This window comes from Nostoc sp. NOS(2021) (assembly GCF_017115025.1).
Classification (GTDB): Bacteria; Cyanobacteriota; Cyanobacteriia; order Cyanobacteriales; family Nostocaceae; genus Nostoc.
The window spans coordinates 1-49,851 of the sequence record NZ_JABXKM010000119.1 but is presented as its reverse complement, the minus strand read 5'-3'; the positions used below and the strand labels follow the sequence as shown (position 1 = coordinate 49,851).

The 49,851-nt window shown below is 40.9% G+C and carries 48 protein-coding genes and 2 pseudogenes; 30 read left to right on the top strand and 20 right to left on the bottom strand.

Annotated features, from left to right (window positions below; translation table 11 throughout):
* Positions 1 to 84 precede the first annotated feature (84 nt).
* The 5 genes and pseudogenes from HWQ41_RS15440 to HWQ41_RS15420 form a co-directional block, all read left to right on the top strand.
* Positions 85 to 594, top strand: a pseudogene (locus HWQ41_RS15440) (SnoaL-like polyketide cyclase); the annotation flags it as partial.
* Positions 595 to 1,253: 659 nt separating this feature from the next.
* Entirely contained in the window at positions 1,254 to 2,834 is a 1,581-nt protein-coding gene (locus HWQ41_RS15435) for a reverse transcriptase domain-containing protein (RefSeq protein WP_292764235.1), read from the top strand.
* Positions 2,835 to 2,921: 87 nt separating this feature from the next.
* Positions 2,922 to 3,131: pseudogene (locus tag HWQ41_RS15430) on the top strand (SnoaL-like polyketide cyclase); the annotation flags it as partial.
* Between the two features lie 65 nt (positions 3,132 to 3,196).
* Entirely contained in the window at positions 3,197 to 3,526 is a 330-nt protein-coding gene (locus HWQ41_RS15425) for an MgPME-cyclase complex family protein (protein ID WP_292764232.1), read from the top strand.
* Between the two features lie 344 nt (positions 3,527 to 3,870).
* Positions 3,871 to 4,515 carry a hypothetical protein gene (locus HWQ41_RS15420; protein ID WP_292764229.1) on the top strand — a complete coding sequence of 215 codons (645 nt, stop codon included), beginning with the start codon at positions 3,871 to 3,873 and terminating at the stop codon, positions 4,513 to 4,515.
* A 57-nt stretch (positions 4,516 to 4,572) separates the two neighbouring features.
* On the opposite strand, the gene HWQ41_RS15415 is transcribed toward HWQ41_RS15420, so the two are convergent.
* From HWQ41_RS15415 to folD, 3 genes are all read right to left on the bottom strand, one after another.
* Positions 4,573 to 5,028, bottom strand: a complete 456-nt coding sequence (locus HWQ41_RS15415) for a divergent PAP2 family protein (protein WP_292764226.1) — start codon at positions 5,026 to 5,028, stop codon at positions 4,573 to 4,575.
* A gap of 334 nt (positions 5,029 to 5,362) precedes the next feature.
* Positions 5,363 to 6,295: a geranylgeranyl diphosphate synthase CrtE gene (gene crtE, locus HWQ41_RS15410; RefSeq protein ID WP_292764223.1), complete on the bottom strand. Its 933-nt coding sequence runs from the start codon at positions 6,293 to 6,295 to the stop codon at positions 5,363 to 5,365.
* 155 nt (positions 6,296 to 6,450) lie between these two features.
* Positions 6,451 to 7,335: a bifunctional methylenetetrahydrofolate dehydrogenase/methenyltetrahydrofolate cyclohydrolase FolD gene (folD, locus tag HWQ41_RS15405; RefSeq protein WP_292764221.1), complete on the bottom strand. Its 885-nt coding sequence runs from the start codon at positions 7,333 to 7,335 to the stop codon at positions 6,451 to 6,453.
* A 285-nt stretch (positions 7,336 to 7,620) separates the two neighbouring features.
* Between folD and HWQ41_RS15400 the strand changes: the two genes are divergently transcribed.
* From HWQ41_RS15400 to HWQ41_RS15390, 3 genes are all read left to right on the top strand, one after another.
* Complete coding sequence (locus HWQ41_RS15400) at positions 7,621 to 8,109, top strand: hypothetical protein (protein WP_292764218.1); 489 nt, start codon at positions 7,621 to 7,623, stop codon at positions 8,107 to 8,109.
* Between the two features lie 21 nt (positions 8,110 to 8,130).
* Complete coding sequence (locus HWQ41_RS15395; protein WP_292764215.1) at positions 8,131 to 8,568, top strand: NUDIX hydrolase; 438 nt, start codon at positions 8,131 to 8,133, stop codon at positions 8,566 to 8,568.
* Between the two features lie 254 nt (positions 8,569 to 8,822).
* Entirely contained in the window at positions 8,823 to 9,926 is a 1,104-nt protein-coding gene (locus HWQ41_RS15390; protein ID WP_292764213.1) for an AI-2E family transporter, read from the top strand.
* Between the two features lie 302 nt (positions 9,927 to 10,228).
* Here HWQ41_RS15390 and HWQ41_RS15385 read toward each other — a convergent pair whose 3' ends face one another.
* Positions 10,229 to 11,743, bottom strand: coding sequence for an ATP-binding protein (locus tag HWQ41_RS15385; RefSeq protein WP_292764209.1), 1,515 nt, complete (start codon positions 11,741 to 11,743; stop codon positions 10,229 to 10,231).
* Positions 11,744 to 12,277: 534 nt separating this feature from the next.
* Between HWQ41_RS15385 and HWQ41_RS15380 the strand changes: the two genes are divergently transcribed.
* The 3 genes from HWQ41_RS15380 to HWQ41_RS15370 all read left to right on the top strand — a co-directional run bounded on the left by HWQ41_RS15380 (position 12,278) and on the right by HWQ41_RS15370 (position 15,774).
* Complete coding sequence (locus tag HWQ41_RS15380) at positions 12,278 to 13,879, top strand: alkaline phosphatase D family protein (RefSeq protein WP_292764207.1); 1,602 nt, start codon at positions 12,278 to 12,280, stop codon at positions 13,877 to 13,879.
* Between the two features lie 177 nt (positions 13,880 to 14,056).
* Positions 14,057 to 15,244: an AAA family ATPase gene (locus HWQ41_RS15375; RefSeq protein ID WP_292764204.1), complete on the top strand. Its 1,188-nt coding sequence runs from the start codon at positions 14,057 to 14,059 to the stop codon at positions 15,242 to 15,244.
* An 8-nt stretch (positions 15,245 to 15,252) separates the two neighbouring features.
* Positions 15,253 to 15,774 carry a hypothetical protein gene (locus HWQ41_RS15370; RefSeq protein ID WP_292764202.1) on the top strand — a complete coding sequence of 174 codons (522 nt, stop codon included), beginning with the start codon at positions 15,253 to 15,255 and terminating at the stop codon, positions 15,772 to 15,774.
* 18 nt (positions 15,775 to 15,792) lie between these two features.
* Here the strand turns inward: HWQ41_RS15370 and HWQ41_RS15365 are convergent, their stop codons facing one another.
* Together HWQ41_RS15365 and HWQ41_RS15360 are read right to left on the bottom strand one after the other, a co-directional pair.
* The gene (locus HWQ41_RS15365) at positions 15,793 to 16,611 is read right to left on the bottom strand and encodes a TlyA family RNA methyltransferase (RefSeq protein ID WP_292764200.1); all 819 of its coding nucleotides are present in this window, start codon (positions 16,609 to 16,611) and stop codon (positions 15,793 to 15,795) included.
* Positions 16,612 to 17,046 carry a DUF29 family protein gene (locus HWQ41_RS15360; RefSeq protein WP_292764238.1) on the bottom strand — a complete coding sequence of 145 codons (435 nt, stop codon included), beginning with the start codon at positions 17,044 to 17,046 and terminating at the stop codon, positions 16,612 to 16,614.
* Between the two features lie 450 nt (positions 17,047 to 17,496).
* Here HWQ41_RS15360 and HWQ41_RS15355 point away from each other — a divergent pair, with 450 nt between their 5' ends.
* Positions 17,497 to 17,919 (top strand): hypothetical protein, encoded by a 423-nt coding sequence (locus HWQ41_RS15355; RefSeq protein WP_292764198.1) that lies wholly within the window; start codon positions 17,497 to 17,499, stop codon positions 17,917 to 17,919.
* A gap of 189 nt (positions 17,920 to 18,108) precedes the next feature.
* On the opposite strand, the gene apcB is transcribed toward HWQ41_RS15355, so the two are convergent.
* Positions 18,109 to 18,618, bottom strand: a complete 510-nt coding sequence (gene apcB / locus HWQ41_RS15350; RefSeq protein ID WP_292764195.1) for an allophycocyanin subunit beta — start codon at positions 18,616 to 18,618, stop codon at positions 18,109 to 18,111.
* Between the two features lie 534 nt (positions 18,619 to 19,152).
* Here apcB and glnA point away from each other — a divergent pair.
* Positions 19,153 to 20,577, top strand: coding sequence for a type I glutamate--ammonia ligase (gene glnA / locus HWQ41_RS15345; protein WP_292764192.1), 1,425 nt, complete (start codon positions 19,153 to 19,155; stop codon positions 20,575 to 20,577).
* Between the two features lie 223 nt (positions 20,578 to 20,800).
* Here glnA and HWQ41_RS15340 read toward each other — a convergent pair whose 3' ends face one another.
* On the bottom strand, positions 20,801 to 21,001 hold the full coding sequence (locus HWQ41_RS15340; protein WP_292764189.1) for a hypothetical protein: 201 nt from the start codon (positions 20,999 to 21,001) through the stop codon (positions 20,801 to 20,803).
* 560 nt (positions 21,002 to 21,561) lie between these two features.
* Here HWQ41_RS15340 and HWQ41_RS15335 point away from each other — a divergent pair.
* Positions 21,562 to 22,461 carry a ferritin-like domain-containing protein gene (locus HWQ41_RS15335; RefSeq protein ID WP_292764186.1) on the top strand — a complete coding sequence of 300 codons (900 nt, stop codon included), beginning with the start codon at positions 21,562 to 21,564 and terminating at the stop codon, positions 22,459 to 22,461.
* Positions 22,462 to 23,167: 706 nt separating this feature from the next.
* On the opposite strand, the gene HWQ41_RS15330 is transcribed toward HWQ41_RS15335, so the two are convergent.
* The 3 genes from HWQ41_RS15330 to HWQ41_RS15320 form a co-directional block, all read right to left on the bottom strand.
* Positions 23,168 to 23,317: a hypothetical protein gene (locus HWQ41_RS15330; protein ID WP_292764183.1), complete on the bottom strand. Its 150-nt coding sequence runs from the start codon at positions 23,315 to 23,317 to the stop codon at positions 23,168 to 23,170.
* Positions 23,304 to 23,531: a hypothetical protein gene (locus HWQ41_RS15325; RefSeq protein WP_292764180.1), complete on the bottom strand. Its 228-nt coding sequence runs from the start codon at positions 23,529 to 23,531 to the stop codon at positions 23,304 to 23,306. Before HWQ41_RS15325 ends, HWQ41_RS15330 begins: the two co-directional genes overlap by 14 nt.
* A 107-nt stretch (positions 23,532 to 23,638) precedes the next feature.
* Positions 23,639 to 25,492 carry an FAD-dependent oxidoreductase gene (locus HWQ41_RS15320; protein WP_292764177.1) on the bottom strand — a complete coding sequence of 618 codons (1,854 nt, stop codon included), beginning with the start codon at positions 25,490 to 25,492 and terminating at the stop codon, positions 23,639 to 23,641.
* 285 nt (positions 25,493 to 25,777) lie between these two features.
* Between HWQ41_RS15320 and HWQ41_RS15315 the strand changes: the two genes are divergently transcribed.
* Complete coding sequence (locus tag HWQ41_RS15315; protein WP_292764175.1) at positions 25,778 to 26,719, top strand: hypothetical protein; 942 nt, start codon at positions 25,778 to 25,780, stop codon at positions 26,717 to 26,719.
* Between the two features lie 382 nt (positions 26,720 to 27,101).
* On the opposite strand, the gene HWQ41_RS15310 is transcribed toward HWQ41_RS15315, so the two are convergent.
* The gene (locus HWQ41_RS15310) at positions 27,102 to 28,772 is read right to left on the bottom strand and encodes an ABC transporter ATP-binding protein (protein WP_292764172.1); all 1,671 of its coding nucleotides are present in this window, start codon (positions 28,770 to 28,772) and stop codon (positions 27,102 to 27,104) included.
* Between the two features lie 126 nt (positions 28,773 to 28,898).
* Between HWQ41_RS15310 and HWQ41_RS15305 the strand changes: the two genes are divergently transcribed.
* Positions 28,899 to 29,060, top strand: coding sequence for a hypothetical protein (locus HWQ41_RS15305; RefSeq protein WP_292764170.1), 162 nt, complete (start codon positions 28,899 to 28,901; stop codon positions 29,058 to 29,060).
* Positions 29,061 to 29,144: 84 nt separating this feature from the next.
* On the opposite strand, the gene HWQ41_RS15300 is transcribed toward HWQ41_RS15305, so the two are convergent.
* A complete protein-coding gene (locus HWQ41_RS15300; protein WP_292764168.1) occupies positions 29,145 to 29,402 on the bottom strand; it encodes a hypothetical protein in 258 nt (85 codons plus the stop codon).
* 324 nt (positions 29,403 to 29,726) lie between these two features.
* Here HWQ41_RS15300 and HWQ41_RS15295 point away from each other — a divergent pair, with 324 nt between their 5' ends.
* Together HWQ41_RS15295 and HWQ41_RS15290 are read left to right on the top strand one after the other, a co-directional pair.
* Entirely contained in the window at positions 29,727 to 30,035 is a 309-nt protein-coding gene (locus HWQ41_RS15295; RefSeq protein WP_292764166.1) for a hypothetical protein, read from the top strand.
* Between the two features lie 126 nt (positions 30,036 to 30,161).
* On the top strand, positions 30,162 to 30,344 hold the full coding sequence (locus HWQ41_RS15290; protein ID WP_292764163.1) for a hypothetical protein: 183 nt from the start codon (positions 30,162 to 30,164) through the stop codon (positions 30,342 to 30,344).
* 137 nt (positions 30,345 to 30,481) lie between these two features.
* On the opposite strand, the gene HWQ41_RS15285 is transcribed toward HWQ41_RS15290, so the two are convergent.
* Positions 30,482 to 30,691 (bottom strand): hypothetical protein, encoded by a 210-nt coding sequence (locus HWQ41_RS15285; RefSeq protein ID WP_292764160.1) that lies wholly within the window; start codon positions 30,689 to 30,691, stop codon positions 30,482 to 30,484.
* A 466-nt stretch (positions 30,692 to 31,157) separates the two neighbouring features.
* Between HWQ41_RS15285 and HWQ41_RS15280 the strand changes: the two genes are divergently transcribed.
* Together HWQ41_RS15280 and trxA are read left to right on the top strand one after the other, a co-directional pair.
* Positions 31,158 to 31,469 (top strand): hypothetical protein, encoded by a 312-nt coding sequence (locus HWQ41_RS15280; RefSeq protein WP_292764158.1) that lies wholly within the window; start codon positions 31,158 to 31,160, stop codon positions 31,467 to 31,469.
* Between the two features lie 240 nt (positions 31,470 to 31,709).
* Positions 31,710 to 32,063 (top strand): thioredoxin, encoded by a 354-nt coding sequence (trxA, locus tag HWQ41_RS15275; protein WP_292764155.1) that lies wholly within the window; start codon positions 31,710 to 31,712, stop codon positions 32,061 to 32,063.
* Between the two features lie 143 nt (positions 32,064 to 32,206).
* Here the strand turns inward: trxA and HWQ41_RS15270 are convergent, their stop codons facing one another.
* The 4 genes from HWQ41_RS15270 to HWQ41_RS15255 all read right to left on the bottom strand — a co-directional run bounded on the left by HWQ41_RS15270 (position 32,207) and on the right by HWQ41_RS15255 (position 36,114).
* Positions 32,207 to 32,740, bottom strand: a complete 534-nt coding sequence (locus tag HWQ41_RS15270; RefSeq protein ID WP_292764151.1) for a dihydrofolate reductase family protein — start codon at positions 32,738 to 32,740, stop codon at positions 32,207 to 32,209.
* 39 nt (positions 32,741 to 32,779) lie between these two features.
* Positions 32,780 to 33,127: a hypothetical protein gene (locus tag HWQ41_RS15265; RefSeq protein ID WP_292764147.1), complete on the bottom strand. Its 348-nt coding sequence runs from the start codon at positions 33,125 to 33,127 to the stop codon at positions 32,780 to 32,782.
* 8 nt (positions 33,128 to 33,135) lie between these two features.
* Entirely contained in the window at positions 33,136 to 34,617 is a 1,482-nt protein-coding gene (locus tag HWQ41_RS15260) for a CIA30 family protein (RefSeq protein WP_292764144.1), read from the bottom strand.
* Between the two features lie 342 nt (positions 34,618 to 34,959).
* Entirely contained in the window at positions 34,960 to 36,114 is a 1,155-nt protein-coding gene (locus tag HWQ41_RS15255) for a hypothetical protein (protein WP_292764141.1), read from the bottom strand.
* 475 nt (positions 36,115 to 36,589) lie between these two features.
* On the opposite strand from HWQ41_RS15255, the gene HWQ41_RS15250 reads away from it, so the two are divergent.
* From HWQ41_RS15250 to HWQ41_RS15205, 10 genes are all read left to right on the top strand, one after another.
* Entirely contained in the window at positions 36,590 to 36,802 is a 213-nt protein-coding gene (locus tag HWQ41_RS15250) for a DUF2997 domain-containing protein (protein ID WP_292764138.1), read from the top strand.
* A 38-nt stretch (positions 36,803 to 36,840) separates the two neighbouring features.
* Positions 36,841 to 37,479, top strand: coding sequence for a hypothetical protein (locus tag HWQ41_RS15245; protein ID WP_292764136.1), 639 nt, complete (start codon positions 36,841 to 36,843; stop codon positions 37,477 to 37,479).
* 74 nt (positions 37,480 to 37,553) lie between these two features.
* On the top strand, positions 37,554 to 39,113 hold the full coding sequence (locus tag HWQ41_RS15240) for an Hsp70 family protein (RefSeq protein ID WP_292764133.1): 1,560 nt from the start codon (positions 37,554 to 37,556) through the stop codon (positions 39,111 to 39,113).
* A gap of 242 nt (positions 39,114 to 39,355) precedes the next feature.
* Entirely contained in the window at positions 39,356 to 40,552 is a 1,197-nt protein-coding gene (locus HWQ41_RS15235; RefSeq protein WP_292764131.1) for a WD40 repeat domain-containing protein, read from the top strand.
* A gap of 259 nt (positions 40,553 to 40,811) precedes the next feature.
* Entirely contained in the window at positions 40,812 to 41,996 is a 1,185-nt protein-coding gene (locus tag HWQ41_RS15230; RefSeq protein ID WP_292764129.1) for a WD40 repeat domain-containing protein, read from the top strand.
* Between the two features lie 191 nt (positions 41,997 to 42,187).
* Positions 42,188 to 44,272, top strand: coding sequence for a WD40 repeat domain-containing protein (locus tag HWQ41_RS15225; RefSeq protein WP_292764126.1), 2,085 nt, complete (start codon positions 42,188 to 42,190; stop codon positions 44,270 to 44,272).
* Between the two features lie 323 nt (positions 44,273 to 44,595).
* Entirely contained in the window at positions 44,596 to 45,492 is an 897-nt protein-coding gene (locus HWQ41_RS15220; RefSeq protein ID WP_292764123.1) for a DUF4351 domain-containing protein, read from the top strand.
* Positions 45,493 to 45,510: 18 nt separating this feature from the next.
* The gene (locus tag HWQ41_RS15215; protein WP_292764120.1) at positions 45,511 to 45,723 is read left to right on the top strand and encodes a DUF4351 domain-containing protein; all 213 of its coding nucleotides are present in this window, start codon (positions 45,511 to 45,513) and stop codon (positions 45,721 to 45,723) included.
* 82 nt (positions 45,724 to 45,805) lie between these two features.
* Positions 45,806 to 46,405, top strand: coding sequence for a hypothetical protein (locus HWQ41_RS15210; protein WP_292764118.1), 600 nt, complete (start codon positions 45,806 to 45,808; stop codon positions 46,403 to 46,405).
* Positions 46,406 to 46,412: 7 nt separating this feature from the next.
* Positions 46,413 to 47,207 (top strand): GUN4 domain-containing protein, encoded by a 795-nt coding sequence (locus HWQ41_RS15205; protein WP_292764115.1) that lies wholly within the window; start codon positions 46,413 to 46,415, stop codon positions 47,205 to 47,207.
* 279 nt (positions 47,208 to 47,486) lie between these two features.
* Here the strand turns inward: HWQ41_RS15205 and HWQ41_RS15200 are convergent, their stop codons facing one another.
* Positions 47,487 to 47,861 carry a DUF1257 domain-containing protein gene (locus HWQ41_RS15200; RefSeq protein ID WP_292764112.1) on the bottom strand — a complete coding sequence of 125 codons (375 nt, stop codon included), beginning with the start codon at positions 47,859 to 47,861 and terminating at the stop codon, positions 47,487 to 47,489.
* Positions 47,862 to 47,936: 75 nt separating this feature from the next.
* Positions 47,937 to 49,574 (bottom strand): AAA family ATPase, encoded by a 1,638-nt coding sequence (locus HWQ41_RS15195; protein ID WP_292764109.1) that lies wholly within the window; start codon positions 49,572 to 49,574, stop codon positions 47,937 to 47,939.
* Between the last annotated feature and the right edge of the window lie 277 nt (positions 49,575 to 49,851).

The following is a 49,851-nucleotide window of genomic DNA, read 5'->3' as shown; positions in this document are numbered from 1 at the left end:
TCCTCAGTCCCCATTCCCCCACATTTAGAGGGGTTGTCACTGCGAAATCTAGAAATTGGGATCAAATCTTCAGCAAAAACTTCTATGAGCGCAACACAATCTAACAACCTGCCGCTTTGGGTACAGGATCGGGATCAGGTGATAGCAGAAAGCACTGATGTCGAGTGGCGCTATCAGACACCGCCTGATTATTCCCGTTCCAAAGAGAATCTCGCCCAAGAAAGTATCTACAATCACCTTGAAGGTACATTGGAAGCGATCGTGCAAAACTTGGTGCGAACCTTAGAGATGGAGGTATCCTTCAAAGCTAACCCGCAAGAGTGGTTGTCTATTGTGAATGACAACTTTCGCGTGAGTAGCAATGGTGGAGTAGAGTACACCGCAGCAGATTTATCAGCCCAAGGTACTTACAATTTATTTATGGCTGATTCAGAACATTACAAGGCTTCAGAAGAAAGCTTTGAATCATCCGCAAAAGTCTTCCACACAACATTTCCCCAAGGATTCCCTTGGGAAGTAGTGGAAGTTTTCTCAGGGCCACCGAATGTAACATTCAAATGGCGGCATTGGGGACATTTTAACGGAGAATACAAGTGCGATTCGTTGCTTAGTGAATCACGGTAATCAGCCCGTACATAACTAAGCCAGCCTGACAGCAGATTACTGTCATCAAAAGGTTGAACTCTCGGTCAGATGCAAGTGCAAGTCTTGCCATTCAGACTCAGAATTGACTCCTCATCTGCCCACACCGAACAAGCTCGGTTCTTGTAGAGTGAAGCTGGGAACAGGGCGCAATCAGACGACCGTTGCGGGTTGACACTGGCGCTAATAGGGAGTTCCTACGATGAAACAGAGCCTAGAAAAGCGACTTACTACGAGGCAAGGGCGCAACACATAACCCCTGACCTCACTGGAGCTTATTCCCGCCGAAAAATTGTATATTATCGGCAAGAGTCCAGGGAATCCAGCAGCCGAATTGGCTACATCTAACGGAACAACGCCACATGCTACAACGGGGGGAACCCCCCTTCGGGTTCGGCAGTTCCTCATGGGGGAAACCCCCAAGACCGGACTGCCTCACCGCAACGCAGTGGCTGATCAATCTCTCCGAGGGAACGAATAAAAACTAACTGTGGGTCTTGAGACAGGCGAATCTCAGGTAGACCAGACGAGCGGAGGAATCCCCACAGTTAGGGTAGGACAGACCGTAATTGGTCTGAGGTGTTCAGAATACATTCACTCTAGAAGAGAAAATGATTAGACACAGTAGACATACTAGTGAATCTTGGAAAGCCCTACCGTGGAAGAAATTCCGCCGAAATCTTTTCCGCCTTCAAAAGCGCGTGTACAAAGCGGTTCTTGTTGGAGACAAGCGGAAAGCTCGGTTACTCCAAAAGCTTATTCTAAAATCAACCTCGGCTCGATTTCTTGCAATTAGACTTGTATCTCAGCTAAATGCTGGCAAAAAGACGGCTGGTATTGATGGTAAGAAATCTCTCTCATTCATGGAACGCTTCAACCTTGAAGAACTACTGAAAATGAATAGTGAAAATTGGAAGCATCAAGGCTTACGGGAAATCCCCATCCCCAAAAAGGATGGGACAACCAGAATGCTTAAGATACCTACCATCGCGGATAGAGCTTGGCAATGCCTCGCAAAATATGCACTTGAACCAGCACACGAAGCCACTTTCCACGCTAGGAGTTACGGGTTCAGAACTGGGCGCTCTGCCCACGATGCACAAAAATACATCTTTTCAAACCTAAACTCCAACTCCAAAGGAATAGAAAAACGAGTTATTGAACTCGATATCGAAAAATGCTTCGATAGGATTAATCACTCAGCAATTATGGATGAACTCATTGCCCCCAAAGGCTTAAAACTCGGCATTTTCCGATGCCTCAAGGCTGGAGTTAACCCAGAATTCCCCGAACAGGGTACACCTCAAGGGGGAGTTGTCAGTCCACTATTAGCGAACATCGCACTCAACGGGATTGAGAGTATCCACAGATACCACTACGAGTATAGGCGAGGGCGCAAGGTACACGACAATACTTTAAACAAGTCAATCATAGAACCATCAATCCGATACGCGGACGACATGGTTATTATACTCCGACCCGAAGATGATGCGACAGAGATACTTGAAAGAATCAGCGAGTTCCTCCGCAAACGCGGAATGAATGTAAGCCAAAAGAAAACCAAAGTTACCGCCGCGACAGATGGGTTTGATTTCCTCGGCTGGCACTTCAAAGTCCAGAAAAACGGAAAGTTCAGATGTAGTCCCTCAGCGGACAACTCCAAAGCTTTTCGTAAGAAAGTAAAACACATCGTCAACAACGCGAATTATGGTGCTAAGGAAAAAGCCACAAGGCTGGCTCCAATAGTTAGAGGTTGGAGAAACTACCATAAGTTCTGCAAGATGGACGGGTCTAGAAACTCGTTATACCACATCCAAAAAAGAGCTTACACGGTATTTAACAAGGAAACCAATCAAAACCGCGACTCTAGCAAGAAATTACTAGACAAAGCATTCCCAAAGGTTCCCTACTCCGAAAACAAACACATTTCTGTCAAGGGAACTAAATCACCTTACGACGGAGATACAGCCTACTGGAGCGAACGCAAAAGCAAGTTCTACGATGGCGAAACCTCTAAAGCTCTTAAGAAGCAAAACCATAGATGTGCTTCCTGCGGTCTAAAATTCATCGATGAGGAACGGGTTCACCTACACCACATCGACGGAAATCATGCCAACTGGAAGAAAAATAATCTAGAAGCAATTCATGAGAGTTGCCACGATTACAAACATATGAGCAAAAGCGCAAGCTGAGAACATCGGAAGCTGGGTGCGGTGAAAGTCGCACGCCCAGATTTAACTGAGAGGTGCGGGGAATAATATCCCCCATCGACTCAACCAGACCATGCACCAACTGGAGAGACAGTAGAAATTATCGGCATGACCATTGCAAAAGTTACCGATGACTTGAAGATTGTTTCCTTAGAACACTACTTTGACAATAGTCTGTTCTTGGAAAAGCTAACATCTGGTGGCAAACAGACAAAATCTGAAAACCCGAAAAGTGCTTGTCCGTTCAGTTCTTGGTTCAAGAAATCCCACAAAAGTTAGTTTGTAAGGGTACAGGGCTGCACTCTGTACCTTTCAATTATTTACATAGCAACCAAAGGATGAAAATGCAAACATACCATTACGTTTTGGCTAGTCAACGTTTTCTTCTCCACGAAGAACCGATACACGAAGTTCTCAAAGAACGCACCCGTCACTACCACGAACAAGAAAAACAAATTGATTTTTGGTTGGTTGAGCAACCAGCTTTCTTGGAAGCACCGCAGTTTACAGAGCTAAAAGCGAAGTGTCCCCAACCAGCAGTAGCGATTATTTCCACTAATCCCCAATTTATTACTTGGTTAAAACTGCGTTTAGAGTACGTCATCACTGGAGAATTTCAGGCTCCTTCTGAAGCAATACCAGATGCCTTGGCATCGCTTGCTACTGTTTCCTAATCTGGGCATGGGGCATGGGGCATTGGGGATTGGGCATTGGGTTATCGTAAATCAAAGGGTTTAAGACCCCAACAATACAGGTAGCGCGGAGTCGGAGCCACTCCGCCTCCGCGAAGTTTCAGTCGGGGTTTAAATCCCCGTCTGAAAATGTCTTTAATGCAAGAATTTTGAATTTTGAATTGTTAATCTCCTTGTCCCCCTTGTCCCCCACTCCCTAATTTTATTTGGGAATAACAAAATATATTTTTTTACACTACTTTAATCCCGATACTGAAGTAGCTAGGTTTTAAGCTTTTTTCTTATAAAATCTTCTAAGACACCTTGATTTACATAATCTAACTTTTGTGCATAGATTTCAAACTTTACCAAGTGTTTTAGGATTAGCGATCGCTCTTTTGATTGGTGGCATGAGTTCTGTCTTTGCCCAACAAGCCATTCCCCTTTGTCAACCACCAAATGCCGGTGAGTATCTTTTATTAGTAGTCAGTCCCACAGCAAATAATCAAAAGCAGTTGCGTAGTGCCTTACCACCTGAACTTAAGACCATCACCTGCAAATATCTCAACGAAACTGTGACGCGAGTCGGGGGGTTTAACAAAATTGATGATGCCAATCGTTGGGCGAGATATGTCAGTAATATTGTTGGCTTGTCTGCCATAATTACCACTCGACCAACAACGGCAGATGTGCAGCCACAGCCACAGGCACCTCAGCAGACTGTTAACTATAATCCTCAAGCATTAGGAGAGGGTTATGCAGTGCTGGTAGATTATTACAACCGTCCAGAACTAGTAAATAGTGTGCAACAAGTAGTGGGAGGTAACGTAGGTTTTGTTTCTTATGGACAACGCCCTTACTTGTTGGCAGTTTATACCACTAACCAAAGTGAAGCGTACAACACATTGCAGAAGCTGAACGATCGCGGTTTTGTTGCCAGCATAGTCAATAGTCGTAAGGTGATTCTGCTGCGCTCAACTGTGCGATTGTAGTCATTAGTCATTAGTCACTAGTCATTAGTTAATAAACTGTAGACTGTAGACTATTGACTAATAAGCATACCTAGCTAACCAATAGATGGTTATACCCAAAGCCGACCCAGCTATTACCTGAACTGGTGTATGTCCGAGTAATTCTTTCAGACGGTCTTGGCTAAAGTCTGGTTTTTCATCAAATAATTCATCAATCATTTGATTCAATATACGAGCTTGCTTACCAGCCGCTTGGCGAACTCCGGCGGCATCATACATGACGATGATGGCAAAAATCATCGCCACGGCAAAATCAGGAGATGCCCAACCCAGTGTTTGCCCTACACCAGCCGCTAGAGCTGTAACTAAAGCTGAATGGGCACTGGGCATACCTCCGGTTGTCACCAAAACACGCACATTCAGTTTGCGATTTTTGATGATCTCGATTACGAGCTTTAGTGCTTGAGCAATTAAACAAGCTAGCAGAGCAACCACCAGCACGCGGTTGTCTAAAATGTTGCCTATGTCCTGCATGGTATTTTGGTTAGGTTAGTAAATATTAGCAGCAGTTGTTGGTTGAGGAAACATTTAGATTCAACCCAAAATCCAAAATTAACCTAGTACATCACGGCGGAAACAGACCAATTATTCAAAATAGCCTAAAAGCTTACCAAATAAGCTTTTTGAATTTTAAATTTTGGATTCCGTTGGGCGGTACTAGTACAGCATGGTGTAAATAAACCACCCATTCCAAATCAATACTTCTCTACGAGACGCTCCGCGTAGCTTGCTTCCACGAAGTGATACGACAAGCTCAGTAACCATGAAACGCTTGCAGTATAAGAATTCTGAATCCCGCAAAGCGGTACTAGTTATTGCGGCTGGTAATAAAATGAGCGATCGCTTGGAGTGACTTGGCTCTCTCCCCAAATGGTTCTAATTCCGCACAAGCCGCTTTAACTAGCTCTTGGGCTTTTGAGCGCGATTCTTCAAGTCCCCAAAGGCTGGGATAGGTCACTTTCTTCGCTTTTTGGTCTTTACCGGCTGTTTTGCCTAATTGCTCTTGGGTAGCAGTGATATCCAGAATATCATCGATGATTTGGAATGCTAGCCCAATATTTTGAGCATAACGGGTCAGTCGCTGCACATCTTCAGGTGATGCTCCAGTTATGATCCCGCCACAAACTACGCAAGCTTCCAAAAGAGCGGCTGTTTTGTGTTTATGAATGAAATTTAGCGTTTCTAGGGAAATATTTGATTTCCCTTCCGACTCTAAATCGATAACTTGACCGCCGACCAAACCAGCTGCCCCCAGCGCCCGACCAAGACGGGCAATTACCTGCAAGACTAGCTCTCTGTTGACGCTTTGGGGGGTTTGAATGGCAACAAACTCAAAAGCGAGAGCCAACAAGCCATCCCCAGCCAAAATCGCCACATCTTCGCCATAGACTTTATGATTTGTCAGTTTGCCACGACGGTAATCGTCATTATCCATCGCTGGCAGGTCGTCATGAATCAACGACATTGTGTGGATCATCTCCACAGCACAAGCCGTTGGCATCGCCATTTCGATGGTTCCACCCATCATTTCACAGGTAGCAAGGCAAAGAATGGGACGTACACGCTTACCTCCAGCTAATAACGAGTAGCGCATCGCCTCATAAATCTTTTCTGGATAAATGATCGGGATAGCCTGATCTAAAGCAGTATCACAAAGCTTTTGTCGCTCTTTCAGATAGACTGCTAAGTTAAACGTGGCTTCCTCTGGTGGTGTCTTTTGAACGTTATCAGTTGCTACCATTCTTAAATTCCTGACATTTTGGGATTTTTGTCTTATACGTCACAATTTTAAGGTGCTGTGGGGCTGAAAAAGTGAAGAGTTAGGAATTAGGAGTTAGGAGTTAGCAATAATAATTCTTAACTTTTAACTCATCACTTCTCACTCCTCACTCATCACTATCTTTCTTCTCTTACCGCCTTGGAATAGCTGGCAAATGTATTTTGCAACAATATGGCGACAGTCATCGGGCCAACACCACCAGGAACGGGGGTGATAAATCCTGCTACACCGGCGGTTGATTCAAAGTGGACATCGCCAATTAAGCGACTCTTGCCACTAGCATCGGTGACGCGATTCATCCCCACATCTACCACAACAGCGCCCGGTTTCACCATATCAGCAGTGATCAGTCCAGGACGACCGACTGCTGCAATTAGAATATCAGCATTTTGGGTGATGGTTTTGAGATCATGCGATCGCGAGTGAGCAATCGTGACTGTGGCATCAGCTTCTAGTAGCATCAACGCCATAGGTTTACCCACCAAAATACTGCGTCCCACTACTACTGCCTGTTTTCCCTGCAAGGGAATTTCATATTCTTGTAACAGTCGCATCACACCCCCTGGAGTGCAGCTGCGTAAACCGGTTTCTCCCCGTACTAGTCGCCCCAAGTTAACTGGGTGCAATCCATCAGCATCTTTATCGGGATCAATTTGATGTAGCAGAGTCACAGCATCTAAGTGGTTAGGTAAGGGCAACTGCACAAGAATGCCATCCACCCGTTCATCATGGTTTAGTGCAGCGATGACCTCTTCTAACTCCTCAAGGGTAGTTTGGGCGGGAAAATGCTTACCAAAAGAGGCGATACCAACTTTAGCGCAGGCTTTTTCTTTATTGCGTACATAAGCGGCTGATGCTGGATTATCGCCAACCATCAACACTGCTAAACCAGGCGATCGTCCAATTTTGGGTTGTAATTGTGTAATGGCAACAGAAAGTTCTTGCTGAATTTTTGCTGCTATTGCTTTACCATCAAGGAGTTTGGCAGTTTTTGTTTCCATGAGAATTCCCAGCTATATTCGCCTTTTGTCAAAACTCAGCCGCTTCTGGTCTAGGCGGAGTCAACAGTCCAAAATCTAGAGTGAAAATATTGATTCTTGACTCTTGACTTTTAACTATTATTGTGTATTTCTTTGATGTCGTCGGGTTTCTCTCACAGTAAATCCATAATGTTTATTTTCTCAGATCAACGGCGTTATCTGAAGAATAAAGAATTAAGGATGAAATTTAGAACATTTTTTTGCTCAGTTGAGAGTGTGTTTCTGAAACCGCAGAGAATAGTATAGATGGGAACTGACCTGATGAAACTGGCGACAAAGCAAACAGTGACGCAAAAATTTGCTCAATCAGTGGCTTTCATGGAACAAGCGAGAAATTTGTCCCTTCCGTTCTTGTACGGACACAGCATTGTTCCCTACCGCCTGGGGTTGATTTTTTTCTTGGTGGTGGGACTTTGTAGTTGTGGTAGTTTGCCTTCGTCTGGCTTAAATGGGGTTAACTTAAAAATTGGTACCAATGTCACCCCAATTCGAGAAATTAAACCAGAACAAGACAATCAGGCTATAGTTTACATCCAAGGTCAGGTAGAAAAGCAAGCTCCTCTGATGAAGCAGTGGGCTTATCAAATTAATGACTCGACGGGCAAAATTTGGGTTGTCACCAATCAAAAGAATCTGGCCAAGGGAGCGCAAGTGGTGATTAAGGGTAAAGTTCGCTACCGAAGTATCCCCTTAGCTGGTAAAGAATTGGGGGAAGTTTATCTAGAAGAAGAGTAATCAGCAATTAAAAATCAACATATGAACAATCAACCGGTGCATGTAGCGATCGCAATTCTCTACCAAAAAGATAAGTTTCTCATGCAACTGCGCGACAACATCCCCGGTATTCTCTACCCTGGTTACTGGGCGCTGTTTGGCGGTCACATCGAACCTGGTGAAACGCCAGAGGTAGCAGTGAAGCGAGAAATTTTAGAAGAAATCGGCTACAATTTACCGCCCTTTGTTGAATTTGGCTGTTATCCCAACGAAAGAGTTGTTCGTCATGTCTTTCATGCACCACTCTTGATGGAATTAAATCAACTGGTTTTGAATGAAGGCTGGGATATGGGGTTATTGACCCCAGAAGATATTCGCCAAGGTAACTGTTATTCGCAAAAGGCTGGCGAAGTGCGACCTTTGGGGGCAATGCATCAGCGAATTATGTTGGATTTTATCGAGACAAATCAACAAGCTTAATCAAAGAGAATCACTGTTTGCTAAACGGGTATTAGTTGCCCAGTTTGAAGTAAGTAATTGGGCAAGAATAAATCAAACTATGTTACGCAATGTAAAATTAATTAAATTGGCTCGTAGTAAACGGCTCCAGCCAGGAAAATCTGGCTGGTAGCCTGTTTACTACAAACCTTTATCATAACATACTTTTCGCTCTCTATGAAACTCTTTTAAATTTTGAATTTTGAATTGTTAAAACTCTTGTGGAGTCACCACTAATGCAATCAGTAAACAAACTGCCGCGATGGTTAACTATAGGATTGGCATTTCCCATTGCCATTCTGAACGGCTGGCTATTGCTCCAAGTTGTACAGTATTTTCAACCGTTGGTGAGTATTATTGCCGCCGCCATCTTACTGGCTTTTGTCTTGAACTATCCAATCCAGTTTCTCCAGGAACAAAGGGTAAAACGTAACCTGGCGATCGCCGGAGTGTTGCTTTTGACTGTGGTGGTTTTAGGAGCTTTAGGCATCACCTTGGTTCCCCTGATTATCCAACAACTCGTAGAGCTAGCTAATATTTTGCCCAGTTGGATTGATTCTGGAACTCAGCAGCTGCAAGCTTTCCAAGATTGGGCGTTAAGTCAACAACAACTTCCGATTAATTTAAGTGGTTTATTTACCCAAGTTCTGGAACGATTATCTAACCAACTTCAGTCGTTTACTGGTAGAATTCTTGGTTTTGCCGTCGATACCATTGGTATTGTCCTCAATGTGCTGCTGGCGGTAGTGCTGACTATCTATTTAATATTAAACGGCGAACGTCTTTGGGACGGAATTTTTCAATGGTTTCCCCCTAACATTGGGTTAAAAGTGCGGGAATTACTGCGAGAGGATTTCCACAATTACTTCATCGGGCAAGCAACATTGGGAGCTGTGTTAGGGGTGACAATTACACTGGCGTTTTTGGCGCTGCAAGTTCCCTTGGCTCTACTTTTTGGCATCGGTATTGGTTTGTTTTCTCTCTTCCCCTTTGGTACAGGGGTAGGTATCGCCATAGTAAGTTTGTTGGTGGCGTTGCAAAACTTTTGGTTAGGAGTTGAAGTCTTAGGTGTAGCTGTTGCGATCGACCAAGTTAATTCTAATTTTGTTGCACCTCGAATTCTCGGTAATTTGACTGGACTAAATCCCGTGTGGGTGGTGATTTCTTTGCTGTTGGGGGCAAAGTTGGGAGGAGTGCTGGGTTTGTTAATTGCGATCCCTATTGCCAGTTTTATCAAGGATATAACAGATAGCTGGCGGGCTGGAGAGTTTAAGAAGATAGATGATATCGAGTCAGAACCTGTTACGGTCATTAGTGAGAGGGCAGGAACTTATAGTTAAAATTCAATATGTAAGTGAAGGAAAACTGACAATTTTGACTATTACTTATCGTAAATCAAAGGATTTAAGACCCCAACAATACAGGTAGCGCGGAGTCGGAGCCACTCCGCCTCCGCGAAGTTTCAGTCGGGGTTTAAATCCCCGTCTGAAAATGTCTTTAATGCAAGAATTTTGAATTTTGTTAGCGCAGCGTAAAGCCTTCGCCATAGCTTCGCTTAGAGCGAGTCTGCGTTCGCTTTTAGCGTCTCGTAGAGAGCGTCATTTTGAATTTTGAATTGTTAATGCTTGTTTTTCTTAAGAAGTTAAGAATTAAGTTGAACTGGAATTTTAATAATAAACTCAGTCCCTTCGCCAACAGCCGATATACATTGCAGTTTACCACCGTGTTTTTGCACAACAATTTGATAGCTAATAGATAGACCTAATCCAGTTCCTTTGCCAACGGGTTTAGTGGTGAAAAATGGATCAAACAACTGATTTTGGAAACTCTCTGGAATTCCCGGGCCATTATCGGAAATGCGAATAATTACTTGCTTGTCATCAGTGAGTTTAGTATGAATACAAATTTGTGCTTTATCCCTTACCCATGACGGATGACTAATGACCCTTACGGGTAGACGCTCGTACCTCGCTACCGCTACGCTAGCGCCAGTCACATCATGGGGGTTTCCCCCATCGCTTTCGCTTTTAGCGTCTCCCCTTCTCTGCGAGACGCTGCGCGAAGGGAGAAGACCGTGCTGGCTCACTAATGACTCTTGTATGGCATCAATCGCATTCGCCAAAATATTCATAAATACCTGATTGAGTAACCCAGCGTAGCACTCAACTTTAGGAAGATCACCGTATTCCTTAATTATGTTTATGCTTTCACCGATTTGGTGATTTTTGAGACGGCTTTCTAAAATTACCAGGGTGCTATCAATACCTTCATGGATATCAACTAATTTTTTATCAGATTCATCAAGACGGGAAAAATTTCGTAAGGAAAGAATGATTTGCTTGATTCGCTCAGTACCAACCTCCATAGAGGTGAGAAGACGGGGGAGGTCGGTGGTTAAAAAATCCAGTTCAATTTCTGCGATCACAGTTTGAATTTCCGCTTCTGGTTCAGGATAATATTGTTGGTACAATCTAATGAGAGCGAGTAAATTTTGACTGTATTCGATGGCGTGAACAAGGTTGCCAGCAATAAAGTTGACGGGGTTATTGATTTCGTGGGCAATACCAGCAACGAGTTGTCCTAAGGCAGCCATTTTTTCATTCTGAATTAATCGCGTATAGTTCTGTTTAAGATCATTAAATCCTGCTTTAGCGACTCTAGATTGTTCCTCTACCTGCTGTAGTTCAATAAGTGTTAAAACATGAATTTGGGAGTGGGCTAAGAGTAATTGATGAAAATCGACGAGCTTATATTTTCCAGAGGTAGTTTTAACTAAAATCGGCTCATAAGCAATTTCAGGTGGTCGTTGCAAACTTGCCTGAGTCGCATTGATAATGAGCATATCCTCAGAAAGTGGTAACATCTCTAGATGGAAAAACTTGTAGAGAATTCTAATCGGTCTACTAGAAAATAGTGCCAGACTATAAGGGTGGCTCATATACTCAAAGAATTTCCGCCGCGAAACCATCCCCGCATAGTGTTGATTATTATTCAGTATAATTCCTGGCAGTAAAGGCTCTTGGTTAAAAAGCATCACTAAATCATTGCCTGGACGCTCTATTTCAATCTCAACCTCCCAAAAGGGTAATTCTTGCAAAGTTGACTCTAATCGCAAGTTCGACTCATTAGCATCTGTCATGCCATCAATAGTCAGCATACTCTCAAACCTTGACTCCTGAGGTAATATTTCTGGTAACATCCTGAATATCCGTCTCTATGATTTCAAAGTTCATCAATCGTTACAAACTTATCTTTCCCAAATTGCTATCCAAAATTCAGGGGAGCATCCCAAATGTGTAAAAACATAATTTGTCATTGCGAGCGGAATGCAGTGAAGCAAAGCAATCGCAAAGTACAGATGTTGCGATTGCTACCCTTCGGGAAGCCGCTTCGCGTCTACATTCCGCAACTCTACAAGACGCTACCGCGTAGCTTGCTTCTGGGTTCGCGTAGCGTCCCGTAGGGAAGAAGTACGCTTCATTCGCAATTGAATTGTAACGATTTTGGTAAATTTGCTTGCATTGGGATGCTCCCAAATTCACAGCGTAGATGTGGGAATATAGAGTACTTCAGCGAATCCAATATATTAATATTTTATTAACTATTAGATAACTTAATCTTTACTTATCGTTCTAACAGAATGTGTTAAACACTTATCCTGTAAGACTTCTTTAGCTTGCCATTATTTAGTATGGAATCTAATCACTCATTGAAGCTAAACCGCCGCCAGTTTTTGCTCCGTTCAACGATCGCAGCAGGTGGAATTATTGCCACAAATATTGTATCCAAATCACAAGTTTTTGCCCAAGCACCTGGAATTATCACCTCTGATAAAATGCGTCCTGGTATACCTTATGGTGTAGCTAGCGGAGATATCTGCAATGATAGCATTGTCATTTGGAGTCGGAGCGATCGCCCTGCCAAAATGATCGTAGAATATTCTACCAGCGAATCTTTTAAAAATGTCCAGCGAGTTGTGGGGCCCAATGCTTTAAAAAATAGCGACTTTACAGCCCGACTTTATCTGAGAAATTTACCACCAGACCAACAATTATTTTATCGGGTAATCTTCCAAGATTTAGATTATCAAGGCACCTACAGCGCTCCTGTCAAAGGCACTTTCCGAACTCCCTCCAAATCTGGGCGAGATGTATTCTTTGTTTGGGGTGGAGACACTGCCGGTCAGGGATGGGGGATTAATTCTGAGTTCGGTGGGATGAAAATTTACGAAAGTATGCGTCAACTTAATCCCGACTTTTTCATCCATTCTGGCGATAATATTTATGCCGATGGTCCCATTCAAGCAGAAGTAACTTTAGACGACGGCACTATTTGGAAAAACATCACCACACCCGAAAAATCCAAAGTAGCAGAGACTCTAACAGAATTTCGTGGCAATTATATTTACAATTTGCTGGATGAAAACATCAAGCGTTTCAATGCTGAAGTTCCCATATTGGCACAGTGGGACGACCACGAAACAAGGAACAATTGGTATCCTGGGCAAATTATCGTCAACGATGATCGTTATACAGTTAAGGATGTTAACTTGTTAGCTGAAAGGTCAAGACAAGCGTTTTTAGAATATCTGCCGATTGGATATACAACCGATAATCCAGACAAAACGAAAATTTATCGCTCCTTTAAGCATGGGCCATTACTAGACATTTTCATGCTGGATGAGCGCACCTATCGGGGACCAAATAGCCCCAATAATCAGCCAGTACCAAGTCAAAAAACAGATTTTTTGAGCAAAATACAAGTGCAATGGTTGAAAAAGCAATTGCTATCATCAAAAGCAACATGGAAAGTGATTGCTAGTGATATGCCTTTGGGACTGATAGTTACAGACGGTACCACGGACTTTGAAGCTTGGGCTAACGGAAATGGCCCAACTTTAGGAAGAGAACTAGAACTTGCCGATTTACTACGATTTATCAAAAACAAGAATATCCAGAATGTTGTTTGGTTAACTGCTGATGTACATTACGCAGCAGCCCATTATTACGACCCCGCAAAAGCGCAGTTTACCGACTTTAAGCCTTTTTGGGAATTCGTCGCCGGGCCTCTTAACTCTGGCACATTTGGGCCAAACGAATTGGATAATACCTTTGGGCCACAATTAATATTTCAAAGTCTTCCTCCAGGTACAAAAGCAAATCGACCCCCAAGTGAAGGTTTGCAATTCTTTGGAGGAATCAAGATTGATGCTAATACAAAGGTGATGACGGTAACACTGCGTAACTTGGTAGGTAAAACTCTTTACAGTGTAGATTTGCCGCCAGAAGCATAAATCTCTAAAAGCGCAGCGAAATTTAGCCAGTTGGATGGAGTAATTAGGCAATTTTTTACTTTATCTGCTGGCTTTGTTGTTTTTGCTGTTTTTGCTGAGATATTGAAGAATTAAAAACCTTGTGCGATCGCTACTGTTAGGAGCTAAATTTAAGTAGGTAGAGTTTTGGAGTTGATCATGCTTAAGCAACTCATCTTAGAAAACTGGAAAAGTTTCCGTTATGCCGAGCTTCCACTTGACCCGTTGACTGTTCTTATTGGAACAAATGCCAGTGGTAAATCTAATGTAGTTGAGGCTTTGGAATTTTTAAAGAGAATAGTACAAGGTGAAAAGGTTGAAGTAGCTTTAGCAGGAGACAAAAGACTACCATCCATTCGAGGTGGTATCGAGTGGGCAGCATATCAAACTGAAACAAAATTTACACTAAAGGTAGTGGTTCAGTTTGAGAACGATACTAGTGATTATATTCATAGTATTACAGTAGGGATAAAACCTTTTCCTCATATTTTAGAAAATTCTACACTTGCTAGAGAAGACACAGAATATGAGCAAAAAACTGTTACCAATTATTTTTTACATAAGCATATTTATGAATATAATTTATTACAGAAAAAATTAGATGTTATTAATTTTTCTTTTTTAGATGATGGAGAAGATAAAGTAGAAATAATACTTGACCAAATTTTGAAATCTATTGAAAATATTTTTATTTTAAATCCTATTCCATCTAAAATGCGTGATTATGTGAAAGTTTCTGAGATATATGAAAGTGATGCATCCAATATGGCAGGAGTGTTAGCAACATTACCTGAAAAAAATAAAGCCGAGATAGAAGCAACTCTGTCTAGATATATCAAAGATTTGCCGGAAGGAGATATTCAGAAAGTATGGGCAGAAAAGGTTGGCAGATTTGGTACTGATGCAATGCTTTACTGTCAGGAAGAATGGAAACCTGGTCATGTTACAGAAATTGATGCTAGAACTATGTCCGATGGAACTTTGCGCTTTCTAGCAATCCTCACAGCATTACTTACTCGACCAGAAGGTAGTCAACTAGTAATTGAAGAAATAGATAATGGTCTTCATCCTTCCCGTGCAGAATTGCTAGTCAGAATACTACGGGAAATTGGCAGCAAAAGAAAAATTGATATTTTACTTACTACCCATAATCCAGCTTTACTTGATGCTTTAGGCCCAGAGATAGTTCCTTTTGTGGTTGTTGCACACCGCGATTCTGAAACTGGAGAAAGCAAACTTACCCTTTTAGAAGATATTGAAAATCTTCCTCTTTTGCTAGCATCAGGAACTTTGGGCAGATTAGCAACTAAAGGCGCAATTGAAAAGAGCCTTTCTGATAAGAAGTAAAGTTAAATATGAGAAAGGTTCTGATTATTGACACATCAATACTCTGCGTCTACTTCGGTGTTCCTGGTAAAGAGACTTGTGGCTCTGATAATGATAAATGGGATCAAAAAAGAGTTAAAGCCCGTTTTCAAGCAGAAGAAAGACAAAAAGCAAAGTTTATACTACCATTAGCAACAATTATAGAAACTGGTAATCACATTGCACAAGCTAAGTCTAGGCGATATGAAATTGCTCAAGCTTTCGCTGATATTTTAGTGAAAGTAGCAGATGGATTAATACCTTGGGGGGTTTTTGAAACTCAAGTAGGTGAACTTTGGAATTCAGAACAATTGAAACAGTTGGCTACGGAATGGCCTACTCTAGCATCTAGAAAGATTTCTATCGGAGATGCGACAATTAAGACTGTAGCTGAATATTACGCTAAAACCAGCAGCACATTCCAAGTAGAAATTTTTACGGGCGATGGGGGACTGAAGGCTTATGAACCAGCTACCCCAGCACCTAAACGCCGAAGCGATCGCACCAAGTAAAATATCCTTAACCAACGTTTAACTCTTGCGTAAATCAGTTGTTGCTTCTAAAGTTATCTGCTTAATTGCCTCTAAATCAAGTGGTGGTGTTTCACTTTCCATTCCCAACCACAAAAGATATTCAATATTCCCAGCAGGGCCAGTAATCGGCGACCAAGTTAAGCCTTTGTATTTCCATCCTAATTCCTGGGCTGCTTGCAACACCTGGAAAATAGCATCAGCTTGGTCATTTGGATCACGCACAACGCCTTTTTTACCCACACGCGATCTACCAACTTCAAACTGTGGCTTGACTAACAACACAGCTTCCCGATTAGCTTGAGTTAGCTGCCACAAAGCAGGCAGAATCTTGGTTAAAGATATAAACGATACATCGACCACCGCCAAATCAGGAATCGCGTCATCCTCGCCATATAACTCATCTGGTCGTAGTTGGCGTAAATTGGTGCGTTCCCGCAAAACCCCCCGCGAATCATTTCGCAACCGCCAGTCAACTTGCCCGTAACCGACATCAATACCGTAAACTTGTTTTGCTCCAGCTTGCAACAGACAATCAGTAAAACCACCAGTAGAAATCCCACCATCTAAACAAATGCGCTCTCCTACGGGAATGGCAAATACTGACAAAGCTTTGGAGAGTTTTTCACCGCCTCTAGAAACAAAAGGCGATCGCACCTTAATATTTATTTGAGCCGAAATATCAACTTCTGTACCAGGTTTATCAACTAACTGTTGATTAACAGTGACTTCCCCCGCCTGAATTAACCGTTGTGCTAAGGCGCGAGAAGAACATAAATTTAACTCTACTAATAGTGTGTCGAGTCGCTGTTTAGCCAATTAACTAGACTCTCCTGGTAAAATTAAAGTCAAAGCACGATTGATGATTTCTTCTCGGTTAACCAGCTTTTCTAATTCTTCTAGCTCATAACGACCTTCTTCTACTTCTAAGGAAGCTTCATCAATGGCATTTAAATGGGCTTCTGCTAAGATTTCTAACAATTCTTCTGGCGTGAGATAATAGCCCCCCGCTTGACGCCGCTTATTTTCACGTTGAATTTCCCGAACTGAATTCCGAATTGAGACTTCCCAAGAGCGAGTCGTGCGATTTTCAGCTTGTTGTTTAATCAGATGCAACAGCAAAATCACTGCATAGCTACGAATCGTCTTGATGATGTCATTTCGGCTCATTTCTGTTAATTCTTCAACTATAATCAATGCCCCTTGAACATCGCCTTTAACAAGCAAGTCTTTCAAACTTAATAATTCTTCCATAATCAGCGCTTCAAACATCGGCAACTTCTATTGTGGCTGATCACGGTTCTATTTCAGATAAGATCAGCCTATTATTCCGTAGCGGTAATTCATGAATTACCGCTACTGACGACGTATTTTGCGTAGCGCGTAGCAGTAGGGGTAAGCTAACTCGTTGGCCTAGCTAAGAAGAGGAGAGGCTAGCGCCTGCCGTAGGATGCCAGAACCGCATAGCTACCATATCTCGCGGCACTTTCCACAAGCTGAAATCGCGCTCAACAATAACTGCCTTCTCTTATCAGCCGAGATTTTCATTTTGGACATTTAAGCATAATTACAGTTGAATATTTTGAAGTTTCGACCTACAAAATTGTATAGACACTCACGAGTCAGGGAAAATAACTCAACTTTTCCGTAAACAAACCTCTGAGACGAGTAGTTATTACAGATACTAAAAACTTGAACTTTATTATGAAACATCTCTTAATTGGTAGTTTATCAACCCTACTTTTTACAGCAGGAGCTTATGTTTTACCACTTCCCTCAATGGCACAGTTTGCAAATGTCAAACAGCATTTGAATTCTCTGACTACAAGCCGTGTAGTTTTTGCAGCAGGAAAAAGTAGTACCACAATTCAAAATGCCGAAAATAACATCTATATATTAAGAGCTAAAGCTGGACAAACATTGAGTTTAAAAGTTAATAGTTTAGGCGCTCGTGCCAGTGTTACTCTCTATGGTGTTAATGGTAAACCTTTAAGTCCAGTTTTCGCTGGTGCTAACGGTGAAGGTAAGAGTTTTCGCCTGCGTCTTCCTAAGACAGGTGATTACTATATAGTAGGCGGTTCTGGGCCGACAAATCATTTATACGATTTCACAATTTCTATTAAATAACACCATGAGTCACTGGGGGATAAATCCCCCATAAGGCTTTCATCCCCGACTTAAAAGACATTAAAACCTAAAAACCCAAAAAGGTTTTAGGTTTTAATTTCGGGGTTTTCGGCCAACATTTTTATAAAAAAGCGATCGCCCCATCAAACCAAAGTGCGATCGCTATATTTTATACTTGTTGTTGAATGACTAAATATCCTGTTCGCTCAACTCGCGTGTGATGTGATCAAACGGTTCATCCACAAAAGCAGTATTAACCACACCGGCTGCTGCCACTTGTTCCTTAATCAGATCCTTGAGAATCTGGATACCGCGAACCGTAGGCCCAATCGGCACTCCTAGAGAATTGTAAGTTTCCCGCAGCCCTTGTAGCACACGCTCATCCAACACATTTGTATTTCCAGCAACCAGCGCATAGGTGGCGTAGCGCAGGTAGTAGTCCATATCCCGCAGACAAGCCGCATAACGACGAGTCGTATAGGAATTTCCACCAGGACGAATCAATTCTGGCAGTTCTTCATATAACTTCAAACCAGCTTGCTTGACAAGTGCAGCCGCATTAGAATTTATCGCCGCCGCCGCTTGTACTCTTGCTGTACCACTGTCAAAGTAAGATTTCAGGCTATCGATCGCATTCCGGTCAAAATACCGACCAGCTAGATCATAATTCTTAATTAAACTTGTTACCGCATCGCGCATTCCTTCTTCTCCCAATCCTTGCTATTTATGGTTTGATATTTATTTGGCTGCACTTATGCACCAGTAAATTTTTGTGCTATTTAAAATAGATTTGGCACAAAAACAATTTATCCGCTATTTAAGGATTTTATGCCAAAGTTGACCCCTGATGTGATCTGACTTTTCACAGTATCTGGAAAACCTCACTTCTATTTCTCTCCTAAAAGAAGAGAGATTTTGAATTTTCCCCCTTCCCGCACTTCGTGCCGCTACGCGAACGTAGGGAAAGGGGTTAGGGGGTTAGGTCAATCGTTAGCTTTTTCACATAACGTGAAAAGTCAGCTGATATGATGAACTTTCCAGTTTTGTACAGATGATCGCTGAAAGGTTAATATAACCTGTAATCCAGATATCTGTAACATAGGCTACAAAATCCGCCAATGTCTAGTATTTAAGATATTTCAGGTGTGTCACGGCTTGATTGAGATCAGCAGGGTTAAGATGCTTTGGAAGGTTCTGGTATTACTTTAGGAAATTGGTAGAGAAGGAGTAACAATGACAACACCACAAGAAGTCTTGAAGAGAATTCAAGATGAAAAAATTCAGCTGATTGATCTCAAATTCATCGATACAGTAGGGACTTGGCAGCACCTCACACTGTACCAAAACCAAATCGATGAGACTGCATTCACTGATGGCGTACCTTTTGACGGTTCCAGCATCCGAGGTTGGAAAGCGATCAACGAATCGGATATGACGATGGTACTCGACCCCAACACTGCTTGGATCGACCCATTTATGGAAGTCCCAACACTAAGTATAATTTGTAGCATCAAGGAACCCCGCACAGGCGAATGGTACAATCGTTGCCCACGGGTTATTGCCCAAAAAGCAGTAGACTACTTAGTTTCCACTGGTCTTGGTGATACAGCCTTCTTTGGCCCGGAAGCTGAGTTCTTTATCTTTGACAGTGCTAGATTTGCACAAACCGCCAACGAAGGCTACTACTTCTTAGACTCCGCAGAAGGTGCTTGGAATTCCGGTAAAGCTGGTACAGATAACAAACCCAACTTGGGTTACAAACCACGCTTCAAAGAAGGTTACTTCCCAGTTTCACCGACGGATTCTTTTCAAGATATCCGTACAGAAATGCTGTTGACGATGGCACAATTAGGCGTACCCATTGAAAAGCATCACCACGAAGTTGCTACTGGTGGTCAGTGCGAACTGGGTTTCCAGTTTGGGAAGTTGATCGAAGCGGCTGACTGGTTGATGATTTACAAATATGTCATCAAGAACGTTGCCAAGAAACACGGCAAAACCGTCACCTTCATGCCAAAACCGATTTTTGGCGATAACGGTTCTGGAATGCACTGTCACCAGTCCATCTGGAAAGATGGCAAACCTCTGTTCGCAGGTGATAAGTATGCTGGTTTGAGTGAAATGGCGTTGTACTACATTGGTGGTCTTCTCAAACACGCACCAGCGCTATTGGCAATTACTAACCCCAGTACCAACTCATACAAGCGCCTAGTACCTGGTTATGAAGCTCCTGTGAACTTGGCTTACTCCCAAGGGAACCGTTCTGCTTCTATCCGTATTCCTCTATCTGGCACTAACCCCAAAGCCAAGCGTTTAGAATTCCGTTGTCCAGATGCTACTTCTAACCCTTACTTGGCATTTGCTGCAATGCTTTGTGCTGGTATCGATGGCATTAAGAACAAAATCCATCCTGGTGAACCCTTAGATAAGAACATCTATGAACTCTCTCCAGAAGAACTGGCGAAGGTTCCTTCAACTCCAGGTTCTTTAGAATTGGCGTTGCAAGCACTGGAAAAAGATCACGCCTTCTTGACCGAATCAGGCGTCTTCACGGAAGACTTTATCGGAAATTGGATTGATTACAAGCTAAGTAACGAAGTTAAGCAGTTACAGCTACGTCCTCATCCCTACGAGTTTTACCTCTACTACGATGCTTAATTAAGTACCGTATCTCACTAAAATAGGACTTACGCAAAACTACACATTGTAGTAGGGGCAATTCATGAATTGCCCCTACCTGAAAATCTTTATTTTCGGCTATTGTTTGCGTAAGTCGTGTAAAAGTAATAAGTTTTGCCACCCTAGAGTAGAGGGTGGCTTTTTTTTCCAGAGTTATCAGTTGAGACATTCACTCAAAAATCAACCTTAAAACTATTGAAACTTAGCTCATGGAAGCATGGCTGGGCCCATAAATCATCCGAGCGCTAGCATCTACCTTCCCTTGAATCGGGTTCCAGTAGTAGGATGCTTCTTCAGGAAGACCAAGTTCTTGTGCAGCCCGCATCAGCATTGATTGTTGGCGATTCTTGACTTGCTGATGTTCACGCACCATTAATGCACGAGATTTATCTGCAATAGACATAACCATAGTCCTCTCTATTTTGTGAATATATAATTTTTGGTTCTCTTGAAGACTAATATAGCAAAAATTCTGTAGCATAAGCTACTTTTTACAAATATTTATATTTGCTTTTGCCCACAATATCAGGTATTTTGCTGCCAAAGCTGGAAAAATCTCTCCTAATTTACCTTTGATCAGGACTTACTTACTCAAAACCTGAAACCTCAATCCCCCCTAACCCACGCCAGTCGCTCCACTTGGGGAGATCCCAAGTGGAGCGCTGGCTCCCCTTAAAAAGGGGGAATCTCAAGAGCCAACTTTTTAAGGGGGTTGGGGGATCTCTTATGCGTAAGTCTTATTGATAACTAAAATCATCTAGCTTCAGATTGGTCTGACCTTAAAAAACACATCTTTCCCAAGACTGAACATTTATTTGTTACTTTTATTTACACTTAAGTTCAACACAAGTGATTAGTTTTTGTAACTGTTACTCTTTTTTTTCGGTGATGTGGCACCAATACAGCAGCTGCAAAAAACTAAGTTACCATCACAATACAGATTTACAAAAATTTACATAATTTATGACAGTTACCTACCCACGTAAATTTCAGAATGTTTTGGGTGCCAGAGATATATTAAAACGGGTGGTATGCGATCGCGAAATCCATCTAATTACCCTCAACCGCTACCGTTACAGCGAACAACACAGCTGCAAAGACCTCACAGAGCTAATTGAACAACTGAATGGACAGCCACGCCAACTAGTGCGGGATTTGTCTCATCACATCTCAGATGAAGCTCGTCATGCTATGTGGCTAACTGACTTGTTGGCAGAACTGGGAGCAGATATTGGTAAGCCGCCCGGTTCCTCCTATATCAATGAATTTGAACGCCTACTCGATCGCGAACAACAAGATCCAGTCCAAGACCTCGAAGACTTTGTGATTTCTTCCCTTGCCGCAATTAACGTCACCGAAAAACGGGGCTGTGAGTATTTCTCTGCTCACATTTATGCACTCAAGCAAGGGTTACAAACGGCAGAAAACATCAAAATCCGCGAAACGATTGAAAAAATTCTCCCAGAGGAAGCAGGACACGTTCGGTGGGGGAATCGTTGGCTAGGAGAACTTGCACGTAAGAGTCCAGAACATCAGCAAAAAGTAGAGCAAGCCAAGCGAAAATATACCGCAATTGAACAAGCCGCATTTGAATCAGGAATGGATATCACCTTGGGTGCAGAACTGCGGCGAGTTGCCAACCTGGTGGAAGTGGCAAATACTATGCCGCTTTGGCAACGTCCTCAGTACCTGATGGAACGCTTACCCCAGACTTTGCTAGCGCCTGAGTTGCAATTTACTAGGATTCAGGCTGCACAAAAGGCTTGGCAGCGCGATCCACAGATGTTTATCGAGAAGTTTGTGCCAATGTTCCTCAACGGCATTCAGGGAAGAGAAAATAACCGCAAGAAAACAACGGTGTAAAAGGGATTGGGCATTGGGTATTATTATTCTTCCCCTGCTCCCTCATCTCCCTGATCTCCCCTGCTCCCCCACAGCCGATTCTCTTTTCTTTAAGTAAAATTCATCTAAAAAGACCAGATGCAAAATTTTGCATCTGGTCTTGGGTGTACAATTATTAAAATGACTAAGATGATCTAGCAGATCCTTCTTAATATTTATTTCGTGAGGAGCCATCTGCGAGGAGAACGAACTAGGGTGCAAGAGTAGGTCAGCAATAGTAAGATTTATTACTAGGTGCAATAAACCTATACTATTTGTGCGAATCCATGCCCTAGACTAGCTCAGATGAAACGAAAGGGATTTTATGTTCGGCAAAGGACGCTAAACAGGCGTCGGAGCGAAGATCAATTAGTTGCTGATCTAGATAACCAGCTACTCAATGTATGAGAAGAAAACCTATTGGGGAATAAAGTGAAGTTGCCTTAAGACTGTTTCCTCAACAAGCAAAATATCTAAATTAGATGTGCTTTAGATTAACTGATAGCCTAATTAACATCTATTTATAGAGCAGTTGAGGATTGAGACGCAGAGCTTCCTAGCAATATGAGAAACAGTTGTGTAGCTTTTGAGGAGTTGGTGATGCTGTTGATCAAGGCACTTAATTTGATTTGCGTTTTGATCAGCAGGATTGACGCCAACTATATATACAAAGCTTGCAGTTGAAATACTAAGCGATCGCTGAAGATTTTCGTGTGTCAACTGTATATATCTTTACCAGAAAAGCTGTGTTCAAGATGTTAGCACAACAGCCGGTTTTCTGATACTTTGGTTCCTTTGGGAAAAGAGGCATTACCCGACGGTAGTTAAACCACAGCATAGATATTTCCGAATTTTTGCGTCACTTCTCTACGCCCACTACCGCGATGACGTGGCGCATCATCTGGATTTTGTTCAGATGCCGCCGAGAGCCACTGTTCCGAAGCAGGCGTGGAAGACAGCCCATAGGATAAGTGATTGACCATTGCTTGGCAGTTATAAGCTAAGGGGCCGAACACCAGACTCGATACTAAAAGTGAAATGGCAGCACGCATAGAAGATGTCTATTTTGGAACTCTCCACTTCACTGATACTTAGCTTTTTAATGAATATCCGGACAATTAATCAAAAAGTATTCTGTTTTACTGAAAATAAACTCTTCTTATCCTTCGTTTAAATGTTCGACTAATAACCAATTACCAAAGTGATTCTGACGACCCCACAATGTGACTAATTGTTCGTGGGGATAAGCGCGTAATTGCTCGTCGATATGCGATCGCAAAGTCACAAGCTGCCAATTTTGCCCTTGATATGCGGGTGGTGCTGTGACAGTGAATCTGTATTCCTGCTGTGACAAGCGGTAGAAAATGCCTTTGAAACAGTTACTTTCCCGAATTAATGCCTTGGAGTCAGGGTACTCATTCCCTGATGGGAAAGGGCAATCGCCACTAACTGGATAGGCTTGGGGGTTATCTAAGTAATACAGTTGCCAGTGCCGCCAATCCGAACGATTGGGTGGAAGATTAAACAAAGGAATAATTAGGGCTTTTGAGCGATTATCTGCCAATAAAGCCGTTTGCAGCGCCCTAACAGGTAAATCCCTCGGCTGGCAGTTTAACTCAACACACATCGCCGCCGCCATCCCTGCTGCTTGACCAATGCCCATAACCACAGGTTGTAATCTGGTGGTCCCATTGGCAATGTGGGAGACAGAAATATTCTTTTCACAGACCAAGAAACCATCTGTTGTGGCTGGAATCAGACAACTGTAGGGAATTGTAAAGGGAGTCCCAGTCCAACGTCCCCCCCAGCGAATAGATTTAGGTTGCAGTGGGAATTGAACACCAGGATAATGATGGTCATTGGCGTAGTTACCAACTGCGATCGCTTCTCCTGTCGGAGACGCTTTGCGTAGCTTGCTTCCACGAAGTGGTACGCAAACGCCTGCCGTAGGATGCCCGAAGGGCTGTAGGGCGATCGCATCATTAAATATAGATGCAACTCTACCTCCAGCGATCGGCAAAATATCCTGTTCTCGGACAGTAGTTAGCCCCACCAAGCGGCGGCTTTCCCGGTAATAGGGATGCAGTGCAAAAGCTGTAGGGGTGTGAGGAAATACTTTTTTTGCTAAACCATAGCGACGACCAAGCTGTTTTTGGATAAAATGGGCAAAATTTTGGCTGTACCAGCGAGATTCCTGGATGAATTCACCTCTGGATACATCTGACTCTATCAGTCGCCCTACTCCTTCGGCGTAGTCATTGCCACAGATTGGCCAATTAATCATAAATAGACCCCCAGGCAAGCGTCCGTAATTCAAAAATGTCTCTGCTCCATAGCCATCCCAAGCACCTGTAAACTGGGATGGATTATAATTAGGGGCGGCCGGAATTTCTGGGGCAACGGCTTCACCAAAGTCTTGCATAATCACTACCGAAGTGGGCGCTTGCACAGGATATCTCTGGGTTAAAGAGTTAAAAGTCACTGGGGCGCTGGGTTCTCCCCACTCAGATTGCAATTCCCAACCCCAGCGGTAAGGTATCTCAGCTAAAGCCAATAAATCTCCTAATTCTGTGCCATCGAGAATAATTTTGGCTGTAACAGCAAAATCAGCAAAGCGGACACCAGTAATCGAATCATCTTGTCGGAACACTTCTAAAGGCACTTCCCCTGTAATCCAGTGCAGATTGGGCAATTCCTGCACCCAATCTGCAAAAATCTCTGCCCCAATCCGGGGATGATAACTAAAAAAGCTTACCCAGCTGTTATCTAACCCTCCGGGCTGTCGCTGTCGCAATTCCTGCAAAAAGGCACCCCATAACCCCGTTTGAAAGGCTTCTAATTCGTTGCCATCAGGTGCAGATACTCCAGCCGAAGTTAGCATTCCTCCCAACCAAGGAAATTCACTCACCAGAATCGTTTTGGCTCCCCGTCGCGCCGCTTGGATAGCAGCCGCAGTGCCTCCGGTTCCCCCACCGACAACTAAGACATCAGCTGTGTATGTCTGATTAACCATTGCTTAACCTCACTGGAGTTTCGACATATTCTCCCCAGATAGCTTGGCATCAGACAAGATAATTTATTTTATTTTTCGGAGACTTGATAGATATAGGGTTATATGTAATTTCAGAATGACTTGTATTATTTAGTCTGGCTCATGAGAACTTTTTCTAAGTGGATATGAATTAGTACAACTTGTATATACACCTAAAGATAGAGGTTGTAACTAAATATTTGTATTTAAACTTAACATAAATCTAAACTCTATGGATTACTACTATTTAAGTAATATCAAAGTCTTATGTTGATTAATTGTTTGAAAAAGAATGATGAATTAAGTGTAAATAAGGCTAGCCATGTCTCAAATGTTGAGATAGCACTCTTTATAGATAAAATCAAAAGTAATATCTGGCAATTTGGTATTCTATCTTGGCTTTTTGGAATAACCGATAGAAGCATAGCTGCATTTGCTGATGGTTATCTATCTGCTATAGAAATATCTCAGTTATTTACAGCCTCTTTCCTTTTTGTGAGTTGGCTATATCTCAAGCCGGAGGAAAGCTTCAATAGCAATGATTTAGTCCCCAGCCAATATCAAGAATATCTTGATCGTACTCAAGCTAACAAGCTTCAAATAAAAAAGCTCCACATGATTAGCCAGGAGTATATTTTACCGTTTCCTTATATTTGCCAAATCTATCATCTATTGAACTTAAAACATTTGGAAACAGTTCATAGGTTTAGCCTTAATAACCTGAAAATTCTTAATATTAGCCACTTTCAAACTACAAACATCGGTGGAATAATTAGATTTGAAACAATATTAGATTCGCCAGCTAATCCTCTGAGGATTTGGCGACAACCAACTGTGGAGGTGGATTTAATATTACATACTCCCTACACTATTGAACTGAGTATTCCAGTCTACAATCAGAAAAGAATAATTGTTATATTTTATGCGTTCCCCTTAAATGACTCAGAACATCACCTATTTATAGATATTTATAGTGACCTAGAGTGGCCAAAGCCATTATTACAAATAATATTGCATTTTGCTTCTTGTTTGACACTCTTTGAAGATTTGCCGTATCTCAGAGCTTTAGATGAGAAAAATATAGGGCGTTTATTCAACTTAAGTAGGACTTCAAATCACGAGAGTGGGTTGCTGTTTAAAAGATTCGTTGAGCTATATGGTTCCAGTGGAGAAGCAACTAAATTACTTGAGGGAAGGGAAGAGAGTTAGGAGTTAGGAGTTAGGAGTTAGGAGTTAGGAGTTAGGAGTTAGGAGTTAGGAGTTTAGAGTTTAGAGTTTGGAGTTATAGCAATTCTGTATGAAGATGCGCTAAACCATATTTAAGTACAAGAAAGAAAAACGAACCGCAAAGGACGCAAAGGACGCAAAGAAAGAAAGAGGTTAAAAGGGTTTGGCGCAGCCTCACAAAGAAATGGTATTAGGAGTTAGAAATTTTAAACTCATAGGGAGCATCTCAGTTTTGCAAATATACCAGACAAGAAGCAAGATTCTTGCTCCCTCTCCTTACCAAGGAGAGGGTGGGGGTGAGGTTCTACAAGGCTTTTTACAAAAGTGAGATGCTCCCAAACTCATAACTCCTGATTTTATTTAGTTAAGCGCGTGCTAGTAATGGAGCAGCAGCTAGTAAGGTTTTAGTATAAGGGTGCTGAGGATTATCAAAAATAGTTTTTGTCAGACCGAGTTCGACAATTTTACCGCCATTCATCACGGCAATACGATCGCACAAAAATCTCGCTAACCAAAGGTCATGAGTGATGAATAGATAAGTTAACTCAAACTCTTCCTTTAATTGCAACATCAAATCTAGCACTTGCGACTGCACGCTAGCGTCTAACATACTCACGGGTTCATCGCAAATGAGAAGTTTAGGATGAGTAATCAAAGCACGAGCGATCGCAACTCGTTGCTGTTGTCCACCAGATAAATCTGATGGATAACGCTCATAATACACTTCTGGCGGTGTTAACCCAACTTTTTCTAGCATCCACAAAACCTGTTCTTTTGCCTTAGCAGGATTGGCAAGATTGTGGATAAATAAAGGGTCAGCGATACTTTCTCCCACTGTCATTGCTGGATTGAGACAAGCATGAGGGTCTTGAAAAACCATTTGTATTTGTCGCCGTGAGGAGCGAATTTCTTGACGTGACAGTTTAGTTAAATCCTGTCCTAAAAACTCAACTTTGCCACTAGTGGGAGGAATTAGTTGCAAAATTGTTCGTGATAGCGTACTTTTACCACAACCTGATTCCCCAACTAAGCCGAGAATTTCTCCTGGATAAAGATCCAGGTTGATACCATCTACTGCTTTAATTGTCTGCGCTTGTATGTTAAACAGTCGTTCGATCAAGTTAGGTTCTATGGTGTAGTATTGTTTGAGTTCTGTAACACTCAAAATTGGAGATTTATCATTAATAATCGGTAATTGCTTTTCTGCGTCATTGGCAATTATCAATTCTCCATTATCTTTTACTGCTTGAATGTGTAAAGCTGCTTTTAAGAGCGATCGCGTGTATTCATGTTGAGGGTGTCTAAATACGGTTTCTGTAGAACCCATTTCAACCATCTTGCCGTTGTACATAACGCCAATGCGATCGCAATATTCAGCCACCATTGCTAAATCGTGAGAAATCAGCAGCAATCCCATGTTTTCTTCACCGCACAGGCGAGTTAATTCTTGCAATATCTGCGCGGAGACGGTGACATCTAAACTGGTGGTGGGTTCATCAGCAACAATCAACTTCGGGTTGAGGAGTAAAGCTAAGGCGATCGCTACCCGTTGGCGCATTCCACCGCTAAACTCATGAGGATACTGATTCCAGCGACTAGCTGGAATATTCACCTTTGCCAAAGTAGCAAGTGCTTTTTCTTTGGCTTGACGCGTTGATAATTCTGGTGAGTGCGCCTGAAGGGTTTCGATACAATGCTTACCAATCGTCATCAGTGGATCGAGGCGTGTCATCGGATCTTGAAAAACTAATGCGATCGCCTCTCCGCGAAATTTCCGCAACTGGTTAGGCATCAAGTCAAACACCGATTGTCCTTGAAATGTCACCCGTCCCTCAACACGACTAGACGCTGGTAGTAAACGCATTACTGCCCGTCCGATAGTTGACTTACCACAACCCGACTCTCCCACCAATCCCATTCTTTCACCTGGTTGCAAGGTGAAAGATACATCATCAACCGCCCAGCTTGCTTCTTCTCCACTCCGCCCAGGATAGGCAACTCGCAGATTTTCGATACAGAATAAGGCTTCACTCATAGTTAGTTATCAGCCCTGAGCTACCAGCTTTTATAATTTCAAATTTAAGATAGTCTATCAGATTAGTATTAGACCTCCGTTGGGCGAACATCTTTATTGTCTTAGCGATCGCAACGAGTTCCGCCAATGTTCTATCATACTAATTTATACCGCTTGTCTCAAGTTTTATCAGTTCATGTAGGAGATGCGGAAGTTTGCCTACCTTTACAGCAGATTGCAGGTGTTGTCGTAGATGGCGAGATTTTAGCATCTCTAGGAAATGTATCGATACCAGATGTTTTTGTTTGATAGTTTTTGATTTCGTGGGTATTGCCCTGCTAACTCAATAATGGCGCGTTACGCTATGGCTAACGCACCCTACTTGCTAGATTGTCAAAGTATTGGTTGGATTTTTACTTTTTCATCAGGATCAGACACGCTCACAAATACCAAATCTGGATCCCAATGTCCAACTAAGTCAAGTTTAGCACATACACTCCATCCTCTATTTTGATCCCCAAGTCCTAGCTTACGCTCTCTATAAGTAGCATTAAGTGAGTCTTCAATAATTAGAACTTTATCTTGAATTAATGCCAATCTAGCAAGCACTAAAGCACGCTCTTTTGTAACGGCAATTATTTTGTCTTCCATCAATCAATCCTCCCTGAACGTTATTGGTCTCTAAGGGATCTAATATATCTAGTTAATTGAGATGGTAGCTGGATTTAGGCCGTGCTGTACTAGTACAGCACGGCCTAAATAAACCACCCATTCAAAATCAATGAAACGCTTACGCTGTATTCATTTTTAATTTTTAATTTTTAATTTTTAATTCCGCCCTGCGGTACTAGTTGTTTAGCTGATTAATTCACCCATTTGTAGGAGGTAATTAGTAAGTGAATAAGTGTACTTTGCTTATAATCCGACGAACACAAAATGATTTTAAGCAGCATTCACGTAACAAATGTATCAATCATGTTGAACCTGATATTCACCGGATGTATAAAAATAAAACCCTTGGTGGTTTCAACAGCTTTTTTCCTGGCTGTACAGACTGCCGCCAATGCTGAACAATCCTTACCTAGTTTGACTCCAGCACAAGCTCAACATTTATCCCGTGACTTGGTTCCATATAATTCACAAGACTTTTTTAGGCAAGGAAAAGATTCGATTGAGAGAGAAATTGAAATTCTTAGGCAAAGCCAACTGCCCTCAATTAAACCTGTTCTTAAGATTGATTCAGTACCGCAGATAAAAAGACCACCAACCCAGCAAAAACCCTAATATAGGACTCATATTTGATTGCGTGAAAAAATCTAAGTATATGTAGGGGAGCCAGCCGCGTGGGCGGGTTTCCCGACTTGAGCGGGCTGGCGTTGTGTTATCGCCGAGATTACGGCACCAAAACCTTTGGATGGTGCGTTAGCCAGAGGCATAACGCAACGCCAACGCCAACGCCAACGCCATAGCAACTCTACCAGACGCACTCGCGTTCGCTTAGAGCGAGTAATCGAGCGTCGGGAACCTCTGCAAAGCACTGGCTCCCCTACGTGTATTTCAAAAATCAAATCAGATCGCTATATGACCCCTTAGATGGCTACTTCTTGTACTGTTAATTCTTGAGCTATAGTACTTAAACCACAACCACAGGCATCACAATCACTATACTCTGCTTTTTATTAACAGAGTTTTTGTGTTTTTAATAAGTTTTGCAACACAAATTTACAATCTTAATCGTCTAGCAAACTCATCAACGCCTGAATTTCAACGTCTTGCGGCTCTGACAATTGACCCTGTAACTTTAGTAATTGATTCTGTAATCCTTCTGCTACATAGAGCATATTAGATTCTTGTGCAATTTTTAGCTGATTTTCTTTAATTTTGATTTGTTTAAGCAAGTTGTTTTCAACATGAATTGAATTGTAATGTTGAGCAATCATAGCTTTACATTTCTTCTCAATCTCTAGAATGCAATTAAATTTACCACCTATGTATTATTCCACACTTATCTCATTTTTTAAATATCTGGTGATTTAATCTTCATTACTCGTAGTGTTTACGAGTATGGCGTTTCTGCTTGCCTGAGTAGTTTAGTTTCGGTTTTTTGGAGTCTTTGAGGTATTGAATCGGATGCTCAATGCTATTTTGCTCAATCCTCGTAAGGAGCGGATTTTTAACGAAAAACCCTCAAACAGCAAAACTGTATAGTTTTTTCCACAGTTCCATTCTCAATAGTTTGGGAATATTGGCTTAATACACCATGTCCATCTTTTTATAGGCTTTTACAAAAATGGAAATCATGAGATAAGATTGATTGACTTAGGGGAAATTTTAGATAACACAAATTAACTTATTTGTTACTTTACCGAGTCTTGTAGATATGTTAAATATTTTTTTGTGATCAGTATGAACTTAAAGTTTATCAAGAAAGAGATTTTTAGCTTTGTAAAAATTATATCTACAATGCTTATAACAAGCGCAATTGGATTGGAATCGTGGAATATTTATGCAGTAATAACTAATAGTAATCTACCAAGCAGCCTTAATCTAATTTTTTGGATTGAGCGTTTTGCCATGACGAGTCATTTTATCGAAAGCATTATAGCAGCTTTTTATGCACCTTCAAGAAAAAAGATGCCAATAAAATATGCTACTTATACTTTTTTTGTAGGCACAATTGGGTTGTTAGAACTGTTTGATCAAGAGAATGACTATTGACGCTTCTACGCTTTGAAGGTGTAAGATTTTTGGATTAGGTAGGTTGGTAGGGTGCGATCGCAATATCATAACGCACCCTACGTACAAAAGTTGTAGGTTATTAAATCCACGCTACTCAGCAAAAGTCAGTTGCAGGGGTTTCACAATGTAAGCGACTGGTAAATCTGACAGGCAGAAGGGAGTATAGTTTGTATAGTTAGCTTTTTGCTGAAATTTTAGTTTGATACTAAGGAATTAAAAATGTCTACTGATACTCACACAGTTGCTTACGTTCAAGAAAGCGAATTTGATACTGTTTTAACTGAAAGTGAAGAGAAAGTCGTTGTTGTTGATTTTACTGCTACTTGGTGTGGCCCCTGTCGCCTGATCAGTCCGTTAATGGATCAACTTGCCCAGGAATACAAAGGTCGCGCCAAAGTCGTTAAGGTAGACGTTGACAGCAACAAGCCGATTTTCAAAAAATTCGGTCTTCGCAGTATTCCAGCGGTTTTAATTTTCAAAGATGGTAATTTAGCAGAAACCATCGTGGGAGTTTCTCCTTACGAGGACTTCAGCAACGCTGTTCAGAAGCTTCTTGAGGTTGTTTCAACCTAATTCGTAATTCATCATTAAAAAGGGTTTATACCCGATGCCTAATAACGACAGTAACGTTTCAGGTGGAGTTTAAATTCCCCGAAGTTCCGAGGGTCGGCTTCCGAGGCTCGGACTTCTCACTACTTGAAGCACAATTATAAATTTTAACCCTTTACTTTTCGCCTATAATGTGCTTGAAGTAAACCAGTAGGATATTGTTTTGAGTTAATCAGCTCCAATTTTTCTTCAGGGCTAGGTGGTGGAAAAAGGTCTATACCGCCACCTAAAATAATTGGAATAGTTGAAATAATATATTCGTCAATCAAGCTGTGCTGAAGAAACGAATTGATTAATGCTCCGCCACCAACTAGCCAGATGTTTTCAAAACCTTGAGCCTCTATATTTGCTAACGCCTGTTTTACTGTGTCCGAAACAAACACAACGTCCTCGCGGTCAGATTTGAGTTGGCGCTGGGTGAAAACGAAGGATTTTTTTTCTGGATAAGGCCACTCATCGAAACTAAGCCCAATTTCATATGTCTTGCTGCCCAAGACAATAGCATCAATCGATTCGTAGAAAGCAGCGTAACCGTAGTCTTCCCCTTCTGTGTCAAGGATTGATAGCCAATCAATTCCGCCATCACTGCGAGCAATGTAGCCATCCAAACTAGCTGCTATGTAGAGTGTAACTTTCGTCATTGTGCTTCTGATGAAAAGTAGACAGGGTAATTGAAATATTCAGCGAGTTTCTAATTTAGAAACTCGCTCCTCTAATTTATTGACTTGTTGCTTCAATTCAACCACCAAAGTTGCCAGTCGATCAAACATCCGATCTGGCTGTGATAAGTTCCCTCTGGAACCAGTTGACTGTCGTGGAGTAAGTCTTGTTCTTGGGGATGGAGACTGGCGACTTTGACCTAGTTGAGACTCTATTTGGTTTAATCGTGACTCCACACGATTAAAGTCCGCTTCCAGATTGTTGATGCGGGACTCCACTTGCTGCGATGAAGCAGTTTTGGCAAATAACCCGCCCCAGATAATTGTTACTAAAATCCCAGCAAGTATTAGCACTTGGATTTTTTTCATGTCAATAGCTAAACTCTTTCTAAGTTAGAAAATAGCTTCTGCCAATCGATAGAGTTAACAGTATTATCTCCCTGTTTTACCTCAAATGTGACATTACAAGCGATCGCTAATTTTAGAGCTTGTACGCAAAGTTCTGCCACATCCTCACGGCTGATTTTGCCCTTAATATTATCGCCTTGCTCAAATATTAATTCCTTACCTCCTGCTTCCTCAGTTAAAGCACAAGGTCTAATAATCGTATAAGGAATTCCGCTTTCTCTTAAACTATCTTCTCCCTTCAACTTCCAAGTTAAAATTCCTCCCAATTGGTCATTTAATTTCACTGCTGGCGGTTCTTCATCTAAATTAATGCCGGGGCGTCCGGGACGAGTCACACCTGCTGAACTGACGAGAATAAATTGTGGTAAAGTTGTCCCGCCGTAAGCTTTAATTGATTCCAACTGCAAAGCAAAAGCACCTGGAGAAAAATTGGGATTTAAAGCGCCATCATATTCAAATTTGCTCAACATTAATTGGAATGAACAAATTCTATTCTGCTCAATTGGCGGCGCATCTTTGACAATTTTTGCCCGAAAGACGGGAATCAAATCTGCAAAGGGAATGTGAACATCTATCCAGGTATTAGCTATAGTATCGAAAGAATAGCTGTAGCCAATGCCATCCCATTTTGTATCTGTCCGTAGGAATATTTTATAACGCTGACCGTCACCTTTGACGCGCAATTTTACACCTTCGTAACCAAATAAGTTGAAGGGTGGATCAAAATTCTTAGTTCTGACAGAAGCAAATCCGCCAGAGTTATCCGTGGAGACATTACCAGCAAATAAAGCTGTATTTTCTACTAATTGGATATTACTGGCACTGACGCCACCCATGACGACATCATCCAACGCCCCCCAGTTATCCTGTAATTCTGCTGATGGCTTTGTGAAATCAAATATTAGTTTTTCGTTTGCTTGGGGTAAATATTTTGCGGCCGCTTGGACTAAGTTTTTGACACCTTGATATTCTACATTTTCTGGAGTATCGCCAACAATTTCTGGTTGGTAAAATTTAACACCTTGATAATATTTAGCTCTATCTGCTGTGTCTCCCTCAACTGGTTGTACGCGCACTGCTGTGCAACAAACTACAGCTTGGATATCAGCCATAACTAAAGGAGTTAAAGTTTCTGGTTGAGTGATATCCGCAACTACCAAGTCTATATCATTACCAAGAATTGACCGCGCTTTGTCAATGTCTCGAACTAGGGCGCGAACTTTATAACCTGCTTCGAGCGATCGCTTTACCACTCGTTTACCTACACCACCTGTTGCACCCGCTACTAATATTACACCCATGTTTCTTCCTCCATTGGGTCTATTTTGATTATCCTTAGGACGACCTTGGATTAACTGCTGTACCCAGTTAAGGAAAGGAATTACCTCAAAGTAAGTCAGGGTTTCGATAAACCTGCCTAAGTCCCATTGAGAACGATTTTTGTCAGTCATATTTGCGTCCTCATAACTTTCTCCAGTCTAGCCCAATGAGTTTGATTCCTGTAGATTGAGAAAGAGCGATCGCTCCCTTGGGGATGTAAGTAGCTGTCCAACCAAGAATGTACGCCCTTAGTTCGGTTTATTTCCTGCTTGTGCGTAGATTCTGTTAAATCTTATTGACTCATACTAGTAAATTTATTTTAATGTATTGGCAAAAGCTCTCACGTATTTGTTTGTACTAAAACTACACCGCTAACAGGGGGAGGTATTTCTTCACAAAGCACTGCATCATATTCTCTGGTTTGATTTGGATGATTGTTCATTACTTTAAGTTAGTATATTCATGAAATATGTTTATTCACACGAAGGGTTATAGCGATAAGACTTTTGTGGTTCAGCAATTACTCTACACTTCAGTTGAGATAACTTCTTCACCATAGCTGGAGATAAACGATTCTTACTAACGTTGAGAGTATGTAACCGATTTATTAGGGGACTATTAAATAAAGTTTCAGCACCTTTATCTCCCAAGTCTGCATCCGAAAGGTCAAGTCCAATTAGGCGATTTAGTATACCTGAACTCACGATGAAAGAAGCAATTGCGTTATAACTTTTACCACTTCTCAAGCCTAAATATCTCACCTGATGGAAAAAGCTACCAGAGAAAATACGTTTTAAATAATCTATATCTGGTCGGATGTTAATGTAACCAGAATTGCCAAACCCTAAATCAAGAAACTCTAACCCAGGTAATTCAAGCTTGTTTAAATTCTTAATTAAACCACTACTATCAATAATTAATGTCTTCAAATTATTGTGTTGTATGTTGTCAAAGATTATACCATTACATTCTCTAACCTCTAGTAAATTAAGGTTAGGATAAACTTTTAAAATTCTGCTAGCTTCGTTTATAATTGTTGAGTTTTTACCAGGAGAAATAGACAAGGCTTTGAGTCCAATGAAATGCTTGTAATTCTCTAATAAAATATCAATAATATTACTATTTTCTTCACTATAAATCTTTATAATTAGTGCTTGCAGCTCACCAACTTGGGAGTATTGTAGTAGTAATTTTAAGTCTTCGATAGTCTTCAATCTATATCCAATGCTTGCGGCATCAATAAGAGGATATCTGGGATTAAAGTCCTGAATTACCCAATCTTTTAAAGTGGTAAATAACTGCAATTTATCAAAATTAGATAATTCTTGCTTCACCTTTAGTTTTGATCCTTCCAAGAATAGCTCTTTTAGCTTTTTCTGCAATAAATTATAGGCAAGACTCCGCACCTGTCCAGAAGAATCATTTAAGGCTTCAATTATTAAATCTAAGCCTTCTTTCCCATAATTTGCTGCCTGAGTAATGCCTATAAATCGTATTTCTGCAACCGAACTTCTCAACCGACTTCTTACCCCCTCAAGTCCTCCTAAAACTACAGCGTAGTTTTGATGTTCCTGTTCTCCACCAAGTACTGCATCAAATTCTCCGGGTTGATTTTGATTGTCTGTCATGGTGCTTTACCTTGTGATTCTTTATTAGAATTCCCAAAAATGCGGCATACACATACATCAATGCATAATCAGCCCGGACGACTAGAAGTCGCGGCTATACAAACGAAGTCCGCCTGCGCGGACTAAAGAAAAGCTTATTAACTCACAATGTTTTGAGAAATTCTAGCTGCCGACTTGCAATTGTCGTTGCTAATACACTATCCTCCACCCATGCTCAAGAAAAAAAGAGCGATCGCTCTTTTCGGCGTGTAAGTACCAAGAATGTACGCCCTTGGCTTGGTTTGTTTCCTGCTTTTGCGTAAATTCTGTTAAATCTTATTGAATTATACTAGTACATTTGTTTTAATATATTAGCAAAAGCTCTCACATATTTGTTTGTACTAGTGCCAATGTTAATTGCCGTTGGCTAGAATTTGGTACAACATGATGATTATTGTGTCACTTTTAAAACCCTAAAAAATCAAAAACTCTAATTATGGCTGACTATCAAAAAATTGAGTATCGCATTGGTAAAGATGGGAAAATTACTGAAACAGTGATCAATGCTTCTGGTTCGAGTTGCACAAGTACAACATCGGGAATTGAAAAGGCTTTAGGAGAAGTTGAAAATCAAGAATTATTGCCTGAGTATTACGAAGGCGGTGAGGGCGAGATAGTGGCAGAAAATCAGTCTCTCAAACAAATCTAACAAAGATGCAAATAGGAATGTTTTCTCTTTTAAGCCTTTTGACAATAGCAATAGGAATTTGCACTCTGTTGTTAATTATTCCAGCAATTAGCGCTGCGATCGCCCGCAAAGCAAACTTGGAAACTGACAAGTTAGAGTTGGCGCGATGTCTAACGACAAGCCGCTACGCGTCTACGCAAATTGAATTACTAGAAAATGAACTAAAAGCAACACGTCAAAATTCCTTAGAGCTAGAGCAAAACTTACACCAGCTTGTTTTGGAAAAAGCAGCACTACATCAGGAAGGCTTGCGACTGCATGAGGAATTGCAGCAGCAGCGTCTTGAAGTGACAGACGAAATACGTTTTTCGACATTTGAGCAATTGCAGACATTATTAACAAACTATCCCAGCATTCATCAGATGGTGCGGATTAAACCAGAATTGCCAGCGAAAAATCTGCTATCAATGTTTACGTCTTTAGATAACCTACTCAGCAAATGGGGTTATGAACAGATAGGCAAACCTTGGGAACAAGTACCTTACAATCCGCAGATTCATCAACCAGATACAGCTGATATTGCTGAAGATGAGTTAGTTTACATTCGATTTGTCGGTTATCAGCATCAAGGACGAATTCTTGCCCCTGCGAAAGTTAGTCGTACCTTACCGGGAGGAGGACAAACAATTAAAAATTAAAAATTAAAAATTTAAGAAATGTTGTTGCATATTGCCTTCTTGCCCAATGCCCCATCCTCAATGACAAATGACCAATGACAACAGTAATAATTGATTTTGGTACGAGCAACACTGTTGTTTGTACTACCGATTTGATTACGCAAAAACCACGGACATTGAGATTTGATTCGATGTCGCGCCGCTTTGAAGTAGGGACAGAACAGGTAAGCGTTGTACCCAGTTTAGTATTTGTGGAAGGACGCGATCGCATCTGGTTTGGTGAATCTGTACGCGCCAAACGCTTGGGGTTTGCCCAGCCTGAACGCTGTTTTAGAGCTTTCAAACGCGATTTGGCAGCAGATTTTGTCCCACCTCCCCGACAGTTGGATGGTAATAGTTACAGCGCTGAGGTGGTTTCGGAACTGTTTCTCAAGGAAATTTGGCAACAGGTTGAACAGCAATTACAACCTAGTAGCGTTATTTTCACAGTTCCCGTCGGTGCATTTGAGCGATATCTTGACTGGTTCCGCAACTTGGGCGACAAGTTAAATATTCCCGCAGTGCAAATTGTCGATGAATCTACCGCAGCAGCCCTTGGTTATGCTGTCAAGCATCCTGGGGCTGTGGTTTTGGTGGTTGATTTTGGCGGCGGTACCCTAGATTTAAGTTTAGTACGGACTGTCAGCGCTGAATCTGAACAGCAAATAGTGCGTGCCGAAGTTATCGCAAAATCTGATGCTTTTATTGGCGGCGTAGATATTGATACATGGATTGTTGAACATTATCTGCAAAAAATCGCTTCCTCCCGTGCTGAAGTTGGGGAAATCGGCTTTATGAATCTGTTGGAAGTAGCAGAAAGGGTAAAAATTCAACTTTCAACAACAGATGAGGCTAAAGAAGCTTGGTTTGATGATGAAAATTTTATGTCCCATGAATTGCAATTGCATCGGGATGAATTAGGCGAAATTTTAGAAAATCAACAATTATTAGAACAGTTAAGACAGGCGATAGATGAAGTATTAGCGATCGCACTTTCTAAAGGGATCAGCAAATCTACAATTGAACAAGTCTTATTAGTGGGTGGTACTTGTCAAATTCCTGCCGTGCAACAACTGGTAATTTCCTATTTTGGACGACAAAAGGTAAAGTTAGACAAACCCTTTGAAGCTGTGGCACATGGCGCATTAGCTTTAAGTGAAATGGCAGCAGTTGATGATTACCTGCGCCACAGTTATGCTATTCGTCTTTGGGAACCCCACAGCAAAAGTTATTCCTACTTAACTTTGATTGAAAAAGGGGCAAAGTATCCAGGGGCGCGTTCTGAAGCTTTAACTCTGCAAGTCGCCACAGAGGGACAGCGAGAAATCCGTCTTGATATTGGGGAAGTAGCAGAAGTTTCCCAAGCGGAAGTTTATTACGATACTCAAGGAAGGATGACGAGCAGCCAGTTAGTAAAACAAGATAGTTATCGCTCTTTGGAAACTCATCATCAACAAGTATGTGTCGCCCATATCGAACCGGCTGGACAAACGGGAATAGACCGAATACAAGCACAATTTGAAGTCAATGAACAACGGGTATTAGTCGTAACAGTGAAGGATTTATTGACAGGGAAGATGTTAGTAGATAGGGGTGCGATCGCTAAACTAAAATAATCTTCTCTTGGTGTCTTGGCGCCTTTGCGGTTCGTTTAAAAAAGAATTGTAATCAAAAATGGGAATATTACTAATATAGCGTTGCAGTTCAATCCAATACAGACCTAACCCCCAACCCCTTCCCTACAAGGGAAGGGGAGTAAGATTCAAAGCCTCTCTCCTTGTAGGAGAGAGGTTTGGAGAGAGGTCAAAACTGTACTGCACCCAAGCGAGAACCCTTATAGTAAAGTTGGAAAAATGCAATGGCAGAGAATCAGAATCAACCTAAAGAATATGATGCCGTTTTAGGTACTCAAAATTCTGCCCCAATTGGCAGTGTTATCTTAGGTGGATTGGAAGGTGTTAAAAACCGATTGAGAAGTGTAGATATAGAAGCGCAAATTGCCGCATTAAAAGAGGCACTAAATTACGGAGAAGCAGGTTTAGACTTAGTAATTCAGGCTTGGCAATATGAATCAGGAAAGTTCAAGTGGGCTGCCTATTCGTTACTTCGCCACAGGGAAGAAGCAAGAGTTAAACAAGCGTTACAAGAATATAATCCCTGGCTAAATATCACTTGCCTCCACACTTTACAGCAGAATACACTCATCACAGTTGTTGCCATTAGCCCAGATGGGAGAACTCTTGTCAGTGCCGGAAGAGACATTAATCTTTGGGATTTGCATACCGGACAACTTCAACCTATTTCTATGGCCGATTTCAACGTTAATTCCTTGGTTATTAGCCAAGATGGAAAAACTTTAGTTAGTAGAGGAGGAACTTATGATGGTGATCACAAAATCAAAGTGTGGGATTTACAGAGTGGACAGCGTAAACAAACTTTAGAAGAATTTGCGTACAGAGTTTTTTCCCTAATTATTAGTCCAGATGGAAAGACGCTTGCCTGTGGCAGTGAGAATAATGGAATTAATGTCTGGGATTTGCAGACAGAACAAATTATACGTACTATGAGTGGTCATTCACACTACTTAGTTCAAGCGTTAGCTATCAGTTCCGATGGAAAAACTCTGGTTAGTGGTAGTAATGACGCAACCATCAAAGTACGAAATTTTGAAACTGGAAAGCTGATACACACTTTTAAAAAACATTCAAATGGTGTTGAGTCTGTAGCTATTAGCCCAGATGGACAGACAATTGTCAGTGGTAGTAAAGACAAAACAATTAAAGTATGGAATTTACAGACAAAACAGCTTCAGTTCACACTTGAAGGGCATTCAGGGTGGGTTTCTTGTGTAGCTATCAGCCCAGACGGAAACACTATTGTTAGTTGTAGTAGAGACAAAACTATCAGAATTTGGGACTTGCAAACTGGGGAATGTCAACGCATTCTCAAAGATCATACTGATTGGGTTTATTGTGTAGCTATCAGTCCAGATGGGAACACTCTTGTTAGTGGTAGTAGAGATAAAACTATCAAAATATGGGGTATTAAGCCATAGAAAAAACAAATCCTAGCGATTAGAAATCGCGGCTATACAAACGAAGTCCGCCTGCGCGGACTCAAGGAATTTGAAACCCACGGAGGTGGGTTTTGTCTGTATAGCCGCGAATTCCATAGGGATATTTTTACAAAAGTGAGATGTACCCCTTCCATAACAACTGCGATCGCACTATATTTACAGCAATCATTTCTCAAATTAAAGTAATTTTATAGCCGTGTATTGGGAACAATGATTAGAGTGAGGTGGTAAAAGTACAATGGCTGAGAATCAACCGAGAGAATATGATGCTGTACTTGGTGGACAAGTGCCTCCACCTGTTGATGCTTTAGTTTTAGGTGGACTAGAAGGAGCCAAACTTCGTTTAAATAGTAATGATATAAAAGTCAAAATTGCAGCTTTCACAGAATTAATCAACTATGGAGAGATAGGCTTAGATTTATTGCTAGATTTGTTTCAAAACGAGAAATCAGAAGAAGTACAAAAATCAGCTTATTTGTTATTGCGTTATCGAACAGAAGCGAAAGTAAAAAAGATTTTGCAAACCTACGACCATTGGCAACTGTTTGATGATATCGGTATATTAGAAGGAGAATCACACTTAGCTCAGTGTATGGTTATTAGCCCTGATAGTCAAACTCTTTTTACTGGAGGTCGTAACGATACAATAAAAGCTTGGGACTTAAATCTAGGTAAACTAAAGTATACTCAATTAGTCAAGTCTGGTTCTATTATTTCCCTAGATATTAGCCTTGATGGAAAAACTTTAGTTGATGGAAGTAAATTTGTCAAAATAAAAGTTTGGGAAGTCAAGTCAGATAAGATTAAACGCAGACAGTTTCTTAAAAATCAAGGTGGAGTCAGCATAATTTTTGTTGCTTTGAGTGCTGATGGAGAAACTCTATTTAGTGGAACACCATTTCATAACACTAAGATATGGAATTTAAAGACGGGAAGCTACGGAAGATTTGAAGGAGATACATGGGCAGCAATATCTTATGCTATTAGTCAAAATAAACAAACTATTGTGACGGGTATGCATATCATTAATCTTTGGGATGTAGAGACAAGAAGACTAAAAAAGACTTTCAAATCCCTTTCGGAAGTTAAAATAATTGCTATTAGTCCTAATGAAAAAAATATTATCGGTGCTTTTGGAGATAAAACGATCAAAATATGGGATGTTGATACAGGAAATATTGTACATACGCTCACAGGACATTCAGATTACATTACATCTTTAGTTATCAGTTCCGATGGAAAAAACTTAGTTAGCGCCAGTCGTGACCAAACTATCAAAATATGGGATTTAAATACTGCAACCCTAAAAAAAACGCTTCACGGAGATTCAGGATGTGTTAACTGTATAGCCATTAGTCCTGATGGACAATTTATTACAAGTGGTAGCAATGATGGAACTATCAATATTTGGGGAGTACCATAAAGTAAAAAATAGATGCGATCGCACTTCTGTAATTGAAAAAAATTATCCCACATAAAACGTATTTATGAAATTAGGTGATTGTAGCGATCGCCCTATAATATGACTATATATGCAGCAATCATTTTTCAAATTAAAGTAATTTTATAGCCGTGTATTGGGAACACTAATAACAGTGAAGTGGTAAAAGTAAAATGGCAGAAAATCAACCAAGAGAATTTGATGTTGTAGTTGGTGGTGATAATCCTTCACCATTAGGTGGTTTGGTGTTAGGAGGCTTGGAAGGAGTCAAACACCGTTTGTCAAGTAATATTTTAGAAGAACGCATCGCTGCACTTTCCGAAGTGTTGAATTATGGAGAACCTGGTTTAAATTTGTTGATTCAGGCTTTAAAAGATGAATCAGAACAGGTTCAAAATAAAGCATACTCTCTTTTATTTTTAAGAGAGGAAGAAAATGTCAAAGAGGCACTACGTCAATACAAGCCTTGGCAATTTTTTGGATACTTACGCACCACAAGTGGACATTCATGTGCAGTATGTTGCAGTGCAGTTAGCCCAGATAGCCAAATTTTAGTGACTGGCGCAAGTGATGGGATTAAAGTTTGGAATTTAAAAACAGCAAAACAACTTTATTCCCTATCACATTCTGATCCTAGATATGTGAGTATTAGCCCAGATGGAGAAACTCTTTTGAGTGCCTTTTATGATTATGGCAAAATGCAAGTTTGGGATTTAAAAACAGGTCAACTTCTTCAAACTCTTAAGCAAGATTTACATTATCCTACTTCGATAATTGTTAGTTCAGACTGGCAGACTGCTGTAGGTGTCAAAAACAAAAGTATTGATATATGGGATTTAAAGACAAAACAGCTAATCCGAACTCTAAAAGTTTATTGTGGAAAGCTGAGTTCTATAGCTCTGAGTTCAAATGGAAAAATTTTAGCAGGAGGTAGTTTTGATAACCGCATCCGAGTATGGGATTTGAACACAGGAAAAGAAATTAATACACTTGAAGGTCATGTACAAAGTGTTTGTTTTCTTGCTATTAGTCCCGATAATAAAACCATTGTTAGCTGTGGAGATAAAACTATAAAAATATGGGATTTAGAAACAGGAAAATTAATTAATACTTTTATAGGTCATAAACGCCGCATAGTCTCTGCTGCTATTAGTTATGATTGGCAAACAATTATTAGTTACAGTACAGACAAATTTATTGTTAAATGGAACTTAAATACAGGTGGAAAATTAGGTACATATCAAGAGACTTGTGAGACTGATTTCTCTTTATTAATAACTGATCATGGGGAAAATTTTCTTACTATCAGCGATCATATAGTGAATGTATGGAATTTACATACAGGACAAGTCATCGATACATTTTCAGTAGCAGGACATTTAGGTTCAATTAGTTCTCTAGCTCTCAGTTCTGATGGATTAACTATTTACAGTTGCGGAGGCGGTGATGCAACTATCAAGTTATGGGATGCTAGAACAGGGGATAACATTTCTACTCTCTATGGACATTCATCCCCAGTTCATTGTGTAGTTGCTAGCCAGGATGGCAGTATTTTGTTGAGTGCTAGTAGCGATAAAACTATCAAAATTTGGGATGTAAAAGATAGGCAAGAAATAAGTACTCTCGTTGGTCATTCCAACAAAATTTTTTCTCTTGATATTAACTGTGATGGCAAAATATTAGCTAGTGGAGATTTAGATGGCAATATTAAAGTATGGAATTTAGAAACAGAAGAAGAAATTTATACTTTACAACAGAAGGCATACTTAAATCCTGTTAAATGTGGAGTTTACCGCCTAGCTATCAGTCCAGATGGCAAAAAATTGGTTAGTTGTACTGAGCCACTTTATCCAGTATTGCAAGTGTGGAATTTAGAAACTGGGGAAGAACTTTATACATTAACAGAAATACCTGTTGAATTTATCAAGATTAGTCCTAATGGAAAATATTTAATTAGTGGAGATCATAATCGAAAAAATATTGAATTACGTGATTTAGAAACAGGAACACAAATTCGTAATTTTCCCGGACAAATAGATTGTCTTACTATTAGTCCAGATGGACAAGCACTATTTGTTGGTAGTAACGACCAAAGCATTCAAATCTGGGATTTGAATACAGAAAAATTAGTTCGTTCGTTAAGAAGACACCCATTTTATTATTATCATAAAAATGTACTATCTATCAGTCAAAATGGGCAAATTCTTGTTAGTGGAAAGGGTGGTAATATTAATATATGGGCAACACGACAAATTTAGTAAAAGTGAGTGTAATAGTAGGAATTACCGCAAATTGTCAGAATATTATGAGTCAAAATTGAGATCGCACTATCAAAAGAACGTGATTTTTTAAAATTAGATTAGATGCTTGTAGCGATCGCACTCAACAATCCCGTCGGAAGTAGGTAAACATAATTAAATATAAAATAAACTCTTAGTTTGTAGTGAGCGATTTATCGCTCAGACCAAGGATTATCAGGACTAAAGTCCTTACTACAAACTTTAATTTATTTATGCTTAGATATTTAGTAATAAGTATCAAATTATCACAAAAACTGTCATTTTACTGAAGAAATCATCAAATGATTGACCACGATCGCCTATTTAAAGAACTTCTTTCCAACTTCTTGCCAGAGTTTATCGAGCTATTTTTTCCAGATATCAGCGCTTACTTGGAGAGAGATTCAATAGAGTTTTTGCCACAAGAGATATTCACAGATGTGACTGAGGGAGAACGTAAAATACTCGATATAGTTCTGCAAGTCTCAGTGAGAAACCAAGATACTTTATTTATCATTCATACTGAACATCAATCTTATTCCCAAACTAATTTCAACCAGCGAATGTTTACATATTTCGCTAGACTGCACGAAAAATATGCCCTCCCAGTGTACCCGATAGTCATTTATTCTCATGACTCTCCGCAAACACCAGAACCGAACTCTTATCGCATCGATTTTCCCAATAAGCGGGTGCTGGAATTTAATTATGAAGTTGTCCAGCTAAATCAATTAAAATGGCAGGATTTCGTAAATCAGAGAAATCCTGTAGCTAGCGCTTTGATGGCGAAAATGCGGATTGATGTTCAAGAACGCCCAACAGTAAAGCTAATGTCGCTACAATTGCTAGCGAATTTGGGACTCAACCCCGCACAAATCCAGTTAATTTCTGGGTTTATTGATACATATCTTGATTTGAATGCTCAAGAAGAAATAATGTTTCAAGAACAACTTGCTAGTATTGAACCAAAGCAGGAGGAAAAAGTTATGCAAATCGTCACCAGTTGGATGAGACAAGGTATACAGCAAGGCGAATTGAAGATGATTTTACGCTTGCTTAACCGCCGTATAGGTGAAGTGAACCCGCAATTACAAGAACGCATTCAAACTTTGTCAACGGCTGAGTTAGAAAATTTGGGAGAAGCTTTACTAGATTTTACAACTGCTGCTGATTTAGAAGCTTGGTTTGAGGCTAGATAAGTACCCAAGGTAAGAGTTATGCAAATCGTCACCAGTTGGATGAGACAAGGTATACAGCAAGGAGAATTGACGCTGATTTTACGCCTACTTAACCGCCGTATAGGTGAAGTGAACCCGCAATTACAAGAACGCATTCAAACTTTGTCAACGGCTGAGTTAGAAAATTTGGGAGAAGCTTTACTAGATTTTACAACTGCTGCTGATTTAGAAGCTTGGTTTGAGGGTCGATAGTTAGAGTTTTTTCCTCGTTTCCAGGTGAAGGGGTTAAGAGCGATCGCAAATTAAATAAGCTAGTTTCAAAAGTAAAAGCACGATGTCAAAAAATTCCAATCGCCCAAGAGTTTATGATGCTGTCCTTGGTGGTCAAAAAAAAGCCCCGCCTGGTGCTGTAGTCTTGGGAGGACTAGAAGGTGTTAAAAGACGCTTGGCAAATCCAGTTGTTGAGCAAAAAATTGCGGCGCTAGAAGAAGCGCTAAAGTATGGCGAAGTAGGCTTGGAATTAGTAATATTGGCGTTGGAAGATAAATTATGGAAAATACGGCAAGCAGCTTATTTACTACTTGTAAATAAACAAGATTCCGTAGTGCAACAAGCACTTCAGGAATATCAAAAAAGCAGTAGATATGATGTTTTTGTTGCTATGGGGCGCACTGGTGGAGTATCCGATGTTGATACGCTCATGGAAAGTTTGGAAAATGAACAGAATACCGCGACTACTAAGTTAGTTGACTATACACTAGGTTTAGTTAATACCAATGAGGGTAAAGACCGAATTCGACATTACCTTTTCAATGGCACACAGATACAACGTAATTATGCAGCACTTTACTTTAAACGAAAAGGTGTAAAAGATATTTTAATTGAAGCAGTGCAGCAGGGCTGTATTGACAGAGTGCAAGCATTTTCTAAATAAAACAGCAATGTCAGATAATACCAATCAACCAAGAGAATATGATGCTGTACTTGGCGGAAAAAATATTCCCTCACTAGAAAGTGCAGCAGTTTTAGGTGGTATTGAAGGGGTAAAATTACGGTTGAAGAATGCAGACCCAAAGGTGAGAATTGCAGGACTTTGGCAAGCTTTGAATTATGGAGAGCAGGGCTTAGATTTAGTAATTCAGACTTTAAATAATGAGTCTGTAGAAGTACAAAAACAAGCTTATTCGCTGTTAAATACTCGCACAGAAACAAGGGTTCAACAGGTTTTAATAGAGTCCGATGCACATTTAAGACTAGGAGGAATAACAGACTACACCCGCTTGCGTGACTTTCTTGCTGTTGGGAAGTGGAGAGAAGCGGATGAGGAAACATGGCGAGTGATGTTCGCGGTTGCGAAACGGCAAAAAGAACGTTGGTTGCGTGAAGAAGATATTGATAACTTCCCTTGTGAAGACCTCCGCACTATTGACGATTTGTGGGTAAAATATAGTAATGGACATTTTGGCTTTTCTGTTCAACAGCGTATTTTTCACAGCTTGGGGGTAACACGAGAGTCTAACTATAAAATTTGGGGAGAGTTTGGTTTACAGATAGGATGGATGCAACGACACTTATGGTTGTATTACAGAGAGATTAGTTTTGATATAAAAGCACCAAAAGGACACCTCCCTGCTTCTATTAGTATTTGCTATAAACCTTACTCTGGTGGATCTGATTATAAGACAGCAGAATTTGTCGCTTTTATTTCATCGAGACTTGTAAATTGTGACATTTAAAGCTTAAAGACAATTATTAATATTTATCAATAAATAATTTCTTACCCCAAATTACAAACAAAATATCTTTGTGTTATGCTTGCGATTTTGCGCGAAAAAAATCATCCAAATTAAAATTTAACACAGCGCCTATAGGTTCTCTACCCTAGATTACTGGCAAAGAAATAAGAGGTGCATTTCAAATTCTACTAATTTACCGTTCATTCTTGTGAGAATTGCCAGCAGGTTCAGATCCCCGACTTCTTCAAGAAGTCGGGGATCTTGATTCTCACGATATAATTACACCCAACGCCCTACAACTACTCGCACAGTTCCATCTTCTAAAACTTCTTCTGCCTCCACATTAAAGCCTTGTTCTTGCACTGTTGCCATCAAGGTTTTATGAGCATATTTTTGGCTGATAGAGTTAACAAACTGTTGTTGATTAATTTTTGCTCCCCAAAAGTCTGCAACTATTTCGTAATTTTCACCACTGCGGCGAAAACCTAAATCATAACCATTGTTCTGGCGAATCACATACTCGGCTTGAGTCGTATTGCCTTGATATCCGCGTACATTCGTGTTGCATTCAACTTGATAGTTTAATTCTTGCAACACTTGATGCAGAATTTCACCGCGTTTGATTTGGACTTTTATAGTTGTGAAATGAGACATAATGCCAATTTGGGATTTTAGATTTGGGATTTTGGATTAAATAACAAGGCGCAGATAACGCAGAGTTTTTCTATTTTAATCGACTTCTAAAGGGCCTATTCCTTGTTCAGTTGAGTATTGTTTTAATTCCTCTACCAACAGCACATCATTGGAGGCGGTTCTTGCACCGGCTTGTGCTGCCCATTGCTTTAATGCTTCAATTTGTTCATGTGCGATCGCAGCTAAAGGTACTGTTTGAGCTACAGCCAGTAAAATATCCTCTGTATTAAAGTCTCGGCGCTGTCCCTCAATTCTTGTGGAAAATGCTTTGTGCATAGCGTCAACGATTACTTGCTCTATCTCTGCACCGCTAAAATTGGGACTTTGTTTGGCTAACAAAGCTAAGTTAAATTCTCGCAGCCGATTCGGGCGTAACCGTTGCAAATGCACTTTAAAAATCTCTTGGCGTTCGGCTTCTGTAGGTAGATTCAAAAAGAAAATTTCATCAAATCTTCCTTTCCGCAACAACTCGGCTGGTAATATTTTGACATTATTTGCCGTGGCGACAATAAATACACTCGCGGTTTTCTCCTGCATCCAGGTAATCAAACTGCCAAACACGCGGCGCGATGTCCCCGAATCCCCATCAATGCTACTGGTAATATTGCCAAAGGCTTTGTCAATTTCATCAATCCACAAAACGCACGGTGCCATTGCTTCGGTTAACTGAATCATTTGACGTACGCGGCTTTCGCTTTCGCCGACAATCCCACCAAATAAACGCCCAGAATCTAATCTTAATAGCGGTAAACGCCATTCATGAGCAATTGTCTTGGCAGAGAGAGATTTACCAGTTCCCTGAATGCCCACAAGTAACATCCCTTTAGGGTTAGGAATACCGTAGCGTCTGGCTTCTTCGGTAAAAGCATCTTGACGCATCAGTACCCACTGTTTGAGTTGATCTAATCCACCAACTCGTTTGAGTGATTCTTGTGGTGTGAAAAACTCTAAAATACCAGTTTGCCGGATTGCTTGCTTTTTCTCTTCTAATACGCCGTCAATGTCAGACTCATTTACCTGCTGTTTAGCAGCTAAAGCTTTTGCCAACACTCTCGAAATCCGGGTGCGACTTAAACCTTGACAGGCTTTAACTAACTGTTCCCGCCCTAAACCGGAGACATTTAACTTATCTGGTACTACCAATTGTTGGATTAAATTATCTATTTCCCTAACACTAGGTAAGGGAAAATCAACTACTGTCACTTCTTGCAATAACTCATCAGGAAGTTCTAAAGTATGGCTGGTGGTGATGATAATTTTACGCGATCGCTTTAACTCCCGTGTCAAGTTTCGTAACTCCCGCACAATCGGGGCATTCTTCTCGGTAGTCGGGTTTTTCACAAATGGGTGCAAATCCCGCAGTATAAACATTGCAGGTGTTTGGGCATCAGCTTTACCAATTCGCCCTAACGCCGCCATCACCGAACCTTTATCTGCACCATTATCACTCCAACCCCGGACAATATCCCAAAATAAAAGCTGTCGTTTGGGCACAGAACGCAATGCAACTTGCTGCAACACTTCTTCCACAGGTTCTTCTTCAACGGAAATCACATACAGTAAGGGATACCGTGCCCGAATCATCAAATCAAGTTGCTCTACCAAGGAGGCATATTGCTGATTCTGGCTACTATCAGTTGCGTCTGGTTTTCCATTTTGATCAAAATTACTCATTTGGTTAATTACTAATGGCGTGGCGGCGTCAGAACTGACAAACAACAAAGACAGCCCTTAGTTGATATTTTCTTGTAGAGAACGTATGTACTAATACTTATCTTCTAGTGTATTTGCTTTTTTGCGTATTGCCAAGAGGTTTTGCGATCGCTGGTTGCAATACGCTTGGGTTAAGGATAATCGTAGGTTGGGTGGAACTTAAGTGTTACCCAACAAATCCACCCACGAAAATGTTGGGTTTCGTTCCTCCACCCAACCTACGCAGATGAAGGGTTTT

Bases quoted from the DNA above. Each gene is read 5' to 3' on its own strand.
- HWQ41_RS15395 (WP_292764215.1), top strand. From the start codon at position 8,131: ATGAACAATCAACCGGTGCATGTAGCGATCGCAATTCTCTACCAAAAA.
- HWQ41_RS15225 (WP_292764126.1), top strand. From the start codon at position 42,188: ATGGCAGAAAATCAACCAAGAGAATTTGATGTTGTAGTTGGTGGTGAT.
- HWQ41_RS15240 (WP_292764133.1), top strand. From the start codon at position 37,554: ATGACAACAGTAATAATTGATTTTGGTACGAGCAACACTGTTGTTTGT.
- HWQ41_RS15250 (WP_292764138.1), top strand. From the start codon at position 36,590: ATGGCTGACTATCAAAAAATTGAGTATCGCATTGGTAAAGATGGGAAA.
- HWQ41_RS15335 (WP_292764186.1), top strand. From the start codon at position 21,562: ATGACAGTTACCTACCCACGTAAATTTCAGAATGTTTTGGGTGCCAGA.
- HWQ41_RS15200 (WP_292764112.1), bottom strand. From the start codon at position 47,861: ATGTCTCATTTCACAACTATAAAAGTCCAAATCAAACGCGGTGAAATT.
- HWQ41_RS15265 (WP_292764147.1), bottom strand. From the start codon at position 33,127: ATGAAAAAAATCCAAGTGCTAATACTTGCTGGGATTTTAGTAACAATT.
- HWQ41_RS15255 (WP_292764141.1), bottom strand. From the start codon at position 36,114: ATGACAGACAATCAAAATCAACCCGGAGAATTTGATGCAGTACTTGGT.
- HWQ41_RS15260 (WP_292764144.1), bottom strand. From the start codon at position 34,617: ATGACTGACAAAAATCGTTCTCAATGGGACTTAGGCAGGTTTATCGAA.
- HWQ41_RS15210 (WP_292764118.1), top strand. From the start codon at position 45,806: ATGTCAAAAAATTCCAATCGCCCAAGAGTTTATGATGCTGTCCTTGGT.
- HWQ41_RS15285 (WP_292764160.1), bottom strand. From the start codon at position 30,691: ATGATTGCTCAACATTACAATTCAATTCATGTTGAAAACAACTTGCTT.
- HWQ41_RS15305 (WP_292764170.1), top strand. From the start codon at position 28,899: ATGTTCTATCATACTAATTTATACCGCTTGTCTCAAGTTTTATCAGTT.
- HWQ41_RS15330 (WP_292764183.1), bottom strand. From the start codon at position 23,317: ATGCTGTGGTTTAACTACCGTCGGGTAATGCCTCTTTTCCCAAAGGAA.
- HWQ41_RS15315 (WP_292764175.1), top strand. From the start codon at position 25,778: ATGTTGATTAATTGTTTGAAAAAGAATGATGAATTAAGTGTAAATAAG.
- HWQ41_RS15360 (WP_292764238.1), bottom strand. From the start codon at position 17,046: ATGGAAGAATTATTAAGTTTGAAAGACTTGCTTGTTAAAGGCGATGTT.
- HWQ41_RS15310 (WP_292764172.1), bottom strand. From the start codon at position 28,772: ATGAGTGAAGCCTTATTCTGTATCGAAAATCTGCGAGTTGCCTATCCT.
- HWQ41_RS15425 (WP_292764232.1), top strand. From the start codon at position 3,197: ATGCAAACATACCATTACGTTTTGGCTAGTCAACGTTTTCTTCTCCAC.
- HWQ41_RS15375 (WP_292764204.1), top strand. From the start codon at position 14,057: ATGCTTAAGCAACTCATCTTAGAAAACTGGAAAAGTTTCCGTTATGCC.
- HWQ41_RS15340 (WP_292764189.1), bottom strand. From the start codon at position 21,001: ATGTCTATTGCAGATAAATCTCGTGCATTAATGGTGCGTGAACATCAG.
- HWQ41_RS15370 (WP_292764202.1), top strand. From the start codon at position 15,253: ATGAGAAAGGTTCTGATTATTGACACATCAATACTCTGCGTCTACTTC.
- HWQ41_RS15385 (WP_292764209.1), bottom strand. From the start codon at position 11,743: ATGCTGACTATTGATGGCATGACAGATGCTAATGAGTCGAACTTGCGA.
- HWQ41_RS15235 (WP_292764131.1), top strand. From the start codon at position 39,356: ATGGCAGAGAATCAGAATCAACCTAAAGAATATGATGCCGTTTTAGGT.
- HWQ41_RS15295 (WP_292764166.1), top strand. From the start codon at position 29,727: ATGTTGAACCTGATATTCACCGGATGTATAAAAATAAAACCCTTGGTG.
- trxA (WP_292764155.1), top strand. From the start codon at position 31,710: ATGTCTACTGATACTCACACAGTTGCTTACGTTCAAGAAAGCGAATTT.
- HWQ41_RS15230 (WP_292764129.1), top strand. From the start codon at position 40,812: ATGGCTGAGAATCAACCGAGAGAATATGATGCTGTACTTGGTGGACAA.
- HWQ41_RS15280 (WP_292764158.1), top strand. From the start codon at position 31,158: ATGAACTTAAAGTTTATCAAGAAAGAGATTTTTAGCTTTGTAAAAATT.
- apcB (WP_292764195.1), bottom strand. From the start codon at position 18,618: ATGCGCGATGCGGTAACAAGTTTAATTAAGAATTATGATCTAGCTGGT.
- HWQ41_RS15355 (WP_292764198.1), top strand. From the start codon at position 17,497: ATGAAACATCTCTTAATTGGTAGTTTATCAACCCTACTTTTTACAGCA.
- HWQ41_RS15320 (WP_292764177.1), bottom strand. From the start codon at position 25,492: ATGGTTAATCAGACATACACAGCTGATGTCTTAGTTGTCGGTGGGGGA.
- crtE (WP_292764223.1), bottom strand. From the start codon at position 6,295: ATGGTAGCAACTGATAACGTTCAAAAGACACCACCAGAGGAAGCCACG.
- HWQ41_RS15435 (WP_292764235.1), top strand. From the start codon at position 1,254: ATGATTAGACACAGTAGACATACTAGTGAATCTTGGAAAGCCCTACCG.
- folD (WP_292764221.1), bottom strand. From the start codon at position 7,335: ATGGAAACAAAAACTGCCAAACTCCTTGATGGTAAAGCAATAGCAGCA.
- HWQ41_RS15380 (WP_292764207.1), top strand. From the start codon at position 12,278: ATGGAATCTAATCACTCATTGAAGCTAAACCGCCGCCAGTTTTTGCTC.
- HWQ41_RS15415 (WP_292764226.1), bottom strand. From the start codon at position 5,028: ATGCAGGACATAGGCAACATTTTAGACAACCGCGTGCTGGTGGTTGCT.
- HWQ41_RS15205 (WP_292764115.1), top strand. From the start codon at position 46,413: ATGTCAGATAATACCAATCAACCAAGAGAATATGATGCTGTACTTGGC.
- HWQ41_RS15215 (WP_292764120.1), top strand. From the start codon at position 45,511: ATGCAAATCGTCACCAGTTGGATGAGACAAGGTATACAGCAAGGAGAA.
- glnA (WP_292764192.1), top strand. From the start codon at position 19,153: ATGACAACACCACAAGAAGTCTTGAAGAGAATTCAAGATGAAAAAATT.
- HWQ41_RS15220 (WP_292764123.1), top strand. From the start codon at position 44,596: ATGATTGACCACGATCGCCTATTTAAAGAACTTCTTTCCAACTTCTTG.
- HWQ41_RS15270 (WP_292764151.1), bottom strand. From the start codon at position 32,740: ATGACGAAAGTTACACTCTACATAGCAGCTAGTTTGGATGGCTACATT.
- HWQ41_RS15390 (WP_292764213.1), top strand. From the start codon at position 8,823: ATGCAATCAGTAAACAAACTGCCGCGATGGTTAACTATAGGATTGGCA.
- HWQ41_RS15195 (WP_292764109.1), bottom strand. From the start codon at position 49,574: ATGAGTAATTTTGATCAAAATGGAAAACCAGACGCAACTGATAGTAGC.
- HWQ41_RS15325 (WP_292764180.1), bottom strand. From the start codon at position 23,531: ATGCGTGCTGCCATTTCACTTTTAGTATCGAGTCTGGTGTTCGGCCCC.
- HWQ41_RS15300 (WP_292764168.1), bottom strand. From the start codon at position 29,402: ATGGAAGACAAAATAATTGCCGTTACAAAAGAGCGTGCTTTAGTGCTT.
- HWQ41_RS15400 (WP_292764218.1), top strand. From the start codon at position 7,621: ATGGGAACTGACCTGATGAAACTGGCGACAAAGCAAACAGTGACGCAA.